General features: G+C 70.3%; 41 protein-coding genes and 2 pseudogenes. 32 read left to right on the top strand and 11 right to left on the bottom strand.

Translation table 11 applies throughout. From position 1 onward, the window contains the following. The 14 genes and pseudogenes from MXD58_RS00520 to MXD58_RS00585 form a co-directional block, all read left to right on the top strand. A pseudogene (locus tag MXD58_RS00520) lies at nucleotides 1-338 on the top strand (sensor histidine kinase); the annotation flags it as partial. Nucleotide 339: 1 nt separating this feature from the next. Continuing rightward, nucleotides 340-759, top strand: a complete 420-nt coding sequence (locus MXD58_RS00525) for a roadblock/LC7 domain-containing protein (protein ID WP_248819631.1) — start codon at nucleotides 340-342, stop codon at nucleotides 757-759. Between the two features lie 112 nt (nucleotides 760-871). After that, complete coding sequence (locus MXD58_RS00530; RefSeq protein ID WP_248837817.1) at nucleotides 872-1,243, top strand: DUF742 domain-containing protein; 372 nt, start codon at nucleotides 872-874, stop codon at nucleotides 1,241-1,243. Beyond that, nucleotides 1,224-1,853, top strand: a complete 630-nt coding sequence (locus MXD58_RS00535) for a GTP-binding protein (RefSeq protein WP_248837816.1) — start codon at nucleotides 1,224-1,226, stop codon at nucleotides 1,851-1,853. The genes MXD58_RS00530 and MXD58_RS00535 overlap by 20 nt, the downstream gene beginning before the upstream one ends. Continuing rightward, nucleotides 1,850-2,998, top strand: coding sequence for a LuxR C-terminal-related transcriptional regulator (locus MXD58_RS00540; protein WP_250608968.1), 1,149 nt, complete (start codon nucleotides 1,850-1,852; stop codon nucleotides 2,996-2,998). The genes MXD58_RS00535 and MXD58_RS00540 overlap by 4 nt, the downstream gene beginning before the upstream one ends. Before the next feature lie 567 nt (nucleotides 2,999-3,565). Further along, complete coding sequence (locus tag MXD58_RS00545; RefSeq protein WP_284677684.1) at nucleotides 3,566-3,877, top strand: TcmI family type II polyketide cyclase; 312 nt, start codon at nucleotides 3,566-3,568, stop codon at nucleotides 3,875-3,877. Nucleotides 3,878-4,097: 220 nt separating this feature from the next. Continuing rightward, on the top strand, nucleotides 4,098-4,355 hold the full coding sequence (locus tag MXD58_RS00550) for an acyl carrier protein (protein WP_248837813.1): 258 nt from the start codon (nucleotides 4,098-4,100) through the stop codon (nucleotides 4,353-4,355). 110 nt (nucleotides 4,356-4,465) lie between these two features. Next, nucleotides 4,466-4,972 carry an SRPBCC family protein gene (locus MXD58_RS00555; protein WP_248837812.1) on the top strand — a complete coding sequence of 169 codons (507 nt, stop codon included), beginning with the start codon at nucleotides 4,466-4,468 and terminating at the stop codon, nucleotides 4,970-4,972. A 14-nt stretch (nucleotides 4,973-4,986) separates the two neighbouring features. Beyond that, nucleotides 4,987-5,460: a cupin domain-containing protein gene (locus tag MXD58_RS00560; protein ID WP_248837811.1), complete on the top strand. Its 474-nt coding sequence runs from the start codon at nucleotides 4,987-4,989 to the stop codon at nucleotides 5,458-5,460. Further along, nucleotides 5,457-6,749: a beta-ketoacyl-[acyl-carrier-protein] synthase family protein gene (locus MXD58_RS00565; RefSeq protein ID WP_248837810.1), complete on the top strand. Its 1,293-nt coding sequence runs from the start codon at nucleotides 5,457-5,459 to the stop codon at nucleotides 6,747-6,749. Before MXD58_RS00560 ends, MXD58_RS00565 begins: the two co-directional genes overlap by 4 nt. 44 nt (nucleotides 6,750-6,793) lie before the next feature. Continuing rightward, on the top strand, nucleotides 6,794-8,056 hold the full coding sequence (locus MXD58_RS00570; protein WP_248837871.1) for a beta-ketoacyl synthase N-terminal-like domain-containing protein: 1,263 nt from the start codon (nucleotides 6,794-6,796) through the stop codon (nucleotides 8,054-8,056). 126 nt (nucleotides 8,057-8,182) lie between these two features. Then, nucleotides 8,183-8,920 carry an SDR family NAD(P)-dependent oxidoreductase gene (locus MXD58_RS00575; RefSeq protein WP_248837809.1) on the top strand — a complete coding sequence of 246 codons (738 nt, stop codon included), beginning with the start codon at nucleotides 8,183-8,185 and terminating at the stop codon, nucleotides 8,918-8,920. After that, nucleotides 8,920-9,258, top strand: coding sequence for an antibiotic biosynthesis monooxygenase family protein (locus tag MXD58_RS00580; RefSeq protein ID WP_248837808.1), 339 nt, complete (start codon nucleotides 8,920-8,922; stop codon nucleotides 9,256-9,258). Before MXD58_RS00575 ends, MXD58_RS00580 begins: the two co-directional genes overlap by 1 nt. A 2-nt stretch (nucleotides 9,259-9,260) precedes the next feature. Beyond that, nucleotides 9,261-9,605, top strand: a complete 345-nt coding sequence (locus MXD58_RS00585; protein ID WP_374615428.1) for an antibiotic biosynthesis monooxygenase family protein — start codon at nucleotides 9,261-9,263, stop codon at nucleotides 9,603-9,605. Between the two features lie 117 nt (nucleotides 9,606-9,722). Here MXD58_RS00585 and ligD read toward each other — a convergent pair whose 3' ends face one another. Next, the gene (gene ligD, locus MXD58_RS00590; protein WP_248837806.1) at nucleotides 9,723-10,724 is read right to left on the bottom strand and encodes a non-homologous end-joining DNA ligase; all 1,002 of its coding nucleotides are present in this window, start codon (nucleotides 10,722-10,724) and stop codon (nucleotides 9,723-9,725) included. Between the two features lie 452 nt (nucleotides 10,725-11,176). Here ligD and MXD58_RS00595 point away from each other — a divergent pair, with 452 nt between their 5' ends. The 4 genes from MXD58_RS00595 to MXD58_RS00610 all read left to right on the top strand — a co-directional run bounded on the left by MXD58_RS00595 (nucleotide 11,177) and on the right by MXD58_RS00610 (nucleotide 16,538). Then, nucleotides 11,177-12,436, top strand: coding sequence for a hypothetical protein (locus MXD58_RS00595; RefSeq protein WP_248837805.1), 1,260 nt, complete (start codon nucleotides 11,177-11,179; stop codon nucleotides 12,434-12,436). A gap of 115 nt (nucleotides 12,437-12,551) precedes the next feature. Further along, a complete protein-coding gene (locus MXD58_RS00600; protein ID WP_248837804.1) occupies nucleotides 12,552-13,043 on the top strand; it encodes a flavin reductase family protein in 492 nt (163 codons plus the stop codon). 19 nt (nucleotides 13,044-13,062) lie between these two features. Beyond that, nucleotides 13,063-14,202, top strand: coding sequence for an enoyl-CoA hydratase/isomerase family protein (locus MXD58_RS00605; protein WP_248837803.1), 1,140 nt, complete (start codon nucleotides 13,063-13,065; stop codon nucleotides 14,200-14,202). 998 nt (nucleotides 14,203-15,200) lie between these two features. Next, a complete protein-coding gene (locus tag MXD58_RS00610; protein WP_248837802.1) occupies nucleotides 15,201-16,538 on the top strand; it encodes an ATP-dependent 6-phosphofructokinase in 1,338 nt (445 codons plus the stop codon). Between the two features lie 51 nt (nucleotides 16,539-16,589). Here MXD58_RS00610 and MXD58_RS00615 read toward each other — a convergent pair whose 3' ends face one another. The 3 genes from MXD58_RS00615 to MXD58_RS00625 form a co-directional block, all read right to left on the bottom strand. Further along, complete coding sequence (locus MXD58_RS00615) at nucleotides 16,590-17,498, bottom strand: GNAT family N-acetyltransferase (RefSeq protein WP_248837801.1); 909 nt, start codon at nucleotides 17,496-17,498, stop codon at nucleotides 16,590-16,592. Between the two features lie 104 nt (nucleotides 17,499-17,602). Next, nucleotides 17,603-18,757 (bottom strand): homoserine O-acetyltransferase MetX, encoded by a 1,155-nt coding sequence (metX, locus tag MXD58_RS00620; RefSeq protein ID WP_250608969.1) that lies wholly within the window; start codon nucleotides 18,755-18,757, stop codon nucleotides 17,603-17,605. After that, a complete protein-coding gene (locus MXD58_RS00625) occupies nucleotides 18,708-20,000 on the bottom strand; it encodes a bifunctional o-acetylhomoserine/o-acetylserine sulfhydrylase (protein ID WP_248837870.1) in 1,293 nt (430 codons plus the stop codon). Before MXD58_RS00625 ends, metX begins: the two co-directional genes overlap by 50 nt. A gap of 621 nt (nucleotides 20,001-20,621) precedes the next feature. Here MXD58_RS00625 and MXD58_RS00630 point away from each other — a divergent pair. Next, entirely contained in the window at nucleotides 20,622-21,863 is a 1,242-nt protein-coding gene (locus MXD58_RS00630) for a DUF222 domain-containing protein (RefSeq protein ID WP_248837799.1), read from the top strand. 75 nt (nucleotides 21,864-21,938) lie between these two features. On the opposite strand, the gene MXD58_RS00635 is transcribed toward MXD58_RS00630, so the two are convergent. From MXD58_RS00635 to MXD58_RS00655, 5 genes are all read right to left on the bottom strand, one after another. Further along, entirely contained in the window at nucleotides 21,939-23,261 is a 1,323-nt protein-coding gene (locus tag MXD58_RS00635) for an amidohydrolase family protein (RefSeq protein WP_248837798.1), read from the bottom strand. Nucleotides 23,262-23,359: 98 nt separating this feature from the next. Then, nucleotides 23,360-24,544: a hypothetical protein gene (locus MXD58_RS00640; protein WP_248837797.1), complete on the bottom strand. Its 1,185-nt coding sequence runs from the start codon at nucleotides 24,542-24,544 to the stop codon at nucleotides 23,360-23,362. An 89-nt stretch (nucleotides 24,545-24,633) separates the two neighbouring features. Next, the gene (locus MXD58_RS00645) at nucleotides 24,634-25,287 is read right to left on the bottom strand and encodes an ABC transporter permease subunit (RefSeq protein ID WP_250608970.1); all 654 of its coding nucleotides are present in this window, start codon (nucleotides 25,285-25,287) and stop codon (nucleotides 24,634-24,636) included. Between the two features lie 206 nt (nucleotides 25,288-25,493). After that, nucleotides 25,494-26,381 carry an ABC transporter ATP-binding protein gene (locus tag MXD58_RS00650; protein WP_248837795.1) on the bottom strand — a complete coding sequence of 296 codons (888 nt, stop codon included), beginning with the start codon at nucleotides 26,379-26,381 and terminating at the stop codon, nucleotides 25,494-25,496. Continuing rightward, on the bottom strand, nucleotides 26,378-27,739 hold the full coding sequence (locus tag MXD58_RS00655; RefSeq protein WP_308301867.1) for an ABC transporter substrate-binding protein: 1,362 nt from the start codon (nucleotides 27,737-27,739) through the stop codon (nucleotides 26,378-26,380). The genes MXD58_RS00650 and MXD58_RS00655 overlap by 4 nt, the downstream gene beginning before the upstream one ends. Nucleotides 27,740-28,106: 367 nt before the next feature. On the opposite strand from MXD58_RS00655, the gene MXD58_RS00660 reads away from it, so the two are divergent. From MXD58_RS00660 to MXD58_RS00700, 9 genes are all read left to right on the top strand, one after another. Then, on the top strand, nucleotides 28,107-31,436 hold the full coding sequence (locus MXD58_RS00660; protein ID WP_248837794.1) for a sensor histidine kinase: 3,330 nt from the start codon (nucleotides 28,107-28,109) through the stop codon (nucleotides 31,434-31,436). Between the two features lie 74 nt (nucleotides 31,437-31,510). After that, the gene (locus tag MXD58_RS00665; protein WP_248837793.1) at nucleotides 31,511-31,924 is read left to right on the top strand and encodes a roadblock/LC7 domain-containing protein; all 414 of its coding nucleotides are present in this window, start codon (nucleotides 31,511-31,513) and stop codon (nucleotides 31,922-31,924) included. A gap of 49 nt (nucleotides 31,925-31,973) precedes the next feature. Then, nucleotides 31,974-32,333 (top strand): DUF742 domain-containing protein, encoded by a 360-nt coding sequence (locus MXD58_RS00670; protein ID WP_248837792.1) that lies wholly within the window; start codon nucleotides 31,974-31,976, stop codon nucleotides 32,331-32,333. 143 nt (nucleotides 32,334-32,476) lie between these two features. Next, a complete protein-coding gene (locus MXD58_RS00675) occupies nucleotides 32,477-33,412 on the top strand; it encodes a proline dehydrogenase family protein (RefSeq protein WP_248837791.1) in 936 nt (311 codons plus the stop codon). A 22-nt stretch (nucleotides 33,413-33,434) separates the two neighbouring features. Then, a complete protein-coding gene (gene pruA, locus MXD58_RS00680; protein WP_248837790.1) occupies nucleotides 33,435-35,102 on the top strand; it encodes an L-glutamate gamma-semialdehyde dehydrogenase in 1,668 nt (555 codons plus the stop codon). Nucleotides 35,103-35,228: 126 nt separating this feature from the next. Further along, entirely contained in the window at nucleotides 35,229-35,465 is a 237-nt protein-coding gene (locus tag MXD58_RS00685; RefSeq protein ID WP_248837789.1) for a hypothetical protein, read from the top strand. Between the two features lie 107 nt (nucleotides 35,466-35,572). Continuing rightward, nucleotides 35,573-36,184: a DUF5134 domain-containing protein gene (locus MXD58_RS00690; protein ID WP_250608971.1), complete on the top strand. Its 612-nt coding sequence runs from the start codon at nucleotides 35,573-35,575 to the stop codon at nucleotides 36,182-36,184. Between the two features lie 103 nt (nucleotides 36,185-36,287). Then, the gene (locus MXD58_RS00695; protein ID WP_248837787.1) at nucleotides 36,288-36,971 is read left to right on the top strand and encodes an AIM24 family protein; all 684 of its coding nucleotides are present in this window, start codon (nucleotides 36,288-36,290) and stop codon (nucleotides 36,969-36,971) included. 32 nt (nucleotides 36,972-37,003) lie between these two features. Beyond that, nucleotides 37,004-38,623, top strand: coding sequence for a CoA transferase (locus MXD58_RS00700; RefSeq protein WP_248837786.1), 1,620 nt, complete (start codon nucleotides 37,004-37,006; stop codon nucleotides 38,621-38,623). Between the two features lie 70 nt (nucleotides 38,624-38,693). On the opposite strand, the gene MXD58_RS00705 is transcribed toward MXD58_RS00700, so the two are convergent. After that, complete coding sequence (locus MXD58_RS00705) at nucleotides 38,694-40,025, bottom strand: hypothetical protein (protein WP_248837785.1); 1,332 nt, start codon at nucleotides 40,023-40,025, stop codon at nucleotides 38,694-38,696. 757 nt (nucleotides 40,026-40,782) lie between these two features. Here MXD58_RS00705 and bfr point away from each other — a divergent pair. The 3 genes from bfr (at nucleotide 40,783) to MXD58_RS00720 (ending at nucleotide 44,021) form a co-directional block, all read left to right on the top strand. After that, nucleotides 40,783-41,265 (top strand): bacterioferritin, encoded by a 483-nt coding sequence (bfr, locus tag MXD58_RS00710; protein WP_248837784.1) that lies wholly within the window; start codon nucleotides 40,783-40,785, stop codon nucleotides 41,263-41,265. Nucleotides 41,266-41,902: 637 nt separating this feature from the next. Then, nucleotides 41,903-42,514, top strand: coding sequence for a superoxide dismutase (locus MXD58_RS00715; protein WP_248837783.1), 612 nt, complete (start codon nucleotides 41,903-41,905; stop codon nucleotides 42,512-42,514). 847 nt (nucleotides 42,515-43,361) lie between these two features. Next, entirely contained in the window at nucleotides 43,362-44,021 is a 660-nt protein-coding gene (locus MXD58_RS00720) for an alpha/beta hydrolase (RefSeq protein ID WP_248837782.1), read from the top strand. Between the two features lie 34 nt (nucleotides 44,022-44,055). Here the strand turns inward: MXD58_RS00720 and MXD58_RS00725 are convergent, their stop codons facing one another. Next, the gene (locus MXD58_RS00725) at nucleotides 44,056-44,721 is read right to left on the bottom strand and encodes an HD domain-containing protein (RefSeq protein ID WP_248837781.1); all 666 of its coding nucleotides are present in this window, start codon (nucleotides 44,719-44,721) and stop codon (nucleotides 44,056-44,058) included. 415 nt (nucleotides 44,722-45,136) lie between these two features. Between MXD58_RS00725 and MXD58_RS00730 the strand changes: the two are divergent. Continuing rightward, nucleotides 45,137-45,757 (top strand): annotated as a pseudogene (locus MXD58_RS00730) (hypothetical protein); the annotation flags it as partial.

The raw sequence follows: 45,757 nt of genomic DNA on the forward strand, positions 1-45,757 counted from the left end.
GCGGGAGTCCCGCGGGTCCCGGTGTCCCCGGCCCAGGCGACGAGATCGTCCCGATGCACCGGCCGGCTGGGCGCGGGCGCGAAGGTGGGGAGGCGGTCGGCGACGGCCCGACCGCCGTGGAGCGGACCGACCTCGGCCTGCCGAAGCGGACCCGGCGTGCCAGCCTCGCCCCCCAGCTTCGCCGCGACGGCGCCGCCGAGCGCCCGGCCCCGCTCGCCGCGCAGCGCAGCCCGGAAGAGATCCGCACGATGATGTCGTCCTTCCAGAGCAACTTTGGTCGCGGCCTGGCGGACGGCCAGGACTCCAACGACGGCGATGACGTAGGAAAGGTGACCTGAGATGCGCCCGCTGGGACCGTCCGAGAACATGTCCTGGTTGCTCAACAACCTCGTCAAGAAGGTGCCGGAAGTCACCTACGTGATTGCTCTGTCCTCGGACGGCCTGCTTCTCGCGACGTCGTACGGGATGGACCGCACGACGGCCGACCAGCTCGCGGCGGTCGCCTCCGGCTTCAACTCGCTCGCGCGGGGGGCCGGCCGGTTCTTCGGTGGTGGCAGCGTCCGGCAGACGATCGTCGAGATGGACGAGGGCTTCCTGTTCGTCACGGCCGTCGGCGACGGCTCCTGTCTGGCGATCCTGTCCAGCCCCGGCGCGGACATCGGTCTCATCGCCTATGAGATGGCCCTGCTCGTGACGCGGGTCGGCGAGTTCCTCACCCCGGAACTGCGGGCGCAGATGCAGTCCGCGCTTCCGCTGTAGCGACCCGAACCACCACGGCCGGCAGGGGGCGCGGCCGCGATTCTGGCCCGCCGGTCGACCCCCTGCCCGCGCCGACCGGACCGCAAAGAACTCTCCAGGCAGGAGGACCGGCATGTCGTACGACGAGGAATGGTTCGACGAAGAGGCGGGTCCGGTCGTCCGCCCCTACGCCGTGACCGGGGGCCGCACCCGGCCGACCAACCGGGCGCTGGAACTGGTCGCCCTCGTGATGACCACACCCAACGGGCGGCTCATGACCGCGACGTTGGAGGCGGAGCAGCGGGCGATCTCGCTGCTGTGCCATCGGATGCAGTCGATCGTGGAGATCTCCGCGCGGCTGGACCTTCCGCTCGGGGTCGTGCGCGTCCTCGTCGGCGACATGCTCGACGCCGGCCTGGTCGCCGTGACCCGTCCGTCCCGCTCATCGGACCGCCCTTCCGCAGCCCTCATCGAAAAGGTGCTCGATGGACTACAGGCCCTCTAGAACGCGCCCGCAGGAGACAACGACGTCACTGCACCCGGTAAAGATCATTATTGCCGGTGGGTTCGGAGTCGGGAAGACGACGTTCGTCGGGGCGGTCAGCGAGATCCCGCCCCTGACGACGGAGGCCGCGATGACGTCGGCGAGCATCGGGATCGACGACACCAGCTCGGTCACTTCGAAGACCACGACCACCGTCGCGATGGACTTCGGACGCATCACCCTCGTCGACAGTGTGATCCTCTACCTGTTCGGCACGCCGGGTCAGGACCGGTTCTGGTTCATGTGGGACGAGCTGGTCCTCGGCGCGATCGGTGCGGTCGTGCTGGTCGACACCCGCCGGCTGGCGGACTCGTTCCCCGCCATTGACTACTTCGAGGAGCGGGACATCCCGTTCCTCGTCGCGCTGAACCGGTTCGACGGTTCCCGGGAGTACCGCGGCGAGGACGTCCGGGCGGCGCTCGACCTCGACCCCCGCCGGCCGTTGGTGTTCTGCGACGCCCGCCAGCGCGAGTCGGTGCGCCAGGCACTGGTCGCACTGGTCCGCCACGCCCTCGACATGGTCTCCGCCGAGCAGGCGGGCCAGCCGGCGCTGCCCCAACGGTCCGGGTGAGCGCCCCCGCCGACGGCCGGGGGGCGACCGGTACGACCACACATCCCGTGGTGGGGACCAGCTGGCCGGCCGGGCCCCGCCGGGAGACCCACGAGCCAGCTCCGGGGAAGGGCACGGTGCTTGATCTTCTTGGCCTGGACGGCGTCGTGTCGTCGGCCTACCGGCTCTGGCTGCGCCACGGTTCGCTGAGCGTGACCGACGTCGCGGAGCTTCTCGGTGAGACGCCGCGCGACGTCGGCCCGGCCCGTGATCGTCTCCTGGAATTGGGACTGCTGCTCGCCTCGCGGGAACGGCCCGGCCATTTCGTCGCGGTGCACCCCGAGGCCGGCCTGGACCATCTGCTCCAGGCCCAGCATGAACAGCTCATTCGTCGCCATGAGCGGCTCGTGCGGGCGCGCGCACAGGTCAGCGGCTTCGTCTCCGACTATCTGGCGAGCCGACCGGATCCGGACGGCGTCGAGGTGCAGCGCATCGACAGCGTCGACCACGCCCGGGCGGAGCTGTTGGCGATCGTCGGTCGAGCAGAGCGCGAAGTACTCACTCTGCGCATCCGGCGTCGATCGACGTCGACGCTGTCCAACGACGTCATGCCCGTCGAGCTGCGCGCACTGCGGCGCGGTGTCGTGATGCGCAGCGTACTGCCGCGCGCCACCCGTCAGGACGAGAACGGCGTCGGCTACCTGCGCACCGTTGCCGCGCACGGGATGGACGCCCGCCTCTTGGACGACCCGAGGCTGGAGGCGACCACGGTCGACGGCCGGGTCGCGCTCATCGGCCCCGCCCTCGGTGCCGCCCCAGGCCGGGGCGGCGGTCGCGGCCTGGGCACCAGCCACGCTCTGCTGGTGCGGACGCCCGAACTCGCCTCCGTCCTGCGAACCCTCTTCGAGCAGGTCTGGGAGATCGCCGAGCCGATCGCCGGCGAACTGGCCGACGTGCCAGCCGCGCCGGCCGCGGACCATCCCTCCGACGCCGAACGGCTGCTGCTGCGGCTGCTCAGCCTTGGCGTCAAGGACGAGGCGGCCGCCCGTCACCTCGGCGTGTCCGTGCGCACCGTCCGGCGCATGATCGCGGATCTGATGACGCGCCTCGACGCCCGCAGCCGGTTTCAGGCCGGCACCCTGGCCACCCGCCGCGGCTGGCTCTGACCTCGTCGGCACGGGCTGACGCCTGATCGAGTCCGGGCGTGCACGGGCACGCCCGGACCGGGGCCGAGATCGGCCGGCCGCGTTTTCGCCGTGTTGTGCTCCGCGTGCGTGCTGGTTGGCACCTGATTGCCGGGGCAGTTTGTTGCCAAGCGGTTCCCGGGACGCCGGCAGTATCTGGCCGCATGCTCTCGATGAGCCCAGCAGAGACCACCTCGAACGGGTGGTCGCGAAGCACTGCCGGCAGTCGCGACACCGGCGCGCCCGCGAGCCCGTTCCGTCCAGCCGACCATGTGCTACGTGTGATCCCCGGCAACGACGCCGACGCACGCCCGTCCCGCCGTTGAGACCACCAAGTCGCCAGACCGTCGTGCCGCACTGCCAGATTCCAGCGCCGCGCAGACCCCGCGGCGCTGCCCTCGCCGCGCGTCCTTGTTCCGTCGCCGCAGCCGAAACGAGCCCGTGCCCGAAGGATCCTGGCCCAGCACCGCCAAGGAGCATGTCGTGCCCGCAGCCGCCGGACCGCAAACCTCGGCCGCCACCACACCCGGAAAACACACCCATCGAACCCTGATCGTGGCAAGAATGGACCCCGCCGACGCCGACGGCGTCGCGGCGACGTTCGCGGAGTCCGACGCGGGCGAGCTTCCCACGATTGTCGGTGTCACCCGACGTGAGCTTTTCTCCTTTCACGGACTGTATTTCCACCTCATCGACGCGGCGGCGGACGTCGCGCCGGCCGTCGCGAACGTGCGGGAACATCCCCTGTTCGTCGAGGTAAACCGCAAGCTGGACCACTTCATCACCGCCTACGACCCGGCCACCTGGCGCGGCCCGGCCGACGCGATGGCGCGGAGCTTTTACCACTGGTCGGCCGACTGACCTTTCCAAAATTGGACGGACCGCCGCCGACCGCACGCAGTCCGTGTGTGGAGTGGCCTGCGGCAGGGACGTGCCTGGCGGTTGTCAGGACGTTCGCCGCGTGTTCCGCCGCGATTATCGATTCTGGCCGGCGCGGCCGGTCATGCCGTGAGAAAAATCGCCCCATTCCGTCAACAGTCATGCCCAGAAACACCGGGATGATCAAAAAAAGGAGCGTTTCGTGCCCCAGGGATGGACGGCCGACGAACTTCTCGACTTCCTCGTCGACCAGGTCGGGCTACCGCAGGCGGACCGCCCGGACACCTTGGCGGTGAGCCTGACCGACATCGGCCTCGACTCGCTGGCCTACCTGCACCTGTCCGCCGAGGTTGCCGACACCTTCGGCGTTGACCTGCCCGCCGAGATGATTCCCGGGCAGCCGCTCGCTGAGATCCTCGACACTATCAACGCGTCCATCGGAACACGCGAGCCGGTCTGAGGAGAAACTCTGAGCCACTGAAGTTCTGTACTGCACCTAGCGCGCCGAAACACCCGCGTAGCCGTACCGAGCATCCGTCCCAGATTCCCTTTCCTAACTGCGGAGTAGCTGTGAGTGGGCACACCGACAACTCAATCCTCGTCAACGCCGACATCGACACCGTCTGGACCATGACCAACGACCTGGAGTCGTGGCCGGACCTGTTCACGGAGTACGCGTCCATCGAGATCATCGAGAAGACCGGAAACACCTTCAGGTTCCGGCTGACCATGCGTCCGGATGAGAACGGCACCGCGTGGAGCTGGGTATCGGAGCGCACCCTCGACCCGGTTGGCCGACAGGTGCGCGCCCACCGCATCGAAACCGGCCCGTTCGAGTACATGCACATTCACTGGACCTACACCACGGAGGGCACCGGCACCCGGATGCGCTGGGTGCAGGACTTCCACCTGCGGCCCACGGCGCCGCTCAACGACGAGCAGATGACCGATCGCCTCAACACCAACACCGTCCGGGAGATGGCGGTGATCCGGGACAAGGTCGAACGGGCCGCCGCGGCCGGCTCGAAGACGTCGCTCGCCGACGCGCCGGCCGCCCGCGTGCCGGAACAGGTCTGAGGAGGCCGACCCAGATGGCATCGCCAACGATCGCGCCCCCGAAGGTCCTCTGCATCCACGACGTCGCCCCGAACCGGCGCCGCGGCGGCGACATCCGCACGCTGCTGTCGCCGGCGACGGTCGGCTCGACGTCCGGCTTCCTCGGCACTCTCACCCTGGAACCAGGCGAGTTCGTCACCGAGCACTGGCATCCCTACTCGGAGGAGTTCCTGTACTGCGTGCGCGGCGGCGTGACCGCCCGCCTCGACGGACAGGACCACGCTCTGCCCGCGGAGCACGGCGTCTGCGTGCCGATCGGGATGCGCCACCGCATCACGAACACCGGTGACGAGACGGCGTTCCTCGTGTTCCACCTCAGCCCGCTGGCACCCCGTCCCGATCTCGGCCATGTCGACACCGAGGCGGTCCTCAACCCCGACGCGGCGCACACGCCGATCATTCGCTCCGGCCCGTGGGCCGAGTCGCTGCCACCCGGATCCCGGCGGTGAGGCAGCCGCGGGAGGTGGCGGTCACCGGCATCGGGGTGGTCGCCCCGGGCGGGACCAACCGCAAGGAGTTCTGGACGCTGCTCACCGATGGCCGCACCGCGACGCGGCGGCTGTCGTTCTTCGACCCGGCGCAGTTCCGCTCCCAGGTCGCCGCCGAATGCGACTTCGACCCGGCGGCGGGCGGCCTGAGCGCCCAGCAGATCGCCCGCAACGACCGGTTCGTGCAGCTGGCCCTGGCCGCGGCCCTGGAAGCGGTGGACGACAGCGGCCTGGACCTGCGGCCCGCCGGCACCGGCGGGCTCGGTGACGACGACGCCGGCCCGGTCGTAGGCGTGAGCATGGGCAGCGCCGTCGGCGCGACGACCCGGCTGGAGAACGAGTACGTCGTCGTGTCCGACTCGGGCCGGCACTGGGAGGTCGACCCCCGCTATGCCAGCTCGTTCCTCTACCACGCGCTCGTGCCGAGCTGCCTGGCCACGGAGATCGCCGGCCGGTTCGGCGCGCACGGGCCGGCGGCGGTGGTCTCCACCGGCTGCACCTCCGGCATCGACGCCGTCGGGCACGGCGCCCAGCTCATCGCCGACGGCGAGGCCGACATCGTGATCGCCGGCGCCTCCGACGCGCCGATCTCCCCGATCTCCGTCGCCTGCTTCGACGCGATCCGGGCGACGACGCAGCACAACGACGACCCCGAACACGCCTCCCGCCCTTTCGATGCCAGCCGGGACGGTTTCGTCATGGGCGAGGGCGCGGCGGTCCTCATCCTGGAGGACGCCGCCGCGGCCCGCGCCCGCGGCGCGCATGTCTACTGCCACGTCGGCGGTTATGCGTCCCGGTCCAACGCGTTCCACATGACCGGTCTGCGGCCCGACGGCGCCGAGATGGCCGAGGCGATCCGGATCGCGATGGCGGCCGCGCGGGTCAACCCCGACGACATCGACTACGTCAACGCCCACGGATCCGGCACCAAGCAGAACGACAGGCACGAGACGGCCGCCTTCAAGTGTGCTCTGGGCCCGCGGGCCTACGAGGTGCCGGTCAGCTCGATCAAGTCGATGATCGGTCACTCCCTCGGCGCGATCGGTTCGCTGGAGATCGCCGCCTGCGCCCTGAGTATCGAGACCGACGTCGTCCCGCCGACGGCCAACTGGACGACGCGGGACCCGGACTGCGATCTGGACTACGTGCCGAACGTGGCCCGAGACCACGCCGTTGACGTCGCCCTGTCGGTGGGCAGCGGGTTCGGCGGGTTCCAGTCCGCCGTCGTCCTCACCGCGCCGAACCGGTGAGCGCGACCGCCCAGGCCTCGGTCGCGCGCGCCGAGGAACATCCCCTGTCCACGCCGGCGCCACGCCAGCCGGGGTCGCGAACGTCCCGGCCGGTGGTGACCGGTCTCGGGGTCGTCGCACCCAGCGGCATCGGGGTCGAGGAGTACTGGGCCTCGACGCTGCGCGGCGAGCTGCGCGTCGCGCCCATCACCCGCTTCGACCCGGCCCGCTACGACGCCACCCTCGCCGGTGAGGTCGGCGGGTTCACGCCGGAGGAGCACGTCGACAAGCGGTTTCTCGTACAGACCGACCGGTGGACCTGGTTCGGGATGGCCGCGTCCAGGCTCGCCTTCGCCAACGCCGGCTACGACCCGGCCGCCCACGATCCCTACGCGACCGCGGTCGTGTTCGGCAGCGGCTCGGGCGGCAACGACTTCGGGCAGCGGGAACTGCAACGACTGTGGACCCGGGGCCGTACCGCCGTGAGCGTCTACCAGTCGATCGCCTGGTTCTACGCGGCGACCACCGGCCAGACCTCCATCCGGCACGGCCTCAAGGGGCCCTCCGGTGTCCTGGTCAGTGACGCCGCCGGCGGCCTGGACAGCCTCGCCCAGGCCAGACGGGCCATCCGCCGCGGCACGTCCGCCGTCCTCGCCGGCGCGGCCGAGGCGGGTCTCACGCCCTACGCACTGACCTGCCATCTGTCCAGCGGGCGGGTGAGCACCGCGGCGTCACCCGCCGACGCCTACAAGCCGTTCGACGTGCGGGCGAACGGCTACCTGCCGGGGGAGGGCGGCGCGAGCCTGCTCGTCGAGGACCCGCAAGCGGCGGCCGCGCGGGGCGCGCCGCAGATCTACGGGGAAATCGCGGGTTACGCCGCCACGCACGACGGCGACGACCGCGGGCCCACGCCGGACGGACGCTGGCTAGCGACGGCCATGCGGCGAGCACTCGCCGACGCCGACCTGCGACCCGACGACATCGATGTCGTCTTCGCCGACGGCGCGGGCTCCGTCGACCTCGACGCGCAGGAGGCGGCGGCGATCCGCACGGTGTTCGGTGACCGGCCGGTGCCCGTGACCGCGCCCCAGGGACTCATCGGCCGGCTGTGCGCCGGCGGCTCGGCGCTCGCCGCGGCCACGGCGCTGCTCGCGATCCGCGACGGGGTGATCCCCGCGGTGGGCAACCTGGACACCCCACACCCCGACCACGACCTCGACCTGGTGCGCGAGCCGCGCCGGACCCGGGTGCGGACCGCGCTGGTCAACGCCCGAGGCTACGGCGGGTTCAACAGCAGCATGGTGCTGCGTGCCGTCGAGCCGAGCTGACCGGATGCGCGCAGACCGCGCGGCGGACCCCGTCCTGCCCTGACGCCGGCCCATCCGATCCGTCGACGTCGGGTCCCACGACGTCCGAAACCCCATCGTTCTTACGACTCAGGAGACGAGACAGCGATGTTCCCAGACCTGGCCGGGCGACGAGCCCTGGTGACTGGTGGTACCCGTGGCATCGGCCGAGCCGTCACGCTCGGACTCGCCCGAGCCGGCGCCACGGTCGTCGTCGGTCACCAGCGGGAAAGCGAGGAGGCCGAGAGCCTGCGCCGCGAGTTGAAGGCCACCGGCAACGACCACCTGCTCGTACAGGCGGACGTGGCCGACCCGGCGCGGATCGCGGAGCTGATCGAGGCCACCGGTGCCCACCTGGGCGGCCTCGACATCGTCATCAACAGTGTCGGCACCATCAGCCACATCCCGTACGCCCAGCTGCCGATCGAGGCCTGGACCCAGGTGCTGGCCACCAACCTCACCGCCACCCACCTGGTCACCCAGGGCGCCCTGGCGCTGCTCGGCGACTCCGGCTCGGTGGTCAACATCGGTTCCGGCGCCGGGCTCGTCGGCGTGCCGCTGCGCGCGCACTACACCGCCGCGAAGACCGGCCTGATCGGACTGACCAGGTCCCTGTCGAAGGAACTCGGCTCCAAGGGCATCCGGGTCAACCTGGTGTCCCCGGGGGTCATCGAGACCGATCAGGCTGCCGGTATGCCCGAGGCGGCCCGGGCCGCGTACACCAACCGGATTCCGCTGGGCCGACTCGGCGAGGCCGACGAGGTCGCCGCGGTCGTTCTGTTCCTGGCCAGCGACGTCTCGTCCTATGTGAACGGCGCCACCTTCACCGTCGACGGAGGAATCTGATGACCGCGACCCCGCCTTTCCGGATCATGCTGACGATGCGGATCCACCCGGGCCGCGAGGCCGAGTTCGAACGCACCTGGCTGAACATCGGCGACGTGGTCACCTCGCATCCCGCCAACCTGGGCCAGTGGCTGGTCCGCTCGGAGGAGGAGTCGAGCACCTACTACATCGTCAGTGACTGGGCCGACGAGGCCCAGTTCCGCGAGTTCGAGCGCAGCGAGCGGCACCTGAAGCACCGCCAGGCCCTGCACCCACTGCGCGCCAGCGGTTCCATGGTCACCGGCAGCGTGCTGACGCACCTGGTCGGAGCCGCCGCACCGGTGCCGGCGGTCGGTTGAGCGTGGCCGCCGAACCGGCAGTCCGCGTGATGATCTGGGCGATCGATCCGCCGGAGGACCCAGGCGCCGTCGAGCGGGCCTATCACGCGATCAGCTCGAAGCTGGTCGGCACCGTGGGTCTGGTGGGAAACACCCTGCAGCGATCCGCAGCCGATCCGCGCCACCACCTGGTGGTCAGTGTCTGGGCCGGCATGACCGCGTTCACCGCGTGGGAGCAGGGCGCGAGCCACCGCGGCACCACGTCACCGCTGCGGCCGCTGCAGGATCCCGACCGGCGCCCGATGATCTACATCGAGGCGGCCGCGTACGGCCCGAGCGGTCCGTTCGATCAGCCACCCACCGGCTGAGCATCGGCGGATGCCGCCGCGACCCGGCGGATGAGGGTTCGGGCCGGTCCCACCAGCGGGTGGGACCGGCCCGTCCCGCCGGGACGCACGCCGCCCCACCGGCGCGAACCTCGGAAGTCAATCCTGTTCATCGCGATGGGTGTCAGCGGGTGAGAGGTCGAGTCGAAGGCCCTTGAAGATGGGGTGCCGCAGCCGTCCCTCGGTGGTCCAGGAGCCGAACTCGACGTCGGCGATCATTCGTGGCTCCACCCAGACCGCCGTGCGGCCGACCTCGGCGGGAACATCGCGGAAAGGCGGGTCCGTCCGCCGCAGGAACGCCAGCTCACCGGCCAGCAGATCCAGGGTCGCCTCGGTGAGGCCGGAGCCGACCTGGCCCGCGTAGCGCGCACCCCTCGGGGCGGCGGTGCCGACGAGCAGCGCGCCGATGCGGTCCGCCCGGCGCCCGGCGCCCGGCTCCCAGCCGCCGATGAGAACGCTCTGGCGGCGAGTGTGCCGAATCTTCACCCAGTCGGCCGAGCGGCGCCCCGGCTGGTATCGGGAGCCGCGGCGCTTCGCGACGACGCCCTCCAGCCCCGCCTGGCCGGTGGCGGCCAGGACCTGGCGGCCCGTACCCGCCAGCTCCTCGGACAACCGCAGCGGGCCGTTTCCGGCGAGGTCCGCCAGCAGCACACGCCGGTCGACATACGCCAGGTCCACAGCCGAGTGCCCGTCGAGGAAGAGCAGGTCGAACACGAGATAGCGGACCGGGATCGCCGCGGCGCCCCGGCGGGCGAGTGCTGGGGTGGCGATCTGCACCCGATGGCTCAGGCGCTCGAAGTCGGGACGGCCCGTCGGCCCGAAGGCGACGACCTCCCCGTCGAGAATCACCTGCCTTCCCTCGAGTGCCGGGCCGAGGGCGGCGAGTTCGGGAAAGACCAGGGTCACGTCCCGGCCACCGCGGGTGCGCAGCCGGGCCCGGCCCGCCTCGACGAACGCCAGCAGCCGCACACCGTCCCACTTCACCTCGTAGGCCCAGTCCGGACCGTCCGGCGAGGTGAGCGCCGGCATGGCGAGCATCGGCTCGATCCTCGTGGGCATCGGTTCCGGGGCCGCCGTCAGGGAGGACTCGACGCGACGCATCACCACGCTCCTATCCTCCAGCCCCGGGGCCCTGGTGAGCCGCTGTGCCTGGCGTCGGACACGGCGACGGGCACCCGCGGACCAGTCGTGCCAGCACCGTCGTCGCGCGGCCGCGGGCCAGCTGACCAGCATGTTCCGTGCGGCGGAGCCGGAACCTTCACGCAGCGGTGTACCCGCGAACCGGCTCGGGTGCTCCCGGGCCGTCGTGCCGGGCCGTCGTCCCGGGCCGTCGTCCCGGGCCGGTGGCCTCGCTGTGGCGAGGCCGATCCGGGGCTCCTCGTCCGCTGTGTCCACTCAGGTGACCGGCTGTGCTCTCCGCGGCGCCGCGAGACGGCGCTGCGTGCCGAATTGAGTCCCTGGTGTAGAAATGCGCCGTCCGTCTCGATGGCACTGGTAGGCGGCGGTCACTGGTTCCGGCAGCCGTTCCGGACAGCGCTTTTCGGGAGATGTGAATGCCTGACTCGTCCGCGCTGGACGTTCTTATCGGTCTCGCGCTGCTGTTCGCCGCGTTCAGCCTGGCGGTCTCCCGCGTCAACGAGGCAGTGCTCGGCCTGCTGAACTATCGGGGCCGCCGGCTGGAGGCGGAGCTGCGCCGGCTACTGGGAGGCCGGGCCGCTGGCGGTCCGCGGCCAGGCGCGGACGACCACACCGGTGCCGACATGGCGGCGGAGCTCCTCGATGGGCCCCTGCGGGCACTGCGCACAGCGGGCGACGACGACCCCAGCGCCAACGTGGCGGACCATCCGCCGGCTCGCGGCGGATGGTCCGCGGTGCGCCGCGCCCGTCGCCTTCGGCTGCCCTCCTATGTTCCGTCCACCGTGTTCGCCCAAGCCCTGGTCGACCGCGTGGATCCGCCGGCCCGCGCGATGCTCTCCCAGCTCCGCCCACAGACCCTGTCCGAGCAGACGCCCGCGGACGACCGCGCCAGATACGAGACGGCCTACGAGGCGGCCAATCGAACCCTGAACGGGACCACCGCGGAGGCCCTGTACGACGCGGTCCCCGCGGATCACGCCGCCGGCCGTGTGATCGCCGCGGCGCTGGTCGCCGCGGTCGGCTCCGCAGCGGTCGGGACGCTCGAGGAGGGGCTGGCCGCGATGCCGCCCTCGATGGCGAAGGCTGCGCTGACGGCGGCGGTGGTCCGCACGGGCGGGGACCGAGAGAAGATCATCGCCGAGTTGGCGAAGTGGTACGACGAGGCGATGGACCGGCTGTCCGGCTGGTACAAGCGGCGCGTCGCCGTGTTCCTGCTCTGTTACGCCCTGGCTATGTCCGCCGCGTTCAACCTCGACGCGATCGGCATCGCCCGTACCCTGTGGCAGGACGGCACGGTGCGGCAGGCTGCGGTGACCGCCAGCCGCACGGAACTCGACCAGTCCGCGGCCGCGAGTGCCGAATCGGCGGGCGCCGGCGCTCAGCAGTCCGGCGACGCGGCGAACTCGCGGGCCTCGGATGCCACGGAGGAGGCGATCCGAGCGGTGCGGGGCGCCTCCGGCCTCGCCCTTCCGATCGGCTGGATCCGGGCCACCGAGGACCGTGACGATCCCCGTGAGGTGCCCCGGTCAGCGGACCGTTGGCTGGTGAAGATCCTGGGTATCGCGATCGCGTGCTTCGCCCTCACCGCGGGGGCGCCGTTCTGGTTCGAGCTACTCGGCCGGCTGGTCAACATGCGGTCCACCGGTCCGAAGCCTCGCTCCGCCACCACCGGCTGATCTTCATCACTCTCCGGCGGGGCGCGTGGTGCGACGCCCTGCTCGTCGGACGTCGTCGGCGTGGCCGGTGGCAATCCGTTGACCGGTCGGGCCGATCGGAGGAACTTCGGACACGATGCCTGGACAGAGCCCCTTTCACGACGCGGTGAGCGCCATCAGCTACCCGATGGCGGTTGTCACGACGGTCGCGCAGGGTGGGGAGCGTAGCGGTTGCCTCGTCGGATTCCACACCCAGTGCAGCATCGAGCCGCCGCGCTACCTGGTGTGCATCTCGCGGGCCAACCACACCCATCGCGTCGCCCGCCACGCCGATCACCTCGCGGTGCACCTGCTCGACACCGCCGCTGAGGAGCTCGCGACGCTCTTCGGCGAGCAGACCGGCGACGAGATCGACAAGTTCGCCCGGTGCGCCTGGTGGGAGGGTCCCTTCCACCTGCCGATCCTCCAACAGGCGCGCGCGTGGTTCGCCGGTCCGGTCCGGGTCCGCAGTGAGGTGGGCGATCACACGGCGTTCGTCCTCGAACCGGTCGACGGTGCCGCCGCCGGCCCGTTCCACCAGCTCGGCTTCCAGGACGTCCGGGACATGCGCCCGGGCCACCCGGCCTGAGCGCGCGGCGGCCAGAAAGATGATCTCTTCGTCGGCGGCTGTCCTCGCCGAGCTGCGGGCCGACCCGGAGGCGTTCGGTCCGCTGAGCGGCCGCGCCCTGCTGGCCGTCGACGCGGCGTCGGCCGACGCCGCCCGCGTCGGCGAGCTCGTCCAGCGGCTGCCCTGCGTCTGCGTCGCCGTCGCGGACGACCCGCAGGCAACGCCCGGGGAGATCACCACGGCCGGCTTCGATATTCTGCTCACCGGCAGGCCGCATGCGCCCCGTCCCTGGGTCAGCGTGCCGGGAGCGGTGACGGCGACCGTCGACCTGCTGTTCGCCGCGGCCGCGGCGAACCCGTTCGCGGCGGCGGCGCTGGTGCAGCTGCTTCGTAGCAGCAACGGCCTTGACATCCGGGACGCCGTGGTCGCCGAGTCGTTCGCCTACTCGGCTCTGCAGGCGGGACCGGAACACGCGCGGTGGCTCGCCCGCCGGCGCCACTCGGCGCGACCGGTCCGCGGCACCGATCGCCGTCACGCCGCACCGGCCCGCGCGGGCACTGTCCAGCGACCTCGACCCGGCGAGCGCGAGGCCCCCGCGGTGCGATCCACCCCCACGGTTCTCCTCGCACGCGAAGGATCGACGCTCGTCGTGACTCTCAACCGACCTGCGGTCCACAACGCGGTGAACACCGCTGTGCGGGACGGGTTGGTAGGTGCGTTCCGGCTCGCCGGGCTCGACGACGACGTCACGGAGATCCGCCTCGCCGGCGCCGGGCCGTCCTTCTCCAGCGGCGGCGACCTGGTGGAGTTCGGTACGCTCCCGGGACCCTTCGAGGGGCACGCCGTGCGCACGACCCGCAGCATCCCGCTGAGCCTGCTGGCGACGGGCCTGCCAGCGACCGCCTGGGTGCACGGACTGTGTATCGGCGCCGGGGCGGAGCTACCCGCGTTCTGCGGGCGGGTCGTGGCCGCGCCCGACGCCACCTTCCGGCTTCCGGAGACGGCCATGGGCCTCGTCCCTGGTGCGGGCGGCACCGCGAGCCTCCCGCGGCGAATCGGCCGCGAACGCGCGACCTACCTGATCCTCAGTGGCCAGCCCATCGGCGCCGAGCAGGCCCTGGCCTGGGGACTTGTCGACGAGATCGCGGCCGGGCCCGGTGCGCCACCGGCCGGCGGCTGAGCCTGCCAGTCACACCGCAGCGGACTGAGGCGCCCGGGTACCCCGTGCCCCACTGCCGCGCGGCTCCTGACGGCACGGCGGCGCGGCGAGCCCGAGCACGGCACGACGATCAGCCACCTGACGCGCTCGCCGTCGCGTCGGAGACCGCCGTCGCGCCGTGCCGACCATGGCCGCGTCCCGCTCCCCGCGTGGGCGCGGCCGCCTCAGCGGCGGTGTGTGGTCGCCCGCCCGATCTCCACGCTGTCCGAGCTTCGCATCTGGTGATCCGCCGCGACAGGTCCGTTGGGCGCCGGTCGGACACGCGAGTGGCCGGTGCCTCGCCGGGTCGACCGGACCACCGGGGTGGGCCGTCCGACCGTTGCGCCTGTCCGTGGCGGTGCCCAGCCGGGCCCGCGGACGAGCCGGAGCATGGGTCGCGGCAGAACCGTCCGCAGACGCTGCCGGCGCGGGCCGGCGAGCTGCTGGCGCTGATCTCGTGGCTGGAACGCGCGCGTGATCGGAAGCGTTCATGACATCTTCCTGACATGTCCTGGTGATGTCCGCCCGGCCTGTCCAGGGACGGCAAGGGTGCGTGGCCGTCCCTGGACAGGCCGGGCGGGGCAGCTGGACCAGGCGGGGGAGCGGCGCCTCGCCCTGCTGGCAACCGCTGCGGCGGAAAGCTGCCACCACCTGGGAAGACGATGTCGCGGCCGGGTCCCGAGCGCACGGCGAGTGCGCCCGCCCGCCAGTCTCCCTGCCGACGCGGGCACTGAGGTGTCCGCGGAAGCCAAGTTTCGGAGGCGGTGAGGCTGCGGTTTCGCGGGTTTCCAGTGGATGAAGTGATTGTTTCCGTCCCCTGGTGACCGGGTTGGCCCGCCGATGCCACCGTCGCGGTGGGTTTGGGGCGGTAGTCTCGGTCTGGAAGAACTGGGAAGATCGACGGCGTCCTGCCGCGGGCTCGCCCGGGTATGTATGGAGCGAAGAGACGAAGCGCCAAACGAGACGAGGGCCGGGCAACGGTGGGTGCGCCACTACTGGTGGATAATGCCGATCTATCGGTCAAGACCTTGGGTCCATGCCGGATAGATTCACCCCTTCTGCCGTTGTTGGGTGAACGGCCGACGACACAGCATTACATCGACGAGGCGGACAAGGTCCTCTACGACGACACCGCTTCCATGATCTTGGAGCGCGGGGTCGACCTCGCCGAGTTGCCTGGGTTCGAACCAGCCGGCCCGCGCCGGAAGATCTACTTCGATCCCTCGAAAACCCGGGTCGGCATCGTCACATGCGGGGGCCTCTGTCCGGGATTGAACAACGTGATCCGCGGTCTCGTCCTGGAGCTGACGTCGCACTATCGCGTCCGGCGGATCGTCGGTTTCCGCAACGGCTACCAGGGGTTCATTCCGCGCTACGGGCACGACGTGATCGATCTCACCGCCGAGAGTGTCGCCAGTATCGACGACGATGGCGGAACCATCCTCGGCAGCTCTCGCGGCCAGCAGGATCCAGGCGAGATCGTCGACTGCCTCTCCCGGATGAACATCAACATTCTGTTCGTCATTGGTGGGGACGGCACGCTTCGCGGCGCGAAGGAGATCTCCCGGGTCGCCACCGAGCGCGGCGAGAAGATCGCGGTCGTGGGGATTCCGAAGACCATCGACAACGATATTCCCTATATCGATCAGAGTTTTGGTTTTCAGACGGCGTTCGGCAAGGCCGCGGAGTCGATCCGCGTCGCCCACGCCGAGGCGACCTCCGCGCCCGGTGGCCTGGGAGTTGTCCGGCTCATGGGTCGGCACTCCGGCTTCATCGCCTGTTACGCGACTCTTGCCAAAAGCAACGCTGATGTCGTGCTCATTCCGGAGCTGCCCTTCAAGCTCGAGGGTGACGGCGGGCTGCTGAGTTACCTGCGCAGCCGGGTACTCGAACGTGGCCATGCCGTGGTCGTGGTCGCCGAAGGCGCCGGCCAGGAGCTCATCACGGACCAGCCGGAGGGCGCGGACGCCTCCGGTAACCGCAAGCTGCACGACGTCGGTCAGGAGATCTCCCGCCGGATCAAGGATTACTTCGACGCCGAGTCGATCGAGCTGAACCTGAAGTACATCGATCCGAGCTATCTCATCCGAAGCGTTCCGGCGAACCCGTACGACAGCGTGTACACCATTCGTCTCGCGCATGCCGCCGTGCACGCCGCGATGTCGGGTCGAACCGAGATGGTCGTGGGCCGCTGGCGTCGCCGCTTCATCCATATTCCAATCGGGCTGGCGGTCAGCCAACGCAACCAGGTGGACCCGGCCGGCGACCTCTGGATGTCCGTCCTCGAGGCGACGGGTCAGCCGCCGCGTTTCGAATAGGACGCGGACCGTGTCGCGGATGACGGTTCGACGCCTTCCCGGGTCGAACCGTCAACGCCGAGCCAGACGGGCGACCAGCCCGGCCCGAACGCCTGGCCACTCCTCTCGGAGAACGGAAAAATACGCGGTGTCGCGGGCCGCGCCGTCGGTGGCGAGCATGTGCGCGCGCCGAACTCCTTCGAAGCGGGCACCCAGGCGTTCGATGGCCGCGCGCGAACGCGTATTGCGGACATCGGTCTTCAGACAGACGCGCACGGCTTGCCAGTCCTCGAACGCATGGCTGAACAGCAACACCTTGGCCCGGGTGTTGATGTGGGTGCGTTGGGCGGACGCGGCAAGCCACGTCGCGCCGATCTCCGCGACCGACGGCGGATCCATCGGGACCGGCGGAATCCGGCCCTCGGCTGGCGGCGCGGAGGGCACCTCCGGCGCGCAAGCGCCCGCGGCGGCGCCCGGAGCCGGCCCGCCCTCGCGAGGCTCCCTCGCGGGCGTGCGGCTGCCGCCGGACTGAGTGGCGCCGCCGGCCATCCCGAAGTGATACGTCGAGGTCCAGACGGTCACATTGGCCATCACACCGCTGTGTGCCGTCGTGGTCGTCGTGGTCCAGCTCTGGTCGTTCCCGCCGGTCTGCTGCGTCGCGGACCAGCCGGTGGCTCCGGCGCCCGGCGCATGGGCGTTGCTTTCCGGCCGCCAGAATCCAAGATCGAGGAAGCGGGTGGAACCGACCACCCGACCGCCGCCCCCGCCGTCGTCGTCGGCCAGATCGCGAATGGCAAAAGGCACCGCGAAGCCACCGTCGCGATCCGCGATGGCCGCCGAAACGTATTCGGCCATCGCCGGCCGGGTCGCCGGCACGGCCGTGAAGCCATAGGTGAGCCGGTCCTCGGCGGCGGCCCGTAGCAGCGCGTCCACATGATCGATGCGCAGTGGTTCCAGGCGGATCCGCCGATCGGTGAGCACCGGCGAGGTCCATCGGGGCGGGAGGCTGGACACGCTGCCAGCATGCCGCCCAGGATCCGCTCCGGCCAGCTGTTTTCCCGCCTCCTGCCCGCCTTCACCGCCGATCACGGCACGCGGAGGGCGTGGCGAACGATGTCGCCTACCTGTTTCGTTTCAATGAGGAATCCATCGTGTCCCGATCGGGACCGCAGCCGATGAAGTGGCACACTGGTCAGCTGGGCGATGTCCTGCTGCAGGCGAAGTGGATAGAGCCGGTCCGTGTCGACGCCAACGACGGTGAACGGTACCGGGCAGGAACGCAATGCGGCGGGGACCCCACCACGACCACGGCCAAGGTCCTGCGTCATCATCGCCCGGGTCAACGTGACGTAGGATCCTGCGTCGAATCGGCGGGAAAGCTTTCGGGCATGGTGATCGAGGTAGGACGTCACCTCGAACTGGCCGTCGGACCGCAGTCGGGCGGCGAACCGATCTTCCAGCTCCGTCTCGCTGCGATAGCTGATCTGCGCCATCCGGCGGGCCAGGCCCATTCCTCCGTGGGGTACATCATCCCAGGGCCGGCCGTGGTAATCGCCGCCGTGCCAGCCGGGATCGCCGATGATCGCCCGGACCTGCGCGTCGTACAGCCCGATCTGCTCCGCGGTGGCGGTGGCGCCGCAGGCGAGAACAATCACCTGCCCCACCCGGTCAGGTCGGCCGACAGCCCACTCCAGGCCCCTCATGCCGCCCATCGAGCCACCGATCACCGCCGTCCACCGCCGGATGCCGATCGCATCGGCGAGCGCCGCCTCGACAGTGACCTGGTCGGCGATGGTGATCTCGGGCCAGCGGCCACCCCAGGGCCGGCCATCCGGACCGTCGCTGGCGGGACCGGTCGTGCCCTGACATCCACCGAGAACGTTGGGAACGACAATGTGGAGCCGGTCGGTGTCGAGGGCCAGGCCCGGACCGATCAGGCCATCCCACCAGCCTCCGGTGGGATGGCCTGGTGCCGCGGCCCCGGCAGCATGGCTGTCGCCGGTCAGCGCATGCAGGACCAGCACCGCGTTTTCCGCGCGGGAGTCGAGCCGCCCCCACGTTTCGTAGGCGACGGTGACGTCTGGCAGCGAGCTGCCGCGCTCCAGCGGCAACGATCCGGGCAGGCGCACGAACTGGCGGCGCCCGACCGGATCGACTCCTGGCCGCCACGCACCGCCGGAGGCCGCCGAATCAGCCTTTGGCGGCACGGAATCCGGCGTCGAGGTCGGCGAGGATGTCATCGATTCCTTCAATGCCGACAGACAGGCGGATCAGGTCGGGACTGACCCCCGCTGCGGCCTGCTCGGCCTCGGTGAGCTGTGAGTGCGTCGTCGTGGCGGGATGAATGATCAGCGAACGGACATCGCCGACGTTCGCGAGATGGCTGAACAGCTCCACCCCCTCCACAAACCTGCGTCCGGCCGCGGCGTCACCGGCGATGCCGAACGACAGGATCGCACCCGCGCCGCGCGGAAGTACCTGCTGCGCACGCGTGTACCACTGCGAGGACCGCAGCCCAGGGTAGGCGACCCAGCTCACCTCGTCCCGGGCCTCGAGCCACTCGGCGACCCGCTGGGCGTTCGCCGTGTGCCTTTCGACCCGCAGTGACAGCGTCTCGAGGCCCTGCAGGAGGAGGAAGGCGTTGAACGGTGAGATGGCCGCGCCGATGTCACGCAGCAGCTGCACCCGGGCCTTGGCGATGTAGGAGCCGTGACCGAGCGCCTCCCAGTACACGAGCCCGTGATAGCTGGGATCGGGAGTGGTGAAGTTCGCGAACCGACCGGACGCCCCGAAGTCGAAACGACCGCCGTCGACGATCACTCCACCGATGGCGGTGCCGTGCCCGCCGATGAATTTCGTCGCCGAATGCACGACGATATCCGCCCCGTGCTCCAACGGGCGGTAGAGGTACGGCGTGGCGAGGGTGTTGTCGATGACGAGGGGAATGCCGTGGGCGTGGGCCACCTCGGACACGCCGGCGGTGTCCAGAACATCGCCTCGGGGGTTTCCTATGGTCTCGCCGTAGAACGCCTTCGTGTTCGGGCGAACGGCGTCTCGCCACTCCTCCAGATTGTCGGGGTCGGCGACGAAGGTGACCTCGATGCCGAGCTTGGGTAGGGTGTAGTGAAAAAGATTGTAGGTTCCGCCGTAGAGGCTGGAAGAGGCAACCAGATGGTCACCCGATTCGGCGAGGTTGAGGATCGCCAGTGTCTCGGCAGCCTGCCCGGAGGCGGTCGCGAGAGCCCCGACGCCGCCTTCCAACACCGAGATGCGCTGCTCGAATGCGTCCTGCGTCGGGTTCATGATCCGGGTGTAGATGTTCCCGGGCTCGCCGAGTGCGAACAGCGCCGCCGCATGGTCGGTGTCGCGGAAGACATAGCTCGTCGTCTGGTAGATCGGAACAGCTCGCGCGCCGGTGGTCGGATCGGGCTGGGCTCCGGCATGAATCTGCTGGGTTTCGAACGACCAGCTTTCGGTGCTCATCTGCTGACTCTCCCCGTTTGATCGGCAAAAGCGAAAGTGAGGCGCATGTCTTACGTCGGTCGTGAACGATTCTCGGATGCCCGCCGCCACCTGTGTCGCGCTGCGAGGGCCGAGTTCGCGACGTTCAGCCCGGAAAGCGCGGCGCGCGGCGCCTGAAATTCGGGCTGAAAGCGCCGAGGTCCCGCCTGGCCACTCTTGTTGGCACAGAGCAGGATGGGGGCCGCGCCGCAGGCTGGGGTGAACTGATCGTGCTCACCGGGCAGAGGTGTCTCGCCCGGTTCGCCGGCGGCGGTGGCCTCGTTGCGGGGGCGGTCACGAGAGGCGGAAGGGGACTCCGTCGAGACCCGGGCGGCCCATCGAACATCGTCCGCTGGCTGATCGCCAGGCTGGACGTCGGGCGTGTGACCTCACGTTTTCGACGCTAGCAGCGATGCGCGCCGTTGTCTGCCACCAGAGACTGCTCCGATCGGATTTGTCGGGAAGTGCCTCGGTGGCGCACGCGCGGGTTGGGCCGCCGCCCTCTGGTGCGTTGTGGTCGTAGAAGGCATGAAAAACTTCAAAGAGTGATGTTACCCGCGCGTAGTCGACATACTTTCTCTATTCCTCCGCTACGGTTCGTCCATGACGATCGATGCTGCCGCGCCGATGGGTCATCGACCGGTCTGCTCCGGACTGGCCATGTTGACCGGTCTGCTGGACGAGCTGATCCCGGCGCCACTCTGGCCGTTGTCCGACGCCGACCTCGATAACGCTCTGTACCAGTGTTCGGTGCAGCAGTCTCGCCTCGCCGCGCTGCAGCTGAGCCTCGTGCGGGAGGTCGACGGCCGCAATCTCGCGCGTCAGGCCGATCCAGGTTCCACCGCTGACCACATCCGGACCTGCCTGCGGTTGCCGCCGCGTGACGCCGTCCGCCTGGTGGATCTCGCGGCCGCTGTCGACGGCCCGCTGGCCGCGACCGGACGGGCACTCGCGGAGGGTGAGGTCAGCCCCGCGCAGGCAATGGCGATCAGACAGGCGCTCCGCTCCCTCCCCGCGCAGACCAACGTCGAGGTCAGGCTGGAAGCGGAGTACCTGCTGCTGGGTCACGCGCGTACGTTCGACGCGGGTGACCTGGCCCGTATGGGGCGGCGCATTCGGGAACGCCTGCGCGCCGAGACGGGACCCCGTCGGCGCAGACGCGCCGCAAACAGCGCCGAGAACAACGACGAGTCCGGCCGGAGCCGTGATTCGTCGCCTGCGGCAGGCGCTCGCGGCACTTCCGACGACAAGCCGGTGGAGGACGTCGGCGAGCGTGAGTCAGGAGATGGCCCCGAGTGCGGGATGCCGCCGCCGGACGACGCGCCCGAGTCCGGAACTGGAAACGCCGACGAGGTAAGGTCACAACGGCGTGGATCACCGGTCGCCACGCCGGAGACCGGCGGCGAGAGCGGTGGGCGCGGAGACGACGCCTATCTCACGCGTCGTGCGCCGCTGACGGCCGCGAACCGGTCCCTGCGCCTGGTCGATCTACCTGGTGGCTCGACCAGAATCGTCGGTGAACTCGACGACGAGGCAGCCTCCGTGGTGTACGAGGCGCTCGAGCCACTGGCGGCACCACGCTCCGCGGCGGACAGCCGCAGCCTGCCACGGCGACGGGCGGACGCCCTCGTCGAACTCGCGCGCCGCGCGACCGAAGCGGCCCGACCGCCGCGGGGCCGAACCGCCTCTCGTCGCGTGCCGGGCAGTGCGTGGGCGCTGTTTCACCGTGGATCCACATCCGGCGCGGCCCCGCGTGCTAGTACCGAGCATCGCGCGGCGAGCCGTCGCCGATTGCCCGTCCGCCGCCACCGCGCGACGGGCAGCGCGGAACAGCTGCCAGCGTGACCGAGGAGGAGTGCGGCTGTCCGCGCGAACCGTGGGGGCAGCGAACCGTGGCCGACCCGCGTCGGCGGTCACGGATCATCGTTCGGACGAGCGGACGCCCGCGAGTTCCGACGACAGACCCGCTCGGGTCGCGAGCTCGACCGCCAGCTCGCGGGCGTGGGGAAGGACGGCGCGGATGTCGGTGGTGAGAATCTCGGCGTCGGCGACGATCCGCTCTCCCTCGACCCAGACACCAGCGACGTCGCGGGTACCGGCGCAGTAGACGATAGCCTGGTATGGATCGTGTACGAACGCCATGGACGGGCTGGACTCGCTGAACCACACGAGATCGGCGGACTTGCCCACCTCGAGGCTGCCGACGGTGTTGTCGATGCCGAGCGCCCGAGCGCCGCCGAGCGTCGCCATCCGCAGCACCGCCGGGGCGGTCAACACGTCGGCCTGTTGGTGGTGCACCTTCTGGAGCAGCGCGGCGATCTTGATCGTCTCCAGCATGTCCTGGGAGTCGTTGCTCGCGGCTCCGTCCACCCCGAGCCCCACCGGCACCTTCTCCCGCAGCAGACGAGGCACCTGACAGACACCGCTCGCCAAGATCATATTTGAGACGGGGCAGTGCGCCACCGTGACCGCGTGCCGGCGAAGCAGGTCGATGTCATCGTCGGAGAGCCATACACAGTGTGCGGCGACGGTCTGCGCTTCCAACAGGCCAAGGCCCGCCGCGAACTCGATCGCGCTGGCCCCGCGTAGTGACCGCGTCGCGGTGACCTCCTCCCGGACCTCGTGGAGGTGGACGTGCAGGCGCCCGACGTCCTCCAGCAGCGTCCGTGTCGCCGTCAACAGCGCGTCGCTGCTGGACGGGATGGTTGCCAGGCCGACCCGGAAGCGGGTCCGTCGGGAGCCTGCGGCAGCCTCGGCCAACGCATGATGTTCGGCGACGATGTGGTCGATCGACCGGACGTTCGGCACGTCCGCGGGTCCGAAGGAGACGTCACCGCGCAGTCCGACAAGATCGAGAGCGTCGACGATTCCCGGCGTCACGGCCGGCGTGCCGGGGGCCGCGCAGAACATGTCGCCGACGGTCGTCACGCCAGACAGGGCCATCTCGCTGGCCTTCACCAGCGTGCCCACGTACGCCATCTCGCGGGTCAGGAACGACTCGATGGGCTCGACCACCTGGACGAACCATTCCCAGAGCGTGTGCGTCTCGCCGATCCCGGTGACCAGACCCTCCGAGAAGTGCCCGTGGGCGCTCACGAAGCCGGGGGTGAGGATCCCGCTGCCGTCGCCGATGACCGGCAGGTCCGAGAACCGCGACCGCACCGAGGTGAACTCGTCCACCGCGGCGAGGCGACCGTCGACGATCGCGACCGCGCCGTCGCGCAGCTGCCCGGCCGGACCCATGGTGAGTACGTGACGGGCACGGAGGAGGAAATCGCCTGACGGAGAGGATGCAGACGGCGACAAGCCGGGCCCGGTCGCGGCGACGGCAGCGGGACTGGTCATTTCAGTCCAATACTCGTGTTGAGGTACTGGTTGGTGAACAGATCTGTCGGACTCAGACCATTTCTGACGGGCTTCTTCTGCCCGGCATAGATCGGCGTCAGGATCTGAATCATGCGGCTGATGCGGCTCTGGTCCATGTCGCCTATGGTGCTGTTCGAACCGTTCGAGACGAGGCCGCGATCCTTCATCGTCTGCACAGCGTACGTGGCCAGGCCCGGTGAGTAGTTCCACACCGAGCCGGCGTCGGACTTGACCGCCTTGATAATGAGATCGTTCGCGGTCTTCGGGTTCGCCATGAAGTCAGCCTGGGACTGTTGGATGATCGGCACCAGTTTCTTCAGGCACGGCGCCAGCCTGCCTTCGTCGCCACCCCGTGCCGCCAGCGTCTGACCGTACACGGGGTAGCCGGTGTCATTGATGAGCTGAAGGTTCACGTCGTAGCTGTGCCTGTCGTCCAGCTCGTTCTTGTAGATGTACGGCTCGGAGGTGGCGAATCCGGCCTCGGCCACCTTTCCGTCCTCAGTCACCCAGCGGGACGGTGAGCCGTCGTAGCTTCCGTCGACCTGGCCCTGTCGCAGGATGCCCGCGCCGAGCAGGTACTGCATGTAGGCGTCCGTCTGGTAGTAGAGAACCTTGGTGTCGGTCTGACCGATGTCGACGAGGGTGGTGAAGTTCGGGTACTTGCTCTTGTCCCACATGATCATCATGGGGCTCACGTCGAACGGCGCGAAGACCGCCTTGGTGGGCTGCGCGACCGAGTTCTGGATGGACTCGTCGGTCGAGACGATTCCGAGTGTGATGCTCTTGTCCACGTACATCTGGGCGCTGACCTGTTCGAAACCGATCGCGGGGCCGCCGTAGCGGACCTCGATCTTCACGCCGGTGTTTCGGCCGCCGGAGACGAGCGATCCGACGATCCGTTTCTTGCCGGTGTCGATTTTCGCGTCCGGACCGAGGAGATTGTAGAGATATCCGTATTCGGATTCCGCGAACCAGTCGGTCTGTACGACCACAGTGGCGGGGCAGGTGCCGGCAAGATTCAGCGCGCTGCCGGAAGGTGCCGCCGGGAGGGCGGCGGACCCGGTGGAGGCAGCGCCCGAAGAGTCGCTACTGCACGCAGCAAGAGTGAGCGCCAGCGCCGTCCCAAGAGCGATGGCGGCACTCCGTCTAACATGTCCCATTCTTCTCCTTGTCATGGATATCCGCGCCGGGGCTGGTGCATCCCGGGTGCGGGTCGCCTCGCTGGCGCGGTGATGTCGCCGCCGCGATGTCAGTGGATCTCGACCCCGTACCATCGGCCGGTGACCAGTCGGCTCAGCCAGCCGAAAAAGGTAAAGAACGCCACGCCGAGAAGCGACGCCAGGATGACCGCGCCGAACAGCTGCTCCGACTGCAAACGTGCGCGATACAGGTCGATGAGGACGCCGATCCCAGGGCTGCCCTGCTTGAAGAAGAAGTCTCCGACGACCGCGCCCACCACGGACAGCCCGGCCGACACCTGGAAGCCCGCGAAGGTCGAGGGCATCGCGGCTGGGAGCTGCAGGTGCACCAGCCGGCGCCAGCGGGGGATCTGATGCAGGCGGAAGAGGTCGAGCATTCCCTGATCCACCGACTGAAGACCGAACAGCGTGCTGCTGATCACGGGGAACAGCGCGATGAGGACGCAGACGATGACCCGGCTGGAAAAGCCGTAGTGGAACCAGAAGCCGATGAGCGGCACCATCGCCAACGTGGGAATCGTCTGCAGGATAACGGCGTACGGGTAGACCGACTTCTCGATCCATCTCGCCTGACTCATGGCGATCGCGACCACCATGCCGAGCGCGATGGACACGCAGAGGCCGATCAGCGCCACGGAGGTGGAGAGCCACAAGGCGCGCAGCAGCTGGTCGAGGTTGTGACCATCCAGGAACGCGACCCGCACGACCGCGTCGGGGCTGGGCAGCAGGAATCGGCGGTCCGGATCAAGGATGACCAGGCTGATGAAGTACCAGATCCCAAGAATGATCAGAAACAGCGCAGCCGGCGCGAGACGATCCCGCCGGCTCGCCCGCGGTCGGCCGGCGCGCGGTGACCGCCGGGCACGCAGCCCCCGGCCGATGGCCGGGCGCATGCCGGCTTGAGGCGTGCTCACTCGTCACCACCCTCCCGGAGTCGGTGCGCCACCGCCGCGGTCAGCTCGGTGAAATCACTGCGGAAGCGCAGGTCGGCCGCGCGGGGGTAGCCAAACGGAACCTCGAACTCGGCGATCAGCCGGCCCGGCCGAGGCGACATCACCAGAACCCGGGTAGAGAGGAAGACTGCCTCGGAGACGGAGTGGGTGACGAAGATCGCGGCGGCGAACCGGCGCAGCTCGAACAGCCGCAGTAGTTCGCGGTTGAGCCGCTCGCGCGACATTTCGTCCAGCGCGCCGAAGGGCTCGTCCAGGAGGAACAGACCGGGGGAGAGAACCAGCGAACGGGCAAGCGACACGCGCATCCGCATGCCGCCGGAGAGCGAGCGGGGTCGATGCCGCTCGAAGCCAGCGAGCCCGACGAGCTCGATCATCTCGCTGGCTCGGCGTCGGTGCTCCTCCCGGGACATCCCGGTCAGCTCCGCCAGCATCTCCACGTTGCGTCGCACACTGCGCCAGGGAAGCAGGGTGGGGTCCTGAAAGACGTAGCTGATCGTCTCTGCCGCCACGGTGACGGTGCCCGCCGAGGCGCTCGTCAGTCCGGAGGCCAACCGGAGCAGGGTGCTCTTGCCGCAGCCCGAGGCGCCAACGACGCTGACGAACTCCCCGTCCCGGACCGTGAGGTCGATCGGCGCGAGCGCGACGGTTCCGTCGGGATAGCGCTTCTCGGCGCCGCGGAACGCCACGGCTGCCGCCCCGCCGGAGTACTCCGGACCGGCCTCGTCGCCGTCTGAGCAAGCGCGCGGGGGCGTCGACGGGTCCTCGCCGGGCGGACGGCGGGCCTGCTGGGGGACGGCGTCCTGGTGGGTGGTTGCGGAGCGAGCCGAGTGCGGTCGCCGGCTCATCCGCGGGCCGTGCCGCTCGCCATGGCGGTGGCCGCCGCCAGCGGTGGGGATTGGCTGGCCGGGTCGACGGTCGTTCCGCTCGGTCCCGGCGCCGGCCACCTCTCGGCGGCGGCCAGATCGCGCGGATAGATGGTCGTGAATGTTCTGCCGACGTTCTGCTCGATGAGCGTTGCGGCGAGCACATTCTGGTGGGTTCCGTCGAATCGAACGCCGTTCCAGGGCATGATCGTCGCATTTCCGGGAAGATCCAGCGCGACGAGGGCGGACCGTACATGTTCCCGGTCGGTGCTGTCGGCGTCGGTGATTGCACGCGCAAGGATTGTCACTGTGGTGAACGCCATAGCGGCATCCGTTGTCATGGGAGTTCCGAAGTCCTGCTGATAGCGTTCGATCGTGGCCGCCGCCAGTGGATTGGCCCGCGCGATCGCCAAGGACCATGGCACCAGTCGGCTCACTCGGTCCTCGAAGCCGGGTATGCTGGTCAGTCGCGCGGCCTCGACCGGAGCGCCGTAAACCACGACCTCCGGTGGTAGGTAGCCACCCGCGCGGAAGGCCTCTCCGACTTTTTGGCCGGTACCACTGGACGCGGTCGTCAGTACGACGTCGGGTGCGGCGGTGCGGATTGCTGCCACCGCGGTCGACAGATCGGTGCCCGCCGGTTCGTACGGTGCGGAAGCGACGATTGGATTGCCGGCCTCCTCGGAGAACTCCGACACGGTCGATCGCAGATCGTCGCCAGCGGCATCGTTGCTGTAGAGGACGGCCACCCGGCGGGCGCCCTGTCCCTGCTGCTGGATGTTGCGAAACCGAGACAGGACGGAGCCGCCGTAGTCGGTGGCATCGGGGCCCGCGCGGAAGAACCAGTCCAGGCCTCGTTCCGTAAGCGCTGTCAGCGGAGCGTCGCCGCTGACGAACGGCATCCGCAGTCGTTCCGCCCGCTGGCTGGCGTCCAGCGTGGCATCCGCGTCGAGCGCGCCGACGATCCCGGCCACGTCACGATCGGCCGCCATCCTCGCGGCCTCGTCCGCCGCGTGCTGGCGATCATTTTTGGTGTCCAATGTCACAATAGAGAGTCGGGCCTGTCCGGAGGGTCCCCAGATTTGTCCGGGCTGGTATCCGGGCCACTTTTTTCCGGCGTTGATGAAGCGGCTAGCGAGTTCCGCTCCGCGTTGTGCGTCCCGTCCACCGTCCGAGTCTCCGCCGGTCAGTGGTGCGAGTAGTCCGATCTTGACTATTCCGGAGACATTCGACTGCCGAGAGTCGTCGGCGTCGCTACAGGCCGCAAGGGTCGCGATACACACGAGTGCAAGACCTGTCGCGCACATCCTTCGAATACCGTGGATCATCACGCTCCCCATGCACGCGGCTGTGTGCGGAGTGAAAGCTCCGGCGACCGGCGCCGACACTAGTGGTTTGCGCGGAGCTGTCGACAGCGGGGTTGTATCTAGGCCGGACGATCAGACCACACTCGTCAAGAGCCCCGCTGCAAGTCGACCGTCGGGCGCAAAATAGCCTTTCGGTCTGGTTGACGCGGCACCGATGCGATGGTGGGTCCGAAGGGACGACGCCCACCGCGTTCGGGTTCGACATGGTGCTGTCGACGATCCGGCGATCGAGAGGCGAAGAGGTACGGGACGCGTGATCGAGTCAGGAACAGAGCGGGCGGGAACCGGGGAGCCGATTGGCGTGCCTCGGGACTCCCGCGGTCTGGACTCGCGGGATCCGATGGCAGGCCGTGAAAGGAAAGGGAGCCGCCGCGCCGCGGCACGCCTGCGGCCTCGCCGTCGACCGGGCCTGCGGGACCTGCCCGTCAACGGCAAGCTCTTCGCCGCGCTGGCAGTACCGACGGCAGCGTTTCTGGCGCTCGCGCTGCTGTCGGCGGTCACCTGGATCTCCAGTGCCGCGAGCTACGGCCGTGGGGTGACGGCGGCGAAACTCGGCCTGCAGGTCACGGCCACCGTGCACGAACTGCAGCTGGAACGTGACCTCGCTGTCGGCTTCATCGGCAGCGGTCGGGACACCGACGCGGCCACGTCGCTCACAGGCCGGCTCGGCAGCCAGCGGCGCGCGGTCGACGCCGCGGTCGTCGCGCTGCGCGCGGCCCTGCACGGGTCCGTCGCTGACCTCGGCGCCACGACCAGCACGGTCGCGCGGCGCGTCGGCGTCGGCGTCGATGGGCTGCCGGCGCTACGGCGGTCGGTGCAGTCCGGCGGACTCACCATGGACGCGATCTTCAACCAGTACTCGACCGTGATCACTGACCTGCTGGAGCTGGACCGTCAGATCGGGCAGGGACGTGACAACGGCGACCTTCGCTACTCGGCAACGGTCCTGAACGATCTGTCCACCTTCAAGGAGATCAACTCCCAGGTGCGCGGTCAGCTCTACGCCACGGCCTTCGCCGATCGGTTCGACTTCGGCGCCTCTGACCGCTTCTCCGGGCTGCTCGCGCAGGCGCAGGCCGCCCAGGACGCGTTCCGCGCCGCCGCCCGCCCCGAGGACCGCGCCCGCTTCGACCAGATCGTCAACGGCCAGGCCGTTCTCACGGTGAAACGCATCTCCCAGCGGGCCGTGCAGCGTCAGCGGTTGGATGACCTCGACGTCGACCCCGACCAGTGGTTCGCGGCCAGCACCACGCACATCGAGCTGTTGCGAACCGTCGAGTCGCAGCTTCTCACCAACACCACCCGCTCGGCCGAGCAGTTGCGGACCGACGCGTGGCAGCGGACCGCGCTCATCGCCGCCTTCATTCTGATCATCACGGTCGGGGCGATCGCCTGGACGCTCGCGATCGCACGGACGATGACCGGGCCGCTGCGGCGCCTGCGGGCCGAGGCACTGGACATCGCCGAGGTACGTCTGCCCCGGCTGATCGAGCAGCTGTGGACCTCGGACCTCGACAAGGTCGACGCCACCATCCAGCCGATCGGCATCAACTCCCGCGACGAGATCGGTGAGGTCGCCCACACCTTCGACCAGCTACAACGCGAGGCGGTGCGGCTGGCCACGGAGCAGGCCGGCCTGCGTCGCAACGTCAACACGCTGTTCCTGAGCCTGTCCCGGCGAAGCCAGAGCCTGATCGAACGGCAGATTGCGCTCATCGACCGACTCGAAGCGGCGGAGGAGAACCCGGTTCAGCTGGAGAACCTGTTCAGACTGGACCATCTGGCGACCCGGATGCGCCGTAACAGCGAGAACCTGCTCGTCCTGGCCGGCACCGGGCCGGGACGGCGCCGATCGGGCCCGGTGCCACTCGGGGACGTGCTGCAGGCCGCGCTCGGTGAGATCGAGCAGTACGAGCGGGTGCAGATCGTGGACGTGGCGGAGGCACGCCTGTCCGCTGAACCGGTCAACCACATCGTCCATCTGGTGGCCGAACTCCTGGAGAACGCTGCCCAGTTCTCCCCGCCCTATCTCCCGGTCGACCTGGCCGCCACCGCCGCGGACAACGGCGATCTGCTCATCGTCATCGACGACGGCGGCCTGGGCATGTCCGACCGGGAGCTTGCCGCGGCGAACCAGCGACTCGCCGAGCCGCCGCAGTTCGACTTCGCCATCGCTCAGCGCCTCGGGCTGTTCGTCGTCGCCCGCCTCGCCAGCCGCCACGACATCGATGTCCGCCTGTCCCGATCCGACGCCGGCGGTGTCCGAGCGGCCGTGCGGCTGCCGGCGGCGCTGCGCGCGGGGGCTGCGACGGCCACGGCGCCCTCGTCCGCCCACGGGCAGTCCACCGGGCAGGCCCGATCCCCCGCGACCGCGCGGGGGGAGCTGAACGGTGCGCTCGAAGCCTCCGGCCGCAACGGGCACGCCGCGGCAGCGGAGCAGAACAGCGCCGACCCGCGCGTCGACCAGATCCGCGCCATGGTGGAACACGCCAGCGTCCCATCGCCGCGGGCGGCCGCGGAGCCTGACAGCAGCGGCGGATCGCTGCCCCCACGCGGCAGTGCCAACGGCTACGACACCCATGTCGCCGGGAACGGCATGGCAGTCCTGGACGGCCTCCCCGGTGACAACAACGGAATCTCGGTCACCTCCGGCCGGACGCGGGCGTCAGACGCCGATCAGCCAGGCGCCGGCCCGGCGTCCGCCTCGTCGATCCATTCCCGCGTCCCCGATGACACCGCCAGCTCCGCGCTGGCGAGAGGCACGGACGGTAGTCATGCGGGACGTGGACCCGCGGAGCGCGGGGGCCAGCCCGGCACCGAGACAGAGGCGCCCGCGAGTCTGCCTCCCATCGCTGACGCCGTCGCCGAGCTGGAGCGACGCCGCGTGCGGGCGGAAGGCGGGCGCGGAACGAACAGCGCTCGGTCGGACCCGGATGCCCACCCGCCTACCAGCCTGGTGGCGGATCGGGCCGGTGCGGACGCCGGGCCACGGGTCGCCTACGAGCCGGCGGCCGGTGTGCCGGCGGCCGGCCCGGGGCCTGACACGGCGTCGACGGTCACACCACCGGTCGTGTCCGCGGCCGCCCGCCGCTGGACCGAACTCGTGCGGGAGGCGGCGGCGGAGGCGTTCCCGCGCGCGGCGTCAGACGAACCGTTCGACTGGTTCACCGACGCCGAGGCAGCCAGCGGCTCGGATCAGGTCCCGGCGGCGACAGCTGGGGCGGAGCCGGCTTCGTGGTGGAACAGCACGCGGGCACAGGCCGGGTTCCCGGCCGTGCCGCCCGATGCCGCCGGCCCCATCCCGCTACCGGCACCGGCCGCGGCGAGTGATTCGGCCGCGAGCGCCGTCGACATCCCCTGGCCTGCGGGCGGCGTCGCGTCGGCGCCCGCCGACATGAGTGCTTCCCGGTCCACCACGGTGTCAGGGCTTCCGGTTCGCACCCCGCGGACGCAGCCGTTCGCCCTGCAGGCACCGCCGCCGCCACCCGCGGCCGCCGGGCCGGCGGAGCCCAACCCGTTCTTCGGTTCCGTCGCGAGTGGCGAGCCGGGGACCGGCGGAGACGAGGCGGACGCGCCCGAGTGGATCAGAGGGCGGCTGACCAGGCTGTACGAGGGTGTCCACCATGCCCGGGGGAACAGTCCAGTGCTGGACGACGATGCCGATGGATGAACCCGGCCGCGCGTCGTGCCGTAGCTGACCCCTGATGTCACCGCCGATCACCACCGGCAGTCTGGAGGACCCTCGTGACCCTGGACAACACGAACCCCTCACTCGACTGGCTCATCAACAACTTCGTGGACTTCGTTCCCGGCGTGGGGAACGCGATCCTCGCCTCGTCGGACGGACACCTGCTCGCGGTGTGCGCTGGATTCCCCCGTGAGCGGGCCGTACAGCTGGGCACCATCGCCTCCGGCCTGTTCAGCCTCACCACGGCCGCCGCGGAGTTCTCCGACGGCGGGCGGGTGACGCAGACGATCGTGGAGATGCCGCAGGGGTCACTGTTGCTCATGGCGGTGGGCGAAGGCTCCTGCCTTGCGGTGCTCGCCTCCAACACCTGTGACATCGGCCTGGTCGGATATGAGATGACGGTGCTCGTCGCCAGGACCCGGGAGGCGTTGACTCCGGCGCGGCGGGCCGATACGCGCGAAAGGGTGTGATCGTTGGTCGCCGGCCGACGCCCGCACGTCCTGATGGCGGGGTGAGCGGATGAACGGGAATGCGCCCGAGCCATCGGGGGAACTCGTGCGTCCCTACACGGCGACCCGTGGTCGGGCACGGCCGTCCCGGCTGCTCGCGCTCGAAGCGATGGTGACCACGACGCCACAGGGTTTCGCACGGATGCCCGGGCTGTTGCTGGAGCAGAAGTCGATCGTCACCATGTGCGTGCGACCACAGTCCGTGATCGAGGTGGCGGCGGCGCTTCGTCTGCCGGTGGGCGTGGTGCGGGTGCTGGTGTCGGACGCGGCGGCGGAGCGGCTGGTGGACATCTCCCAACTGAGCACACCGACGGGCGCGCCCGAGCTGGACCTGCTGGACCGGGTGCTGACCGGACTGCGCCGACTCTGATCCGGCGGGCCGGGAACGGTCGGCACGCGCGGACCGGGGTGGACCCGCGGGGCCGCGCGCACCGACTGGACAGCCGGACCCTCCTCCGTGATGCTACTTATTGTGATGGGTAGATCGCTTGGGGTTCGGGTCTGGGGGTCGCGATGATCCGTGATCTCGTGCCCCGCGTTGTCTCCACCGCACCGGTGCGCGCCGGGCTCGCCCGCGGCCCGCTGTCCAACGCCTTCGTCGACCGCTTTGTGGCGGGCCCCGCCGAGACTGACGCGGTCAGGGGCGTCGACCGGCTGGCCGGGCTGAGACTGAGGGCTACGGTCGACCGCCTCGGTGAAGGCGTGACCGAGGCCGGGGAGGCGCTTGCCGTCGTGGGGGCCTACCGCCACCTGCTTGACCTGGCCGATCAGGCCGGGCTCGCCGATGGCCTCGACCTGTCCGTGAAACTGTCCGCCCTCGGTCAGGCCGTGCCGCGAGACGGCCGCAAGGTGTCCTACGAGAACGCCGCCGAGATCGCCGCCCGGGCCGCGGCGGCGAACGCCACCGTAACGGTGGACATGGAGGACCACACCACCACCGACGCGACGCTGGACACGGTGGGGGAGCTGCGACGTGACTTCCCGACGGTCGGTGCCGTCCTCCAGGCCCAGCTGCGGCGCACCGAGGCCGACTGTCGTGATCTTGCCGGGGACGGCTCGAGAGTGCGCCTGTGTAAGGGCGCGTACCGGGAGCCCGCTGCCGTCGCACACCGGGATCGCCCCGCCGTTTCCGCCGCCTACGCGCGCTGCCTGGGCATTCTCCTGTCCGGGAGCGGATACCCCATGATCGCTACCCATGATCCCGCCCTGATCTCGATCGCGGGCCACCTCGTGCACGCCCAGGGAAGAGCACCGGAAAGCTACGAGTACCAGATGCTGTACGGGATTCGCCCAGTCGAGCAGCGGCGTCTCGCCGCGCGGGGAGCGACCGTTCGGATCTACCTTCCCTACGGCCCCGACTGCGTGCCCTATCTGTCCCGGCGGATCGTGGAAAGACCCGCCAACCTGCTGCTCGCACTCCGCGCAATGGGCGCTCGCCGGATGGGATGACCCGGTGATGGTCCGCGCCGCCGTGCCTAACGCCGAGAACGAGCCGACCCGCGGTTACGCGCCGGGCTCGGCGGAGCGGGCCGGTCTTCGCCGTGCGCTGCTGCGCCTGGGCGGGGAGCACCTGGAGCTGACCAACACGATCGGCGGGCGAACTCGCCCCGGTGGTGGTGCGACCCGCGAGATCGTCCAACCGCATGCGCGCCGGCGGGTGCTCGGCACCCTGCGGGAGAGCACCCACGCCGATGCCGCCGCGGCTGTAGCGGCGGCCAAGGCGGCCGCGCAACCGTGGCGCGAGGTCGGTTTCACGCAGCGCGCGGCGGTGTTCCTGCGTGCCGCCCAGGCGCTCGCCGGGCCCTGGCGTGACACCCTCAACGCGGCGACGATGCTTGGCCAGTCGAAGACCTGCCAGCAGGCCGAGATCGACGCCGCCTGCGAACTGATCGATTTCTGGCGGTACAATGTCATGTTCGCCGCCGAACTGCACGACGCGCAGCCGCGCAGCGCCGCCGGCGAGTGGAACCGGCTCGACCTGCGTCCCCTGGAGGGCTTCGTCTACGCGGTCACGCCGTTCAACTTCACCGCCATAGCCGGAAACCTGGCGACAGCGCCGGCGTTGATGGGGAACACCGTCGTGTGGAAACCCGCCCCGAGCCAGGCATTCGCCGCCCATTTCCTGATGCGGCTGCTCGAGAACGCCGGTCTGCCACCAGGGGTGATCAACGTGGTGGGCGGGTCGGGGGAGCCGGTCAGTGAGGTCGTCTTCGCCGACCCGGAGCTCGCCGGCGTCCACTTCACCGGATCCAGCACCGTCTTCGCCCGGCTGTGGCGATCCGTCGCCACCAATCTGGACGGCTACCGCGGCTATCCCCGGATCGTCGGCGAGACCGGCGGCAAGGACTTCGTGGTCGCGCATCCCTCCGCCGACGTCGACGTGCTGCGCACCGCGCTGGTGCGGGGAGCTTTCGAGTACAGCGGCCAGAAGTGCTCGGCGGCGTCCCGTGCCTACGTGCCCGCAAGCCTGTGGCGGCGGATGGACGCGGAACTCGCGGCGGCCACCGAGGCGCTGTCGGTCGGCGACATCAACGACTTCGACCACTTCACCGGCGCGGTGATAGACGCCCGTGCCTATGCGCGACTGGCCGCTGCCTGCACCCGGGCCGCCAGCGACGCCACCGTCACGGTCCTCGCGGGCGGGCACTGCGACGACTCCACCGGCTGGTTCGTCCGACCGACGATCCTGGTCGGTACGGACCCGGGCCGCGAGTGGTTCACGCGTGAGCTGTTCGGCCCGATCCTCGCCGTCCACGTCTACGACGACAGCCGCGCCGGGGCGTGGGATGAGGTCCTGAGGCTCGTTGACGCGACCAGTGAGTACGCGCTGACCGGGTCGGTCATCGCCACGGACCGGGCGGCGATCGCGCGAGCCGAGCACCTCCTGCGGTTCGCGGCCGGGAACTTCTACATCAACGACAAGCCGACCGGCGCGGTCGTCGGGCACCAGCCCTTCGGTGGGGCGCGCAGATCGGGCACCGACGACAAGGCGGGATCGGCCCAGAACCTGATGCGCTGGGTCAGCCCGAGGATCGTCAAGGAGAATCTCAGCCCGCCGGTCGGGCACGACCATCCCCACATGGGACGTCCTCCGTTCACCTCCGCCGCCGCGGTCCCGGTCGACACCGGCCCCGGCTAGCCGCCGCGGCCGGCCCGGGACCGTGACGAGGCCGACATCTGCCGACCGTTGATAAACGCAGGGACGACGAGATCGACGGACCATAAACTTCGGCTGTCCGGTCCACCAGATCATCCAGGAGACGTCATGCCGGCTGCCGAGCGCGCGCGCCACCTTCTGACCTTCTGCGGCAAGTGCGACTGCGGCTGCCCGGAGCTACTGGTCGACCACGAGGCGCCCGCCGAGCGCCGCATCGTGATCACCGATGACTTCGGTCAGCGCATCCAGATGAGCGTCGAGCAGCTCGAGGCGATCGTCGAGGAGGCCCGCGCCGGCCGGATCACCGAGCTGGTCATCGCGGAACTCGCGCTGGGCGTGCGCTGAGTGCCCCGACGCCGATCCCGTCCCGCCGCGCGGCGGAGGCCGGCACGTGACGGTGCTGACGGGCCTGTGGCTTCTCCGGCAGGCGTGTGCCGCCTGCCCCGACCCTGGTGACGCATCATCACGTCCTCCTGCGATCGCCGCAGCTGCCCACCGCGGTCACGCTCGTGGCCGCGACGCTCACCGCGATCGTGGCGGCCTGGCATGCGGCGCGGATTCTGGGAGATGACGGTGGAGCCGCCCACCTGCCAGGATCGGCTCGCCGCCTGCGGCGAGGGCATGTGGTGTTCGTCCCCGCGGAGTTCGGCCACCTGGCCGTCGCGACCGGCATGGTCGTCATGTTCGTCGGTCCGGGCGCGTGGGTCTCCTCCGGGGCGTTCGCCCTCGGCTTTCTGCTTCTCGCCGGGCTCTTCCTGCTCCTCGTCCTGACGCATCCGGCCTGCTGCGAACCGGCGAGATGGTCGTGCTGCTCGATGCTGGTGATCGAGGCGCTGGCGATGTCCTGCATGTCCCGGGCCGGTCGATGGCCGGTGGGCGAGTTCGACGGTCTGGATGATCTCTCTGGCTGGTTCACCGTCGTCTTCGCCGCGTCCGCGATCGCCGCGGTCGGCGGGCCGCTCATGCGGCGGGCCCTGTCCGGCCGTTCCCCCGGCCACCGCCCGGTCACGCCCGTCACCTCCAGGGTCGTGATGGCCGCCGGCATGCTCCTGATGCTGCGGTAGCCACCGGCAGGTGCCGCCAGGACGACCGGCGCCACCAGGGACAACCGGCGGATGGCTGGTCGGGTTGGCCGCGGCTGGCGATCCGCGCGGGTTCAATGGGGAGATGACACGTCCCCTGGGAGATTTCGCGGCCGGCCAGCCGGCCGGACCACCCTTCGCCCTCGAGGAGGGCGAGCGGATGCTGCGCGTGCGTCTCGACGGCGGCACGGTCTATGCCAAGCAGGGTTCGATGGTCGCCTACCGCGGCCGGGTCGACTTCGCCTACAAGGGTCAGGGCGTCGGTGGCTACCTGCGGCGCGCGGTCACCGGTGAGGGCCAGGACCTGATGAAGGCCGAGGGCCGGGGCACCGTCTGGTTCGCGGAGTCCGGCAGCCACATCTCGGTCTTCAACCTCGACCGGGACGCGCTGACGGTCAACGGCCGTAGCCTGCTGGCCCTGGAGTCCGGGGTGAAGTACAAGGTCACCTCCACCTCGGGGGGCCTTGGCGCGATGATCGCCGGAGGGATGTTCAACACGGAGGTGTCGGGCACCGGCGGTGTCGCCGTGCTGTGCCTCGGGTCTCCGCTGGTCCTGTCGACCGACGAACCGGTCTGCGTCGACCGCGACGCCGCGGTCGCCTGGACGGCCGGCGTCCGGACCAGGATCGTCTCCACCTTCAAGCTGGGGAACCTCGTGGGCCGCAGGTCCGGGGAGCTCGCCCAGATCGAGTACTCCGGCCGGGGTGGATTCGTCGTCGTCCAGTGCGGCGAGATTCCGGCGGCGGGGACCGCCCCCGACAAGGCCTGATCCGCCGTACCGACCCCGCACCGGGAGCTGTCGTGCCCACGCCAGGAGTACAGCCGCCGACCGGCGACGCGCTGCCCGCGGACCACACCGGGCCTGCGCCCACGTCGCTCGTCGACCCCTCGACGCGACGCGAACTCGACGACCTGTCCGGCGTTCTTGCCGCTCAGGGCCTCGGCGTTCGGAGCATCGATGGTCGCGGGGAGCGGGCGGGCGGCCCGCCGACGGCGGGCCAGGGAGGCTCCGCTGCCGGCCTACACGCGTTGGGCTGGGCGGCCAGCGGGCTGATGTGGCTGACCGGGATGCCGGGGCGGGCACCGTTGGTGCCCGACGGCCCGGTCCTCGACCGCGCGCGGGCGGCGGCGTGGCTGTTCACGTCGCTGTCCGCGCGGCTCGGCTGCCGCGTCGACCTCGACGTCGCTCGCCTGCTCGGCGGCCGGGCCGCGTTGATGGGGCTGCGCCGCGCAGGAGTGTCCTCGGCCAACGGAAGCTGCCGCCTGCTGCGGGCCGCGGACACCTGGATCGCGGTCAGTCTCGCCCGGCCGCACGACGTGGATGCTCTCGATGCCCTCCTCGGAGCCCTCGGCGACCAGGCGGGGCCAGCCATGGCCCGCCCACGCCTCGCCGACACAGCGTGGACCGACCTGGCCCGCGGGGTGTCCGGCGCGGCGGCCTCCGACGTGATCCAGATCGCGCGGCTGCTGGCTATGCCGGCTTCGGTACTGCGCACGGATCGCCGACCGGTGCCGTTCCGTTCACTGCCGGTTGCGGACGCCCGACCCGCGCGCCGCACCGCGCCGCACCGGGCCGCGCCCCGCCGCGACGAGCGGGGTGCTCCTGATCGCCGCCCGCTCGTCGTCGACCTGTCCGCGATGTGGGCCGGGCCGTTGTGCGCGCACCTGCTGGGACGGGCCGGACTGCGCGTGGTCAAGGTGGAGAGTAGTAGCCGCCCCGATGGTGCGCGGGGCGGCGACCCGGCCTTCTACGACTGGCTGCACAGGGGGCACGAGAGCGTCGAGCTCGACTTCGCCGCGCCGCGTGGCCGGACGTTGCTGCGGCGTCTGGTGGACCGGGCGGATGTTGTCATCGAGTCGTCACGCCCGCGTGCCCTCGCCCAGCTCGGGCTCGACGCGCGTGGGCTTGTCGCGGCCCGACCCGGCAAGGTCTGGATCAGCATCACCGGTTACGGTCGGACTTTCGGCGCGGAGGATCAGACACCGGACCCGGTCGCGTTCGGTGATGACGCCGCCGTGGCCGGTGGCCTCGTGGCCTGGGAGCGCACGGATCACGCCACGAGCCCGGTCTTCTGCGCCGACGCGATCGCTGACCCGCTGACCGGCCTGTTCGCCGCGGTCGCGGCGGCCGGCTCGCTGCTCGCCGGGGGTGGTCACCTCCTCGACATCCCTCTGCGGGACGTCGCCGCCTGGGTCGCCGCCCCGGCCGGCACCGACGATCGTGATCGACACGGCCGGGCGCTTCCGTGGCGGGTGACCGGGTCCGATCAGGCGGGTTGGACGGTGCATCATGGTTCTGTCAGCCAGCGCGTCCTGCCGCCGCGGACGCCGCGGTCGGACAGCACGGTCGCGCCCCCTGCACGAGCCGCCCCGGCCGGTGCGCATACCCAGATCGTGCTCGAGCGGATGGGCCTGATCTGAACAGGGCGGACCGGGTCCGCGTGGGCGCGGGCGCCCGGGTCCGCGTGGGAGACGGGGCCGCGTGGACGACTCAGCCGTCGCGGGGGCGCCTGGCTCGGCCTGACCGCGAGGTGGACGGGGCGCCCCGTCGACGGCCGCGTGGTCGGTTCGCACCGGACCCGGCGCCCGGCGCGTACTCGCGGCCGGACCCCGCTCGCGCAGCGGGATCCGCTCCCGGCGGATGATCCGCATCGATCTCCCCAGCGCTGGTCGGTCCCCGAACGCGGCCGTCGTCCGGCTCGGGCGGCGACGGTGTGAGGCCGTCGACGACGGGCTCCGTCGGGCTGTCGTCGCCGAGGATCCGGCCCGCTGGTGGGGAGCCGACGGGAAGGCTTCCGCCCACGCCGGAGCTAGGCCGGCTCGCCCATCCGATCTCCGTTGCGGCGTCGAAGAAGGAGTCGTCGAGGTGCGGCTGGGAGCTGACTGTCGGTAGGTCGTGCGCTGGCCTGGGACGCGGTGTACCGGCGACGCGGGATCCGATCGGCGCCGCGGCCTGCGACAACAACGGGTCCGCTGCCTGCGGGGGGGCGGCGAGGTCGCTGTCGGCGCTGTGACGCCGACGTCGGTCGGGATCGGGCCGGGCGGCGTCTGTCAGCGGACCGACGGCAGCGGGGACGGGCGCACTGCCGTCGGCGGTGACCTGGGCCGGCGGGCCCGCGCTGACGAGATGCCAGGCGACCACGGCGAGCCCGACCAGCCACACGTACCAGACCAGCTGGCCGATCACCCGGACGGTGATCGCCACGTCGATGCCGAACGGCAGGAGCGTTCCGCCCAGGATCCCGCAGGCGGCCAGCCCCCCCCACCCGGCGAGCGCGATCGCGGCGAGGCGCGTGGAGATCGCACGCCCAGGCACCCCGCGGAGCAGGCCTGAACGGGCCGCCTGGGCCAGCAGCGCGAACGTCCAGCCCGCCGTCAGCAGGCAGGCCAGCACTTCGCCCACCATGACCCCGAACAAGGTTCGCGCCGTGTCGAAGGAGGCCAGAGCATGTTCCGCCTCGGTCGGAATCGCGGCTCGGCGGGCCAGCGCCGGTACTGATACCAGCCAGAACAGCACACCCGTGAGCTGGGCGCCGGCGGCTGCGGCCGCCAGCACCATCAGCAGCGGGCGGTGCGGCCCCGGGGGCAGGAGACGGAGAAGTCCCACCGTGATCGGCACGAGCAGACCGCCGGCGATGCCGGCGAGGACCAGCCCGGCGCCGATCGAGAGTCCGTGGTCCCGCACGGCGGCGAGCGTGCCCGCGGTCGACGCTGTGAGGACGTCGGGATAACCCAGCGCGCGGCGCAGGGCGGTCAGCCCCAACGCTCCGCTCACCGCGCAGACGAGGAGCAGGGTGGCGGTGGGGCGCTGACCCGTCGACACGGACGTCGCACCTCCCCGACCTCTCCGGGCTGGCGACTGCGCCAGTGGGCGGCATCGGCCTGGCGGCGCCCGCGTCTCCCGCCCCCCGCAACAAGAACGTCACGTATCGTAGTCGAACATGGGGGTGGCGGGCCTGTCGGGGGCAGCGGGGGTAGGACACGTTCCACCATGTCCCCCCGTGGCGCGCGGACCCGCCACGATCATGGTCGCGGTAGGCAGGGTCGTCCGGCATCGCGCGGGCACTGAGGTATCACGAGCGGTTACCTGGCGCACGGCGGAAGGCTCGTCGACTTCGACGACCGGCGCCGCGCCGTGGACCAGATTGATGATTTCTATCTCGGTTTCGGTGCGGGCTCCCATGGCCGAGGACCGCCGGAGAGTGGTATTCAGCCGTGCGCGGCGACACTCACAGCTAATAGCGGACAGCTGGTCCGGCCGCCTTGATTGAGGTGGATCGTCCGTTCGTGTGTACCACCTCTGGGTAGGCTCCCCTAACTTCGGGCAGCCTTACCTGTATTGCTGTCGCGAAGACGGGGTGGCGCGGGCGTCCCCAGCTCCCTGCGAATTCCCTATCTATGTGATTTGCTGAGGCCGAGAGGTTCGTGTGTCCGACCGCTCCGACCGCCCTGCGGCCACGTCGTCGCAGATCGTTCGGGTTCCGGCAGCGGGCAGACGGCCCGGTGCGACGGGGACCGAACCACCTCACGCCCCGTGGGGAGGCTCGGTCGGAGACGGTTGGCGGAAAGGTGTTGGACTGATGGTGACCCGTGGTGACGCGGAAATCATAGAAGTACTAAACAGTGTTCTGACGAACGAGCTGACGACGATCAACCAGTACTTCCTGCACAGCCGGATGCAGCGGAACTGGGGCTACCGGCGGATCGCCGAGCACTATTACCACGAGTCGATCGACGAGATGAAGCACGCCGATAAGCTTATCGAGCGGATCCTTTACCTCGGCGGCCTGCCGAATCTGCAGCGGCTGCACACGCTGCGTATCGGCGAGACGGTTCCCGAGCAGCTCGAGATCGACCGTAACGGAGAGGTCGACGCCGTCGATCTGTTGCGTCGAGGCATCGCGCTGGGCCGGGAGCGCGGCGACGTGGGCTCGGCGGTGTTGCTGGAGGACATCCTCGTGTCCGAGGAGGAGCACATCGACTGGCTTGACGCGCAGCTCGAGCTGATCTCGCAGCTGGGTGCGGCCAACTACCTCAGCCAGCAGATTCACGAGGACGACTGACGCGTCCGGCACGGTGGCCGGGCCCGGGCATCACTCCCGGGCCCGGCCGGTGCCCGGCTGGCGCAGGTACGGCGCCGCGCCCCGAGTTCGTCAATCATCGGTGTCCGGCCGTGGTGGCCCGTCCTTACCGCCGGGCCGCCGCATCGGGGTGAGCGTGAAGTGGTGGGGGCATCGGGATCCGCGGCGAACCCGAAGACGCTGGCCGATCCGGACTTGGCGCGGCGGGGGAACGGTGCCTGGCCGGTAATGCCCGCGTGTCCGGTGGTTGACCGGCGTTGCCCGGGGCACGTTCCGACGCGGAGCCGGAATACCACGCCCGCTACACTTTCGTCACTGGGTGTGCTACCGGCGGCGGTGCGGTTCCAACCCGGATGATGGTGTCCGGTCTCGCTATGCAGGACCGATCCTCCTGGCGATAGGGTTCAGGCGGGGGGATCGCAGCACCTGACATCGACGTCCGCAGGGTGCCGTCGCGGCGGCCGGTAGGGAGGAGGGCCTGATCATCGCCAGGCCTGTCCCGCTGTCGCCGTCCCGCCAGGTGGTCGTGGATGTCGCCGAACCGCCCACCTGAACCGCCGGGAGTCCCCACTCGGGTGCCCCCGGACGAATCCCTTGGAAACGAAAGGATCGTGCTCTAGTGGCGACGTACACGCTGCCGGACCTGAAGTACGACTATGGCGCGCTGGAACCGTCCATCATCGGGCAGATAGTCGAACTGCACCATGACAAGCACCACGCGACCTATGTCAAGGGTGCGAACGACACGCTGGAAAAGATCGCCGAGGCCCGCGACAAGGGTGACTTCGGGTCGATCGTCGGTCTGGAGAAGACGCTCGCGTTCAACCTCTCCGGGCACATTCTGCACTCGATCTACTGGGAGAACCTGTCTCCGGACGGCGGTGACAAGCCGGACGGCGCGCTCGGCGACGCCATCGCCGCCGACTTCGGGTCCTTCGATGGCTTCAAGGCGCAGCTGAACGCCGCGACCACGACGGTGCAGGGCTCCGGCTGGGGCGTGCTGGCCTACGACGCCACCGCTCAGCGGCTGCTCGTCGAGCAGGTGTACGACCACCAGAGCAACGTGGGTGTCGGCAACACGCCGCTGCTCGTGTTCGATGCCTGGGAGCACGCCTGGTACCTGCAGTACAAGAACGTCAAGGTCGACTACGCGGCCGCCTTGTGGAACATCGTCAACTGGGCTGACGTGGCCGCGCGTTACACCAAGGCCAAGGGCGCCGCGGCTCTCTGAGAGCGCTGTCCCTGCCCGAGTAGTCGGGCCTGAAGTTCGGCTGATCCCGTCAGCCGCGCGACGTGGCGCTTCGGCACTCGCCGAGGCATACGTGTGGGCATGGCAAGGGCCTCCGGCGACGGACGTCCTTGCCATGCCCCCACGCGGATGTTGCTGTGAGATATGGCATATCGGCGCCGCCTTGACGGATGTCTCTGGGCTACTCAGGGTAGTAGACATGTCTGTGGACGTGCATCGGTCCGTTCGACGGCCACGCGAGGCCCACTCGTCGCCATCCTGTTCCACGCGACACTGTCGCTGATTCACGAGACCGCGCCCGCGGCAACCGTCCCGCGTTGGCTGCCACTGCTGTTCCGAGCCGACTCCGCGAATCTGTTCCGTCGCCTCTCGCCAGCCTCTCTCGACGGCGGGAGAGTCGGCCGCCCGCGGTTCTCGACTCCGCACCGTGGGGACCGGTAACTGCCGGGTCCGCGGCAGCCTTGCTCGGCGGTCACCACGCGCCGTGGTCCGGGCGATAGATCATCTCGTCTTCCTAGCAGCGCCGGACAGTCGGGCCACGGCCCGCGAACGACCCCGTGTTCTGGTCGCGGCCGGCGCGAAGATCTCCTGCATGCTTCTCCTACCGCCGCGCCCCGCGGCACGTCCGGCCCCAGGCCGTGGCGACCCGATCCTCGCGAAGGAGTGCCAGGCGCCGATGAAGTCGCCGAGCCGCCCGCCGTTCCGAGCCATCCCCGAGACCGGGGCCATCACGCACGCCGCGCACCCGGTGCCAGCCCAGCCGGCTGTCAGCGGACCGACCGCGGCGGACGCGCCCGCACGCCGAGATCCACACGTACCGCCCCCGCGCATGGCCGCTCGCCTGGCGGCCGGCGAGCCGTGGGCGCCCGTCGCGACCGCTCCCATCAGGGCGTCTGCGCTGCCTGGACGCACCGACTCGGAGATCAGGTCCGTCGTCGCCGCCCTGCCGGGCCGCGGCGAGGACCTAGCGGCCTTCGCGGCCCTCGGGGAGCGACTCGCCCTGGACGGCCACCGCCTCATCACCATCACCGGCGGAGCCAGTCGGATCCCCGCCATCGTGGAGACCCGAGTCCCGGGAGTGCCGTTCGTGCTGCTGGGCTCCGACACCGGAGCGCTCGCCGCGGTGGCGATGGCCGGCTCACCCGCCGTCCGACCCGACGCGCTGGTTCTTCTCGCCATGCCGTTGCTGCACGTGACAGTGGCGGGTCTGCCGCTGGAGGACCCGTCCCCACGGATCCTGCCGGACCTGCCGATCCTGCTGATGCACGGAGCCGACGACGAGGTGAGTCCGCTGCCACTGGTCCGGATGACCACCCGGACCGCTCGGCAGGCCGACCTTGAGGTTCTGCCCGGTGGCCATGATCTGCTGACTGGTCCGGGCCGGCGTTGCGTGGCGGCGCGGACACTGCTGTTCCTGGAGGAACTGAAGGCGGGCACCAGCGTGCCGGCGCAGATGGCACTGGCCCCGTACACCTCGCCGATCGTCTGAGCGCCGCGGGCGGGCCTCGGCCGGCCCGGCGGGTTCAGGGCAGGAGGTAACCTCGGCGGACCGCCTCATCGATCATGATCCGGATGTACTCCCACAGGGCACGCGACCCGCTCGCGATGACCTCCTGATGGGCCAGGACATCGGCCCTGGTCACCCGGTGCGCGCGCCAGCTCCGGCCGCGGGTGTGGAAGTTCAGCAGCAGTGGCTGGACCCGGTCCAGCGCGCGGGCGAACTGTGCGTCAGGTGTGCGGCGAGCCTCGAACTCGTCCCACATCGCCCGCAGCGGGACCGCCTGGTCCGCCGGCAGCTGCGGAAACAGCCGATCGGCGGCGGCCCGCTCGCGTTCCTCCTGGTCCGCGGCGGCCTCCACGTCGTACAGGAAGGTGTCACCGGCGTAGACCTCGACCAGGTCATGGATCAGCAGCATGCGGATGACGCGGGCCTGGTCGACCTCCGCGGCCGCGTACTCGCCGAGCACAACGGCCAGCATGGCCAGATGCCAGGAGTGTTCCGCGTCGTTCTCCCGGCGGGACAGGTCGATCAGATGGCTCTGTCGCAACACGGACTTGAGCCGGTCGATCTCGACCAGGAAGGCGACCTGACGGGCGAGACGACCGTCGGTGATGCCCGCCGGGGGAGCGACGGGTCCGTCGGGCGACGTCGCCGCGTCGTGGTCGGGCGCGGGCGAACTCGACGACACGCTGATCCTTTCGTTCTTCCCGGGCGTCCGGCGTGATGGCCTGGGCATCCGGCCTGTCACACCGGCTTTGGGCCGCTGGCGCTGGTTCTCGCCAGTATGGAGCGTTCGCGCTTGGCGGGCTGGCGACAACCGGCAACGCCGGACCTGGGCCGGTGGCGGCACGGCGACGGCCTGGTGCGGCCCCGGTCTTCCCGGGCGAAAACCCGCACGCCCTCACAGGATCGCGGGTGCATGCGTACGCTCTGTGAGCGTGACTGTCGTCGTGTCGCCGCCGAGTGGGGAGCCAGAGGTTCCGGGCCGGCCGCGCCTGCGGCGACGGTCCACGGGGTCGGATTCGGACGGCCCGCGCCGCCGGTGGGTGCGGCCGGTGGGAACGCAAGGCTCAGGCCGGCCGCATCCACGCGGAATCGCTCGCGTGACGCCGGTGGCGCGCGCGATCGTCGCCCGTTGCGACGCGATGGTGACCTTGGTCGGGCTGCTCGCGGTGCTGGTGATGGCCCTCGGCCTGTTCGGTGTGACGCTGCGCAGTGTGGTCGCCCACCGTCTCGACGCGACGGACGATCTGGTGACACGCCAGGGCCAGGCGCTGGCCACCGCGCAGGAGCTGCGGTCCGCGTTGTCCCAGGCCGACGCCGCCGCCGCCGGTGAGGTGTTCGCCTCCGTCGAGCTCCTGGTGGACCGCGGTGAGCCGGCGGCGCAGCTACGGCAGCGCTATGACGACATCAAGTCCGGTGCCTCGTTCGAAGGCAGCGTCGCCGAGTCCGCCCGTGACGTCCTCGACCTTCGCCGGCTTGACCCCGCACTGTGCCCGTCCGGCGCCGGTGTCGGGATCGGACCGGCGATGTCCATGTCGGCGGCCGACGCCACCGACGAGGACGACCCGGGCGCCGCGGCGGGCGACGTTGATGATCTGACGGCTGTCGGGGCGCCGCCGGACCGGTCCGGTCAGGCCGGTGGAATGGAACCGCCCTGGTCGGACCGGGCGCCCGCGCCCGCGGCGCCGACCTCCGACAGCGAGGCCGCCTCGGCCGCGGGC

It is taken from the genome of Frankia sp. AgKG'84/4 (assembly GCF_023242965.2).
Lineage (GTDB): Bacteria > Actinomycetota > Actinomycetes > Frankiales > Frankiaceae > Frankia.

What these genes read in the sequence shown, in the direction of transcription:
- MXD58_RS00525 (WP_248819631.1), top strand. Translation starts at nt 340, where the DNA reads ATGCGCCCGCTGGGACCGTCCGAGAACATGTCCTGGTTGCTCAACAAC.
- MXD58_RS00530 (WP_248837817.1), top strand. Translation starts at nt 872, where the DNA reads ATGTCGTACGACGAGGAATGGTTCGACGAAGAGGCGGGTCCGGTCGTC.
- MXD58_RS00535 (WP_248837816.1), top strand. Translation starts at nt 1,224, where the DNA reads ATGGACTACAGGCCCTCTAGAACGCGCCCGCAGGAGACAACGACGTCA.
- MXD58_RS00560 (WP_248837811.1), top strand. Translation starts at nt 4,987, where the DNA reads ATGGCATCGCCAACGATCGCGCCCCCGAAGGTCCTCTGCATCCACGAC.
- MXD58_RS00575 (WP_248837809.1), top strand. Translation starts at nt 8,183, where the DNA reads ATGTTCCCAGACCTGGCCGGGCGACGAGCCCTGGTGACTGGTGGTACC.
- MXD58_RS00580 (WP_248837808.1), top strand. Translation starts at nt 8,920, where the DNA reads ATGACCGCGACCCCGCCTTTCCGGATCATGCTGACGATGCGGATCCAC.
- ligD (WP_248837806.1), bottom strand. Translation starts at nt 10,724, where the DNA reads ATGCGTCGCGTCGAGTCCTCCCTGACGGCGGCCCCGGAACCGATGCCC.
- MXD58_RS00595 (WP_248837805.1), top strand. Translation starts at nt 11,177, where the DNA reads ATGCCTGACTCGTCCGCGCTGGACGTTCTTATCGGTCTCGCGCTGCTG.
- MXD58_RS00600 (WP_248837804.1), top strand. Translation starts at nt 12,552, where the DNA reads ATGCCTGGACAGAGCCCCTTTCACGACGCGGTGAGCGCCATCAGCTAC.
- MXD58_RS00605 (WP_248837803.1), top strand. Translation starts at nt 13,063, where the DNA reads ATGATCTCTTCGTCGGCGGCTGTCCTCGCCGAGCTGCGGGCCGACCCG.
- metX (WP_250608969.1), bottom strand. Translation starts at nt 18,757, where the DNA reads ATGACATCCTCGCCGACCTCGACGCCGGATTCCGTGCCGCCAAAGGCT.
- MXD58_RS00625 (WP_248837870.1), bottom strand. Translation starts at nt 20,000, where the DNA reads ATGAGCACCGAAAGCTGGTCGTTCGAAACCCAGCAGATTCATGCCGGA.
- MXD58_RS00630 (WP_248837799.1), top strand. Translation starts at nt 20,622, where the DNA reads ATGACGATCGATGCTGCCGCGCCGATGGGTCATCGACCGGTCTGCTCC.
- MXD58_RS00635 (WP_248837798.1), bottom strand. Translation starts at nt 23,261, where the DNA reads ATGGGTCCGGCCGGGCAGCTGCGCGACGGCGCGGTCGCGATCGTCGAC.
- MXD58_RS00640 (WP_248837797.1), bottom strand. Translation starts at nt 24,544, where the DNA reads ATGGGACATGTTAGACGGAGTGCCGCCATCGCTCTTGGGACGGCGCTG.
- MXD58_RS00650 (WP_248837795.1), bottom strand. Translation starts at nt 26,381, where the DNA reads ATGAGCCGGCGACCGCACTCGGCTCGCTCCGCAACCACCCACCAGGAC.
- MXD58_RS00655 (WP_308301867.1), bottom strand. Translation starts at nt 27,739, where the DNA reads ATGGGGAGCGTGATGATCCACGGTATTCGAAGGATGTGCGCGACAGGT.
- MXD58_RS00660 (WP_248837794.1), top strand. Translation starts at nt 28,107, where the DNA reads ATGGCAGGCCGTGAAAGGAAAGGGAGCCGCCGCGCCGCGGCACGCCTG.
- MXD58_RS00670 (WP_248837792.1), top strand. Translation starts at nt 31,974, where the DNA reads ATGAACGGGAATGCGCCCGAGCCATCGGGGGAACTCGTGCGTCCCTAC.
- MXD58_RS00675 (WP_248837791.1), top strand. Translation starts at nt 32,477, where the DNA reads ATGATCCGTGATCTCGTGCCCCGCGTTGTCTCCACCGCACCGGTGCGC.
- MXD58_RS00685 (WP_248837789.1), top strand. Translation starts at nt 35,229, where the DNA reads ATGCCGGCTGCCGAGCGCGCGCGCCACCTTCTGACCTTCTGCGGCAAG.
- MXD58_RS00695 (WP_248837787.1), top strand. Translation starts at nt 36,288, where the DNA reads ATGACACGTCCCCTGGGAGATTTCGCGGCCGGCCAGCCGGCCGGACCA.
- bfr (WP_248837784.1), top strand. Translation starts at nt 40,783, where the DNA reads ATGGTGACCCGTGGTGACGCGGAAATCATAGAAGTACTAAACAGTGTT.
- MXD58_RS00720 (WP_248837782.1), top strand. Translation starts at nt 43,362, where the DNA reads ATGGCCGCTCGCCTGGCGGCCGGCGAGCCGTGGGCGCCCGTCGCGACC.